Here is a 57,671-nt window from a genome sequence, read left to right on the forward strand (position 1 = left end):
GCTTTGGGTTAGCATCCCCGCTCCCGTCATCCTGACGAAAGTCAGGACCCAGGGTACCGGACACCGTCGCTTGTGGCTCTGGGTCCTGACTTTCGTCAGGATGACGGAGTGGGTGGGGAACGGTCCCTCCTCGATAAGCCCGTCGCCCGCTACTCGCTCCATACTCTAGGATTTACGCGCATGCATGGCTGGATCATTCTCGACAAGCCGCTGGGGCTTGGGTCGACGCAGGGGGTGTCGGCGGTGAAGCGTGCCGTGCGGAGCGGCGGGTATAGGAAGTTCAAGGTGGGGCATGGGGGAACGCTCGATCCGCTGGCTACGGGCGTGCTGCCAATCGCCGTTGGCGAGGCGACGAAGCTGGCCGGGCGGATGCTCGATAGTGACAAGATCTATGATTTTACGGTGATGTTCGGGGTGCAGACGGATACGCTTGATGCGGAGGGCGTGAGCATTGCGACGTCCGATGTGCGGCCGACTCTGGCGGCGGTCGAGGCTGTGCTCGCGCAGTTTACCGGACCGATTTCTCAGGTGCCGCCGGCGTACTCTGCGCTGAAGGTGGATGGGGAGCGGGCCTATGATCTGGCTCGGGCTGGGCACGAGGTGGTGCTCGCGAGCCGGAATGTTACGATCCATTCGCTATCCTCCCCGGTACGGGGAGGGGGACCAGCGCAGCTGGTGGAGGGGGGCTTCCGCGAGCGTTCCGCGGGTGGCGCGCCCCCCTCCACCCCCGTCCAAGTGGACGGCGGTCCCCCTCCCCGTGCCGGGGAGGAATTGCAAGATGCACTTCTGCCCCACTCCCCACTCAATGAGGTCACACTTACCGCGCATGTCTCGAAGGGCACCTACATCCGCAGCCTCGCGCGCGACATCGCAATCGCGCTCGGCACCGTCGGCCACGTCACCATGCTGCGCCGTACCAAGGCCGGTCCGTTCGACCTCACCGCCGCGATATCGCTGGACAAACTGGACGAACTCGCTAGAGGCAACGCGCTTGAAGATGTACTTCTGCCCTTGAGGGTGGCGCTGGACGACATCCCGGCTCTCTCCCTCACCCCCGACCAGGCAGGGGCGCTCCGACAGGGGCGTATCTTGGCCGGGATCGCCGCAGACGATGGCCAATACTTCGCCGAGCTGGACGCTGTCCCGGTCGCGCTGGTCGAGGTCGAGGACGGAGACGTCCGGGTCGTTCGCGGTTTCAATCTGTGATGTCGAGGACATGAATTCATGACGATTACCGCTGAACGCAAGACCGAGCTCGTCAAGGAGCATTCGCGCGCCGAGGGTGACACCGGTTCGCCGGAAGTCCAGGTCGCGATCCTGACCGAGCGCATCAAGAACCTGACCGAGCATTTCAAGGGCCACAAGAAGGACAACCACTCGCGTCGTGGTCTTCTCATGATGGTCAACAAGCGCCGGACGCTGCTGGATTATCTCCGTCACAAGGACGGCCAGCGCTATCTGGATCTGATCGCTAAGCTCGGTCTTCGCAAGTAACCAGAGGGGCGGCCGAAAGGTCGCCCCTTTTGGCATCATGGCAAAAAGAATTTAAACTGGCGGCGCGCGCAACAAGCAGCGTACCCCAATTGGGCCCCGGCCTTCGCCGGGGTGGAATTTAGGGAGAGGCAATTCGGCCGATCCCTTTAGGAGCGACAACTCGCTCCACACCGCCGCGGGCCGGCTAAGCCCGCACATAGGCCCCGTTCGCATCTGGCGACCGGAGTGAAGGAAAAAGAATGTTCGATACCAAGACCGTAAGCGCCCAGTGGGGCGGCAAGACGCTGACGCTCGAAACCGGCCGCGTTGCGCGCCAAGCTAACGGCGCAGTCCTCGCCACTCTCGGCGAGACCGTCGTTCTGTGCGCCGTGACGGCGGCTCGGACCGTCAAGGAAGGGCAGGATTTCTTCCCGCTCACCGTCCATTACCAGGAGAAGTTCTCCGCGAGCGGCCGCATCCCCGGCGGCTTCTTCAAGCGTGAGCGCGGCGCGACCGAGAAGGAGACGCTGACCAGCCGTCTCATCGATCGCCCGATCCGCCCCCTCTTCCCAGAGGGTTTCTACAACGAGATCAACGTGATCTGCCAGGTTCTGTCGTATGACGGCGAGAACGAGCCGGACGTCCTCGCGATGGTCGCGGCATCGGCCGCGCTGACGATCTCGGGCGTGCCGTTCATGGGCCCAATCGGCGCAGCCCGCGTCGGTTACGTCGATGGCGCGTACATCCTCAACCCGACCCTCGAGGAAGCCAAGGCTGGCGATCTCGACCTCGTCGTCGCCGCCACCGGCCAGGCCGTGATGATGGTCGAATCGGAAGCCAAGGAGCTCTCGGAAGAGATCATGCTCGGCGCCGTGCAGTTCGCCCACAAGGCCTGCCGCGAAGCCGCGAACCTGATCATCGATCTGGCCGAGATGGCTGCCAAGGATCCTTGGGAAATGGCCGAGCAGGCTGATCTCTCGACCGCCAAGGACAAGCTGAAGAAGCTGATCGGCAAGGACATTGCGGCCGCCTACAAGGTGACCGACAAGTCCAAGCGTTCGGATCTGCTCAACGCGGCTCGTGCGAAGGGCAAGACCGCATTTGCGGACGCGTCCCCGCAGGACCAGATGGCTGCCGGCAAGCTGATGAAGAAGCTGGAGGCGGAGATCGTCCGCGGCGCCATCCTCAAGGACGGCACGCGCATCGACGGCCGCACCACCACGCAAATTCGTCCGATCGAGGCGATGGTCCACTTCCTGCCGCGCACGCATGGCTCGGCGCTGTTCACGCGCGGCGAGACGCAGTCGATCTGCACCACCACGCTCGGTACGCGCGATGCGGAGCAGATGATCGACGGTCTGAACGGTCTGTCGTACGAAAACTTCATGCTGCACTACAACTTCCCTCCCTATTCGGTCGGTGAAGTCGGTCGCTTCGGTGCGCCGGGTCGTCGCGAAGTCGGTCACGGCAAGCTCGCATGGCGCGCGCTGCACCCGGTGCTGCCGACCAAAGAAGAGTTCCCGTACACGATCCGCGTTCTGTCGGACATCACCGAGAGCAACGGTTCGTCGTCGATGGCGACGGTCTGCGGCGGTTCGCTGTCGATGATGGATGCGGGCGTGCCGCTGAAGCGTCCGGTGTCCGGCATCGCGATGGGCCTGATCCTCGAGGGCAAGAACTTCGCGGTTCTCAGCGACATTCTCGGCGACGAGGATCACCTCGGCGACATGGACTTCAAGGTTGCGGGCACGTCCGAGGGCATCACCACGATGCAGATGGACATCAAGATCGCCGGCATCACCGAGGAGATCATGGGCAAGGCACTGGCGCAGGCCAAGGAAGGCCGCGCGCACATCCTGGGCGAGATGGCCAAGGCACTCGACCACACCCGTGAGGAACTGTCGGCGCACGCACCGCGCATCGAGAGCTTCCAGATCGACAAGTCGAAGATCCGTGAAGTCATCGGCACCGGCGGCAAGGTGATCCGCGAGATCGTCGCGCAGACCGGCGCCAAGGTCGACATCGACGACGAGGGCGTGATCAAGGTGTCGTCGTCCGATCCCGCGCAGATCGAAGCCGCGATCAAGTGGATCAAGGGCCTCGTCGAGGAAGCCGAAGTCGGCAAGGTCTATGACGGCAAGGTCGTCAACCTGGTCGATTTCGGGGCGTTCGTGAACTTCATGGGTGGCAAGGACGGTCTCGTCCACGTGTCCGAAATCAAGAACGAGCGCGTCGAGAAGGTGTCCGACGCTCTGACCGAAGGCCAGGAGGTCAAGGTCAAGGTTCTCGAGATCGACCCGCGCGGCAAGGTTCGCCTGTCGATGCGCGTCGTCGACCAGACGACCGGCGAAGAGCTGGAGGACACGCGTCCTGCTCGTGAGCCGCGCGAAGGCGGTGATCGTGGTCCGCGCGGTCCGCGTCGTGACGGCGATGGCGGTCGTGATGCCGGCGGCAACGGCGGTGGTCGTGGCCCGCGCGGCGAAGGCGGCGGCGGCGATCGCGGCTCGCGTGGTCCGCGTCGTGACGGCGATGGCGGCCGTGACGCAGGCGGCAATGGCGGTGGCCGTGGCCCGCGTCGTGACGGCGGCGGAAACGGCGGCGGCGAGCGTGCTGCTCGCACCGACGGTGACAAGGCTCCCGAGTTCGCGCCGGCGTTCCTGACCGGCGATCGCGACTAAGCCTTTACGGCCTGACGGCAGTGATGGAGGGGCTCGGGAAACCGGGCCCCTTTCTCATGTCAGGGTCGCTTTGCCCCGTTATGCCTTGAGAACATGACTTATATTGGAACGGAGCGGCATGCCGGATGTTCGAACCGGTATGAATGCCATTGCGAAGTCCGTTATTCTCGTCGTCGATGACGATGCCCTCGTCCGGGTCCATTCCAACCTCGCGCTGGAGGATGCCGGCTATGAAGTCGTCGAAGCCAGCAACGCGGCCGACGCCTTGGCGAGGCTCGAAGAGCGGCCAGATATCGCTGCACTCTTCACCGATGTCCGCATGCCCGGAGACCTGAACGGCATCGACCTCGCCAACGCCGTGCACGCGCAACGCCCCGATATTGCGATCCTGGTCACGTCGGGCGCTGACAATGGGACGACTGCCGCGCTGCCCAAGGCCGCGCGGTTCGTGCAAAAGCCCTATACCGGCGCACAACTCAGCAAGCTTCTGCAACTCTGAGCAGTTAACGGACTGGAAGAGTATTCAGGATCTTATATCTACTAGTCTAGGCAGTCCTCATTCGTCATGAGTATTGCCCGTTATCAGTATTAGGGCCATCGTCCGTCGCTTGAGCATCGACTCGCGGGGGCGGTCCAATGGCATCGTTAAATAGTGTAGGGCCTGCGCAACGGAATGTCGTCGCGAGCGAGCGTCGCTTCTTCCTCGGCATGGCGATAGCGATCGCCGTCACGGTGATCTTCGGGTTCACGTTGAACGCCGCGCGGATGAATTGGACATTTCTCGAACTGCCCTTGCAAGTTCATCTGCATGCCGCCGCATTCCTGGCGTGGATCATTCTCTACGTCGTGCAGAACTGGCTGGTCGTTCGGGGATCGATCACTTGACATCGACAACTCGGCGTACTCGGCGCCGTTATTGCAGCGTCGATGGTCGTGCTGGGCATCGTCACCACCGTTGCAGCGATCCAGCAGCACCGCGTCCCGCCGTTCTTCCCGCCTGGGATTTTCCTCGTGCTCGATGTGCTGGGGGTGATCGGATTCGGCATCCTGACCGCCTGGGCAATCGCGTTGCGGAAAGAGGCGGCGTGGCACAAGCGTCTGATGCTGTGTGGCACGATCCTGGTCATGTCGCCGGCGCTCGGGCGAATCCTGCCGATGCCGCTGCTGGGCCAGTTCGCGCCGCTCGCCGTGTTCGCGTCGATGGCGGTGTTCGTCATCGCAGGCATGATCTTCGACCTGCGCCTGCGCGGGAAGATACATCTCGCCTATTACTGGGGCGGTAGCGTGCTGGTCGTGACCAACGTGCTGGTCGGTCCGCTCGGCTTCAGTCCGCCAGTGCTGCGACTGGTCGAGCGCCTTGCTGCGTGATCGGGGCCACATGATCGTAGCCGCGCGATCGAGGGCGAATGTCGGTGTAGTGGGGAGCTTCTGTTGCTCGGTGCCCCCCGTACCGCCGGTGTCCACTTCTGTTGCCCGGTGTGGCCCGAACCGCGCTTTCGTCCGTATAACTTAGGTCGTTAGACCGTCAGTTATGCGGCAATTGCGAGTGCTTCGTTATCGTTGGCACTTGTGTATGGGCCGTTGCGGTGGTCCCATTCCGAGCGAAACATAGCGTCGTTGAACACACGTCGATCCTAGTTCGACCCCGTCATCGTCCCCCTCTTGCGAAGAGGGCGGTGGTGGAGTCGCCGGGTACTGCCCCCGGGTCCGCTGTGTCTATGACACGCCACGGTTTATCGCCATAGCCGCCAAGAGAAGATTCCCCCGACGGCAATACCGATATAGGGGGGCCGCATCGATCTGAAAAGCCCGGCCAAATGAAAAGACCGGCGCGGTGACGCCCTACCCGTGCATAAATCGCCAACGGGTTAGCACACAGCGTGCCAAACCGCCTTCCGCTCGCCACAAAGCGCGTGCATAGCAACCTGCATTATGTTGACGCAGCGCTCCCGCTACGCGCTCCGCGCGATGATCTTCCTTGGCGGCGCCCCCGTCGGTGGCCCTCCCATCCCGATGACGCGGATCGCCGCCGAGGCGAACGTGCCACGCAAATTCCTCGAGCTGATCCTCGCCGACCTGCGCGAGTCCGGCCTGTTGCACAGCCATCGCGGCAAGATGGGCGGCTATCGCCTCTCGCGGCCGAGCCATCTGATTTCGCTCGGCGAGATCATCCGGATCATCGAGGGGCCGCTGGCGCTGGTGCCGTGCGTGAGCCGGACCGCGTACCGGCCGTGCCTCGACTGCAAGAGCGAAGCCGACTGCGCGATCCGGTTCGCGATGATGCGCGTGCGGGACGAGACTGCGCGGATTCTGGATGGGACCAGCTTGGCGGATGCGAACGCCGAGGAACTGGTAGCGGCGTAGGTTTTTCCTTCTCCCCTCGGGGAGAAGGTGGCGCGGCAGCGTCGGATGAGGGGGCGTTGGGATACGCTTCCGAGCCTCAAACCCCTCACCCTTCCGTCGCCTACGGCTCCTCCCTCCCTCTCCCCGCAGGGGAGAGGGACAGGTGCGTCATCCGCGCTTCTTCAACTCGTCGCGGATTTCGCGAAGCAGCGCGATCTCGACGGGCTCCGGCGGATGTGCGACGACAACCGCCTCTTCCTCGCGCTTCAACCGCGCGGTCTCGCGCTCGATCAGCGCCGCCGTCCGGTTCACCACGCGCAGGATCATGAAGATGATCCCCGCGACGATCACGAAATTGACCAGCTGCGTCGCGAACGCGCCATAGCCGAGCAACGGCACGCCCGCCTTCTTCAACGCCGCGTAATCGCTGAGCGAGCCTGCGTAGTTCGCCGGCACCGGCCCCATCCGCCAGAAATAGCTCGAGAAATCGAGCCCGCCGAAGATCTTGCCGATCACCGGCATCAACACGTCGTCGGTCAGCGACGTGACGATCTTACCGAACGCCGCGCCGATGATCACCGCGATGGCGAGATCGAGCACGTTGCCGCGCATGATGAACGCCTTGAATTCCTTGAGCAATGTCGCCCCCTTCTGTTGCCAGCCCAAGGCTAACCACCGATTTCGGTTTCGCCAACCCTCGCGACTGTCCTATGAGGGTGACACAGGTATTCAGGAGAGCCCCGATGTCACGTGCCCCAATCGCCCGCGGTACCGCCGCGATCCTCCTCGCATCGGCGCTGGCCGGGTGCGGGATCAACAGCATCCCGACCGCGGAAGAGACCGCGAAGGCGCGCTGGGCCGACGTCCAGAACAATTATCAACGCCGCGCGGACCTGATCCCCAACCTCGTCGCGACCGTGAAGGCGGCGGGCGCGCAGGAGAAGGATATCCTCGTCCAGGTGACGCAGGCGCGCTCCGCCGCGAACTCGGTGCAGGTCTCGGCCGCCGATCTGTCCGATCCGGCAAAGATGGAGCAGTATCAGCGCGTCCAGGGTGCGGTCGGCGTGTCGCTGCAGCGCTTGCAGGAGGCGTATCCCGAGCTGAAGAGCCAGGCAAATTACACCACGCTGATGAGCCAGCTCGAAGGCACCGAGAACCGCATCACGATCGCGCGGCGCGATTACAACGGCGCGGTGCAGGCGTATAACACCAAGATCCGTACCTTCCCCGACGCGGTCGGCGCGAAGATCTTCTACGGCGCCAAACCGATGGTGCCGTTCGCGGCCACCACGCCGGGTGCCGAGACCGCGCCGACGGTGAACTTCGGCAACGCGAGCTGATCGGGGCATCATGCTCCGCCATCTCCTGACGCTGGCGTTCGCGGTGCTGCTGGGAAGCGGCGCCGCAACCGCGCAGACCTTCCCCAAGTTCACCGGCTTCGTCGTCGATACCGCGAACGTCATCCCGCCCGATCAGGAAGCGGCGCTGACCAAGCGGCTCGACGACCTGCAAAAGACGACCGGCAACCAGCTGGTGGTCGCGACGGTGCCCGATCTCGAAGGCTATCCGATCGAGGATTACGGCAATCGGTTGATCCGAAGCTGGGGCGTCGGGTTGAAGGACGCGAACAACGGCGCGATCCTTCTGGTCGCGCCGAACGACCGGAAGGTGCGGATCGAGGTCGGCTATGGCCTCGAACCGGTGCTGACCGACGCGTTCTCCAGCGTCGTCATCAACCAGCAGATCCTGCCGCGGTTCAAGGCGGGCGACATCCCCGGCGGGATCGTCGCGGGAACGAACGCGGTCGCGGACCAGCTTGCCCTGCCCGATGCGGAGGCGCGCGCGAAGGTTACGGCGGCCGCAGCGGAGTATGACAAGACGCACCGTCGCTCGAATTCGGGTGGCGGCGGCGTGCCGATCGGGCTGATCTTCTTCGGGATCGTGCTGGCGGCGATCGTCATTCCGATGATTTCGCGGCGCGCGGGCGGACAACGCTACACCGATGGAGGGCGCGGCGGTGGCAGCGGTGCCTTGCCGATCGTGCTGTGGAGCATCGCCGACGCGATGACTCGTGGCGGCGGTAGTGGCGGCGGCGGAAGCTGGGGCGGTGGCGGCGATAGCGGCGGTGGCGGCTGGGGCGGCGGTGGTTTTGGCGGCGGCGGCGGTGGATCCGGCGGCGGCGGCGGCGCATCGGGGGGATGGTGACATGCGGTTGAGCGACACCGACCACGACCGCGTCACCGCGGCGGTCACCCAGGCAGAGACCGCGACGGCCGGCGAGATCGTGACGATCGTCGCGCGGCAATCGGATGCGTATCACGACGTGTCGATGCACGGGGGCGTGCTGGCGATGCTGCTGACGCTGGCGTTGCTCGCATATCACCCGGTCGCGGCGGACCATATCTATGCGCTGGTAGATCCCTGGCAGGCGGCACCGCAGGGTGCGCTGTACGTGGTCGCGCTCGTGCTGGTGACTTTGGTGTTCTTGGGCGTACGGCTGGTGCTGGCGTGGATGCCGGCGCGGCTCGCGCTGACCCCGGGTGCGACCAAGGCGCGGCGCGTGCGGCGGCGGGCTCTGCTCCTGTTCCGTGCGGGCGCGGAGAAGCGCACCAAGGGTTCGACCGGCGTGCTGCTGTACCTGTCGCTCGCCGAGCACCGCGCGGAAATCATTGCCGACGACGCGATCCACTCGCGGGTGCCGAACGAGACCTGGGGCGCGGCGATGGCGGCGGTGCTGGCCGGTGTCCGCGACGATCGCCCGGCCGACGGGATGGCGGATGCGGTCGTGCAGATCGGCGCGGTGCTCGCCGAGCATTTCCCACGGACCGGTGCGCCGGTGAACGAACTTCCGGACAGGCTGATCGAATTATGAGCAAGACCGTATGGGCCGGGAAATTCCTGACCGTGCAGACCGAGGGCACGTGGGAATTCGCCGCGCGCCAGGGCCAGATCGCGGCAGCGGTGATCGTCGCGATCGATGAGGGCGACGTTATCCTGGTGGAGCAGTTCCGCGTGCCGCTCGGGCGGGGGTGCCTGGAGCTGCCAGCGGGGTTGGTTGGTGACGAAACCGCGGGCGAGAGCGTCGCGGTAGCGGCCGGCCGCGAGCTTGAGGAAGAGACCGGCTACCGCGCAGACGCGATCGAGGACCTGGGGGTGTTCTATTCGTCGCCGGGGATGACGTCGGAATGCTTCACGCTGGTCCGCGCGACCGGGCTGACGAAGGTGAGCGATGGCGGCGGGGATGGCGACGAGAACATCACCGTGCACCGGGTGCCGCTAGCAGATGTGCCGGCGTTCGTGGCGGAGAAGCGCGCTGCGGGCGTGGCGATCGATACCAAGATGCTGCTGATCCTGGCTGGGTCGATACTCTAACCAAGACTTGTTTCCCCGCGAAGGCGGGGACCCAGACTGGGCTCCCGCCTTCGCGGGAGAACAAGGAGGTGCGGGAGGGCCTAGCGCCGCTCCCCCAGCTTACTTGAAATTATCCGCGTAGCTCTGGAGCTTCAGCGTCTTCCGCGGCGCCGGCACGACGGTGTAGCCGAACCCCTCGCGCTCGCAGTGCGCGATCGCCGCTTCCGCGGTCGGGAACAGCAGGCGCAGCTGGTCGCGCGTGTCGCCGCTGCCGGCCCAGCCGGTGAGCGGGTCGGGCCGCTTGGGCTCCGACGGTTCGAATTCGAGCTGCCAGGCGTCGGTCCGGTGCTTGCCGGACTGCATGGCGTTCTTGGGGCGCTGGAAGATACGGGCGGTTGGCATGAGCCCCCCTTATCGCGAACCGGCGGCCCTTGCATCCGCCTTTTTCGTGCGCAGCGTGGCGGACGCCGCGGCGGGGTCGTCGGGCCAGGGATGCTTGGGATAGCGCCCGCGCATTTCCTTCGCCACCGCGGTCCAGCTGCCTGCCCAGAAACCGGGCAGGTCGCGCGTCGTCTGGATCGGACGACCGGCGGGCGATGTGAGGCTCAGCACCAGCGGTACGCGGGCCTCGCCGATCGTCGGATGCACCGCGAGTCCGAACAGGGCTTGTACGCGGAGCTCGACACGGGGGCCGCCTTCGGCTGCGTAATCGATCGCGTGCGTGCTGCCGGCGGGGCTAGTAAAATCGGGCGGGGCCAGCCGGTTGATGGTTTGCATCGCGTCCCAGCCGAGCAGGTTGCGCAAGGCTTCGGCGAGCGCGCCGGGGGCGATCGCGTCGAGTCGGCGTTTGCCGGTCAGGAGGGGTGCGAGCCATTCGTCGACGCGGTCGAGCAGGGTCGCGTCGTCGAGCGGTACCCCGGCATACGCGGCGCGGTCGCGCAGGGCCTGGGCGCCGTCGCTCCACGGTAGCAGCGCGAGGCCGTGCTCGCGGACGCCGTCGATGAGCGCGGCGAGAATCGCGTCGGGGTCGGCGCCGCTGTCGGGGCCGCTCGACAGGCGGATCGCGCCGAGGCGGCGTTCGCGGAGCGCCTGGATGCCGCCGGTCGTGGGGTCGAACGTGACGGTGCGGCGGGAGTCGATGCGGTCGGCGAAGAGCGTTTCGACGGCAGCCTGGTCGATCGCCACGGCGGAGAGGATGCGCGCGCCAGCGGCCGAGCCCTGCGTGTCGGCGACGGCGAGCCATTCGGACCGGGCGAGCGGCGAGGTCGGATCGAGCTTGAACCCTCGGCCGCCGACCGAAGCCCAGGTCTCGCCGGACGGGTCCCGGCGGCGTGCGACCCGGTCGGGGAAGCCCAGCGCAACGCAAACCTCTGCCCCCCTTCCGCTTGCGGGAGGGGAGCAAGTTTCGCCCAGCGATCGGCCATTGCTCTTGCCGCTTGTGCCTTGGGTCCGCGTTCGGTTTTCCAGCGGCGGAGGCGGGTTTCCAGGTCGACGTCCTGTCCGCCGATGCCGCGTTCGCCTAGCAGGACTGCGATCTGCGCGGCCACCGACGCCAAGCCGCGCTCCCCCGCCCTCAGCAGCATATGCGCGAGTCTCGACGGCATCGGCAGCTTCGCGATCGCGCGGCCATGCGACGTCGGGCGGCCATCTTCGATGGCCTCCAACGTCGTCAACCGCGCCATCGCCTCGTCGATCGCGGCGGCGGGGGGTGGGTCGATCCAGCGGAGATCGCGCGGATCGCCGACGCCCCACAGCGCGCACGCAAGCACCAGCGCCGACAGGTCAGCCTCCAGGATTTCAGGCGGATCGTAGCGCGGCAGGCCGGCGGTGGCCGCTTCTTCCCACAGTCGATACGCGATGCCCGGCCCCAGCCGCGCGGCACGGCCGGCGCGCTGGGTGACCGCGGCCTGGCTCGCGCGTTCGGTGACCAAGCGCGTCATCCCGGCGGCGCGGTCGTAGCGGGGGCGCCTCGCGAGCCCGGAGTCGACGACGATGCGGATGCCGTCGAGCGTCAGGCTGGTCTCGGCGATGCTGGTGGCGAGCACTACCTTCCGGCGGCCGTCTGGCTCTGGGAGGATCGCGGCGCGTTGCGCGGCGGGGTCGAGGCTGCCGTGGAGTTCGTGCAGGACGATGTCGTCGGGCAGGTTGGCGAGGCGGTCGGCGGTGCGTTCGATCTCCGCGACGCCGGGGAGGAAGGCGAGCACGCCCCCCTCCGCTCCGCCGAGTGCGCGGCGGACAGCGGCGGCGACCGAGTCCTCGATGCGGAGTTCGGCTTGGCGGCCGATGTGGCGCAGGGTCAGCGGGTAGCTTCGGCCTTCGCTTTCGATGACGGGGGCGCCATCCATCAATGCCGCGAACCGCGCGCCATCGAGCGTCGCGGACATGGCGACGATGCGGAGGTCGGGGCGGAAGCCGGCTTGCACGTCGAGCGCCAACGCCAGGCCGAAATCGCCGTCGAGGCTGCGTTCGTGGACTTCGTCGAACAGGACTGCGGACACGCCGGCGAGTTCGGGGTCGGCCTGGATGCGCGCGACGAAGATGCCCTCCGTGATGACCGTCACGCGCGTGGCGGCGGAGCGCTTGCTGTCCATGCGGGTCGCGTAGCCGAAGGTCTGGCCGACGAGCTCGTCGGCGGTGGAAGCCATGCGTTCGGCGGCGGCGCGGGCGGCCAGGCGGCGGGGGGAGAGGAGGAGGATCTCGCCGGTGCACCAGGGTTCGGTGAGGAGGGCCGGCGCGACTGCGGTGGTTTTGCCGGCGCCTGGGGGGGCGACGAGGACCGCGGAGGTGCGGTCGCGGAGGGTGGCGAGCAGGTCGGGGAGTACGGTGAGGATCGGGAGCGGCGGCGGGGTCATGCTGGCCTGCTGCCACAATGGCGGGGCTGGCGACAGGTTTTGTGGATGCGCGAGCGTGTCGTTCCGGGGTGAGCGCCTGAACTTTGCGATCCTCCCCCGCGAGGGGGGTGGCGCCGAAGGTGACGGAGGGGGAGGACACGGAACGTACGTCGTCGCTTACCTCCCCCTCCGTCTGGCAAGCGCCAGCCACCTCCCCCTGGCGGGGGAGGATCGTTGGGGCTCACGGACGTCCGTGACTTACCTAACCGCCAACAGCCTCACCTACCCGCCAACCAGACCGCCCCGGCGGAGGCCGGGGTCCAATTGGGAAACGGCTCTGACTGCTGTTGCGCTCCGTTATTGCCACCTCTCCAATTGGGCCCCGGCCTTCGCCGGGGTGGAGCGCATAGGCGGCCGGACTCAGCACCGGGCGAGCTTGGATTAGCAAATCGCCGATGAACGCGTTGCGACAGCCAGCCCCACCCCCCACCACCGAAGGCTGGCAAGCGCCCGCGAACCTGCTAGACGCTCCCCCAGTAATCATGGCGTCCGATCCCTCCCCCACCTCGACGACGGCGACAGGCCGCACTTCCGACCGGCTGCGCGGCAGGGTCGCGCGCGCCTGGGCGAGTCGGTGGACCAAGGCGGCGCTGGTGCTGGTCGTGCTCGGCTTCGTCGCGATCTTCGCGTTCTGGTTCGCGGTTATGCGTGACCTGCCTTCCGTGGACACGTTGCGCACCTACGAGCCGCCGCTGCCGACCAACGTCCGCGGGATCGATGGCGCGCCGATCCATTCCTACGCACGCGAGCGCCGCGTCGAACTGAGCTACGCCGAATATCCGCCGCTGCTCGTGAAGGCGTTCCTCGCCGCCGAGGACAAGTCGTTCTTCGAGCATCACGGCGTCGATTATCCCGGCCTCGCTGGCGCGGTGTACGATTATGCGACCAAGCTCGGCACCGGCAAGCGCGCCAAGGGCGGCTCGACGATCACGCAGCAGGTCGCGAAGAACCTGTTGATCGGCAACGCCTATTCGCCGTCGCGCAAACTGCGCGAGGCGGTGCTGGCGTACAAGATCGAGGATACGCTGACCAAGGAGCAGATCCTCGAGCTGTACCTCAACCAGATCGCGCTCGGCCGGAACGCGTTCGGCGTCGAGGCGGCGAGCCATGCGTATTTCGACAAGGAACTCGACCAGCTCGATCTCGCGCAGATGGCGTATCTTGCCATTCTGCCCAAGGGTCCGTCGAACTACGATCCGGTGCGCAACACCGAGAAGGCGATGACGCGGCGCAATTACGTGCTCAACCGGATGCTCGACAACGGCTTCATCACGCGCGCGCAGCATGACCAGGCGAATGCCGAGCCGCTCGGCGCGGTGATGCGGCGGACGCCCAAGTTCGAGAGCGTCGGCGGCTATTTCGTCGAGGAAGTCCGCCGCCAGTTGATGGCGAAGTTCGGCGAGAACGCGAAGGATGGTCCGTACAGCGTCTATTCGGGCGGACTGTGGGTGCGGACGTCGTTCGACGCGAAGTTGCAGGATCTGGCGCAGCAGGCGTTGCGCGACGGACTGGTGCGGTTCGACAGCGGGCGCGGCTGGAACGGGCCCATTCGCCATGTCGAGATCGAGGACGACAACTGGCTCCAGCCGTTGCTCAACAGCAACATCGCGCTCGATTACCGCGATTGGGTCGCGGCGATCGTGACGGGCAAGGACGGCAATGCCTGGAGCCTCGGCTTCCGCACCGGCAAGACCGGCACGCTGCCGCGCTACGCCGCGCAGATGCCGGTACGCGGCAAGGGCGGCAACGCATTCGGCGCGATCAAGACGGGCGACATCATCGCGGTCGCGCCGGACGGCGGCGAATTCTCGCTGCGGGCGATTCCGAAAGTCTCGGGCGCGTTCGTCGTCGAGGAGCCGGCTTCGGGTCGCGTCTTGGCGATGCAGGGGGGCTTCGACGACCGGTTGCAGGCGTTCAACCGCGCGACGCAGGCAATGCGCCAGCCGGGCTCCACCATCAAGCCGATCGTGTATTCCGCCGCGCTCGACAACGGCATGACGCCGGCCTCGATCATCGTCGACGGGCCGTTCTGCGTCTATCAGGGCGCGCGGCTGGGGCAGAAATGCTTCCGCAACTTCGGCAATTCGCGCGGGAGCGGCCCGCACACGATGCGCTGGGGCATCGAGCAGTCGCGCAACCTGATGACGGTGCGCGCCGCCGCGCAGACGGGCATGCCGAAGGTGGTCGCGACGATCAAGAAGATGGGCGTCGGCGATTACGCGCCGTATCTGTCCTACGCGCTCGGCGCCGGCGAGACGACCGTAGGGCGGATGGTCAACGCGTATTCGATCCTCGCCAACAACGGCAAGGGCGGCCCGCCGTCGCTGATCGACTTCGTCCAGGATCGTCACGGCAAGGTGATCTGGCCCGAGAACTGGCGGCCCTGCGATCGCTGCAATGCGTCCGACTGGGACGGCAAGCCGATGCCGCGGCCGATCACGCGCCAGCGTCAGGTGCTCGATGCGATGACCGCCTACCAGATGGTCCACATCACCGAGGGCGTCGTCCAGCGCGGAACCGCGGTGACGCTGCGCGATCTCGACCGGCCGATGTTCGGCAAGACCGGCACGAACAACGGCCCGACCGACGTGTGGTTTGTCGGGGGCACGCCGCAATTCGTCGGCGGATTGTATATCGGGTTCGACACGCCGAAGAACCTCGGTGGCGCAGCACAGGGCGGTACGCTCGCCGCGCCGATCTTCAAGCAGTTCGCGGTCAAGGCGTATGAGGATCTGCCCAAGCTGCCGTTCCGCGCGCCCGCCGGGATCCGCATGGTCCGGATCGATCGCGGTAGCGGCCGGCCGGTCTATGGCACCTGGCCCGACACCAGCGATCCCAAGCCCGCGGTGATCTGGGAAGCGTTCAAGCCCGAGAGCGAACCGCGGCGTGCGGCGCGACGCTCGGATGTCGCCCCCACGGCTGCCACGACGACGACCGCGGTGAAGAAGGCCGAAGCCCCGCGCGATAGCGATTTCTTGCAAAGACAAGGCGGAATCTACTAGCGCGCTTATATAGACGTCATCCCGGCGCCCGCCGGAGACCCGCCCCGCTCGCGTGGGACGGCGATCCCGGCCTCCGCTGGGAAGACGGAATTTTTGGAGAATATCATGCGCGCCGAAGCGCAGGCTCACGTAGACACAATCAACGACGCGCTGGCGCTGCTGCGCCGCTTCCTCGACTGGGACCGCGCGGTGCGTCGTCTCGACGAGCTGAACGCGCGCGTCGAGGATCAGGCGCTCTGGTCCGATCCCAAGGCCGCGCAGGAGGTGATGCGCGAGCGTCGTCGTCTCGACGAGGCGATCAGCGCGACGCGCGCGATCCAGAGCGAGCTGTCGGACACCGCCGAGTTGATCGAGATGGCCGAGGCCGAGGGCGACACCGAGATGGAGGCGGACGGCGTTGCGTCGCTCGCCGAACTCGCCGCGCGCGCCGACAAGGACAAGATCAAGGCGCTGCTCGCGGGCGAAGCCGACGCCAACGACACCTATATCGAGGTCAACGCCGGCGCCGGCGGGACCGAGAGCCAGGACTGGGCCGGCATGCTCAGCCGGATGTATTCGCGCTGGGGCGAGCGCCACGGTCTGAAGGTCGAGCTCGTCGACCAGCATTCGGGCGAGCAGGCCGGGATCAAGTCTGCGACGCTGCTGCTGAAAGGTGAGAACGCGTACGGTTACGCCAAGACCGAGAGCGGCGTGCACCGGCTGGTCCGGATCAGCCCGTACGACTCTGCGGCACGACGGCACACGTCGTTCGCCAGCGTCTGGGTGTATCCGGTCGTCGACGACAATATCGAGGTCGAATATAACGAGAGCGACCTGCGCATCGACACCTACCGCGCGTCGGGCGCCGGCGGCCAGCACATCAACACGACCGACTCGGCGGTGCGCATCACGCACATTCCGACCGGGATCGTCGTGCAGTGCCAGAACCAGCGCTCGCAGCACAAGAACAAGGCCGAGGCCTACAACCAGCTCCGCGCGCGTCTGTACGAGCGCGAACTGGCGATCCGCGAGACTGCGGCGAATGCCGAGAACGCCGGCAAGACCGACATCGGCTGGGGTCACCAGATCCGCAGCTACGTGCTCCAGCCGTACCAGATGGTGAAGGACCTGCGCACCGGCGTGGTGTCGACCAGCCCGTCGGACGTGCTCGACGGCGACCTCGAGATGTTCATGGCGGCGGCGCTGTCGCAGCGCGTGACCGGCGAGGCCGTCGAGGTGGAGGACGTCGATTGAGCCTGCGGGGTGCCCTTGCCCTGATGCTGTCGCCGGTGGTCCTGCTCGCAGCGTGCGATGGCAGCAAGCCGCTGATCAAGCGCGAGCCCAAGGGGCCGGTGTTCCCCGCCGCCGACCGTCCGGTCGCGTCGATCGTCTCGACGCGCTGGTCGAACGAGGAAGCGCGCGACCGGCTGAACGAGGCCGGCGAGGTCATGAACAAGGGCGAGATCCGCAAGGGCATGACGGTCGCGGATATCGGCGCGGGCGAAGGCTATTACACGATCCGCCTCGCGGCGCGCGTCGGCAAGGACGGCCGCGTGCTCGCCGAGGACATCATCCCGGCGGTGCGCGACCAGCTGGCCGAACGCGTCGCGCGCGAGGATCTGGCGAACGTCAGCGTGAAGCTGGGCGAGGCGAACGATCCCAAGCTGCCCGAGGCGAGCTTCGACCGGGTGCTGATGGTGCACATGTATCACGAGATCGAGCAGCCGTACGAGTTCCTGTGGCGGCTACGGCCGTCGTTGAAGCCCGACGGGCTGGTGGTGGTGGTCGATGCGAACCGCCCGACGCAGAACCACGGCACGCCACCGGCGTTGCTGAAGTGCGAGTTCGCGGCGGTGGGGTATACGCAGGTGGATACCGACGACATGCCCTCGGCGGGCGGGTACATCGCGACGTTCCGCGCGACCGGGCCGCGGCCGGCGCCGGAAGCGATCCGGGCGTGTCGGCTGGGGTGAGATTGGGCTTTGGCTTCGATTTCGGTTCGAGGCGCTAACCTGACCGACTGACAGACTGTGCCACCCCGGCGGAGGCCGGGGCCCAGTTGGGAAGGCAGCAGCAACGACGTTCGGCGCTAAGTTGGCGACGTCCCCCAACTGGGCCCCGGCCTTCGCCGGGGTGGTGTGTTTGGGGAAGGCGCTCCCCACACCACCACCTTCGCGCGGGGACTTGTGAACCGGTCGCTTGCAGTCCGACCACAGCCCACGCTTCCTTGTTCTCCCGCGAAGGCGGGAGCCCAGGCTGGGTCCCCGCCTTCGCGGGGAAACAAACTCTCTGCCTCCATCGGGAAACTTCGCTCAATTAAGCTGATGTCGACCACAGGTCCGATGGGGATGGCCGCAGCACACTAAACCACCCCCATCGTGCGCAGGCTCGTCACCTGTTCCCCAGCGATCACCAGGTGATCGAGCAACACCACCTCCAACGTCCGCAACCCAGCCGACAGCGCCCGCGTGAACGCCACATCGCGCGCACTCGGCGTCGCATCCCCGCTCGGATGGTTGTGCGCGATGATCGCCCCGTGAGCGCCGAACGCCAACGCATCCACCGCGATCGTCCGGATCGAGATCGCCACCTGATCCCGCCCCCCGACGACGTGCCGCATCCCGAGAAGCCTCCGATTCGGATCAAGATACGCGACCGCCACTGTCTCTACCGTGGCATCACGCAGCCCAGCGAATAGCGCCCGCGCCGTCGTGAGGTCGGTGATACGAGGGGAAGGGACGGACGACGGCGGCACATACCCGACTGCGTCCGAGCCCGCGGGGCTGCACGCGCAACCGCATCCACATCGGCTTGAGCCGCCGCCGCTACACCGCTACGCCCCCAGCATGCGCCAATATCTAGACCTCATGGACCGCGTGCTCTCGACCGGCGTCGAGACGATGGACCGCACCGGCACCGGCACGCTCAGCGTGTTCGGCGCGCAGTTGCGGTTCGATCTCGCGCAGGGCTTCCCCGTGCTCACCACCAAGAAGCTCCACCTCCGCTCGATCATCGTCGAGCTGCTGTGGTTCCTCCGCGGCGACACCAACGTCCGCTGGCTACAGGACCGGAAAGTCGCGATCTGGGATGAGTGGGCGAACGAGAATGGCGATCTCGGCCCGGTCTACGGCAAGCAATGGCGCGACTGGGTCGCCGCGGACGGTTGCCATATCGACCAGATCGCCGAGCTGATCGCGCAGATCAGGACCAACCCCGCCTCGCGCCGCCAGATCGTCAGCGCATGGAACCCCGGCGACCTCCACGCGATGGCGCTCGCGCCGTGCCACTGCCTGTTCCAGACACACGTCGCCAACGGCAAGCTTTCGCTGCAACTCTACCAGCGCTCGGGCGACATCTTCCTCGGCGTGCCGTTCAACATCGCCAGCTACGCGTTGCTTACGCACATCCTCGCGCAGCAATGCGGGCTGGAGGTCGGCGAGTTCATCTGGACCGGCGGCGATTGCCACCTCTATTCGAACCATCTCGAGCAGGCGCAACTGCAACTGACGCGCTCGCCGGGGCCTCTCCCCCGCCTTGAGATATTGCGGAAGCCGGACTCGATCGACGCGTACGAGTATGAGGATTTCGTCCTCCAAGATTACGTCGCGCAGGCGCACATCAAGGCCCCCGTCGCGGTCTGAACAGAGAGCGACCCCGCGGCAGCGCCGCGCGACCGAATCGCAATAGGAACCGCCCCTGCGCTGTGAGGTTCTGATGCGCATGGATATCACACAGCTCATTCTCGACGAACACGCGCAGCAGCGCGCATTGTTCGCTCAGATCGATTCGATCGACGCCACGGACACCGAGGCGCTGTCGGCTCTATGGACTCGCCTCAAGAACCTGCTCGACGCGCATGCCGAAGCCGAGGAGCGCTTCCTCTACCCGCGGCTGATGAAGATCGGCACCGGTGGCAACGATGCCGACTCGGCCGCCGAGGAGACCGAGGACGCGATTGAGGATCACAACGACATTCGCGAGACGGGCGAGGCGGTCGACAAGCACCCGGTCGGCTCGGACGCGTGGTTCGAGGCGGTCGGCGAGTGCAACAAGGCGAACAGCGATCACCTTGCCGAGGAAGAGCGCCAGGGCCTGACCGACTTTCGCAAGCATGCGACGCTGGAGGAGCGGCATGAGCTTGGCGTGCGGTTTGCGGCGTTCGAGGCGAACCATCTCAACGGGGTGAAGGTCGTCGAGAAAGATCCCGAGGCGTATGTGAAGGAACACGCGCCGGGTTGAACCACACCGTTTATCTACCACCCCGGCGAAGGCCGGGGCCCAATTGGAAAGGTCGGAGTAACGGGGCGCGGCGCCCATCAGCAGCGTTTCCCAATTGGGCCCCGGCCTCCGCCGGGGTGGTTGCTCGTTAGGTGGAGTATGCCGACTTAAACGTAAGTGTAGCCCCCCTCCCCTCATTCCGGCATGACCTTGACATGATCACCTTCTACCTCGCCCGCGCCGGCAACGGCGTCATCGGCCGCGACGGGCAACTCCCTTGGCGCATCCCCGCCGACCTAAAGCGCTTCAAGGCGCTCACGATGGGCAAGCCGATGGTGATGGGGCGCAAGACGTTCGAGAGCTTCCCCAGCCCCCTCCCCGGCCGCCGGCATATCGTCCTGACGCGGGGGGGCTGGACGGCTCCAGGCGCCGAGGTCGCGCATTCGGTCGAGGAAGCGCTGGCGATGGCGGGCGACGACGTCGCGGTGATCGGCGGCGCGCAGATCTATGCGCAGTTGCTCCCCCATGCGGACCGGATCGAACTGACCGAAGTCCATGACGAACCCGAAGGCGACGCCGTGGTCCCCGCGTTTGAGGGCTGGCGCGAGATCGCCCGCGAAGACCACCCAGGCGAAAAGCAACGGCCCGCTTATAGCTTCGTCACCCTCACCCGCCCCTGAGACGTGTTCTCCCGCGAAGGCGGAAGCTTAGGCTGGACTCCCGCCTTCGCGGGAGAACAGGGAGTTGCGGGAGACGACCGCACGGAAGGACTATCGCCTTTCGCGGCGGCTGGTTACTGAACCGCGCATGCAGCGGCTCGACGGCGGCGCGCCCATTCCTTCGCATCTCGCGAACGGGATCGTCGCGCTGGGCAATTTCGATGGATTCCACCTCGGTCACCAGGCGGTGGTCGCGCGCGCGATCGCCTGGGCCAAAGCCGAGGGCCGCCCCGCGCTGGTGGCGACGTTCGATCCCCATCCGGTCCGGCATTTCCGCCCCGACACCGCGCCATTCCGCCTCACCACACTCGACCAGCGCGAGCGGCTGTTCGCGGAGGCCGGCGCCGACGCGATGGTGGTGTTCCATTTCGACGGCGATCTTGCCGCGCTGACCGCCGAGGAGTTCATCGCCCAGCGGCTCGAGGACAATCTCCGCATTGGGGGCGTCGTCACGGGCGAGGACTTCACCTTCGGCAAGGGCAAGGCCGGCACCGTCCACACGCTCGCCTCGCGCGGCCCGGTCCACGGGTTCCGCGCGGAGACCGTCGGCGCGGTCGCGCTCGACGGCGAGACGGTGTCCTCCACGCGCATCCGCGACGCGCTGCGCAGCGGCGACATGGCGACCGCGACGCGCCTGCTCACGCGGCCGTTCGCGATCGAGGGTGTGGTGCAGCACGGCGACAAGCTCGGTCGCACGATCGGCTATCCAACCGCCAATCTCGACATGGGCAATTATCTCCGCCCTGCGTACGGGATCTATGCGGTGACCGGACAGCTGGAGGACGGTCGCGTGCTGAAGGGCGCGGCGAACCTCGGTATTCGCCCGAGCTTCGATCCGCCGAAGGAATTGCTGGAGCCGTATTTCTTCGACTTCTCGGAGGATTTGTACGGCCGTCGCGTCGAGGTTTCGCTGGTCGAGTATCTCCGTCCGGAAGCGAAGTTCGACAGCCTCGAAGCCCTGACGACCCAGATGGACTCCGACTGCGCGCGAGCCCGGGCGATCCTCGGTTCCTCCCCTCCCTGAAAGGGAGGGGTCGGGGGTGGGTCGGCCGGTTGGCGAACGTGACGGCAATTCCGAACCAACCCACCCCCAGCGCCTCCCTTCCAGGGAGGGGAGCAAGAGCGGGACAGGGATGGCAACGTGCGGCCCTGTCGGCTAAGTGCGCCGTACTTATGACCGATACTCCTGCGCCCGCCCGCGATTACCGCGATACCGTCTTCCTGCCGAAGACCGACTTCCCGATGAAGGCGGGCCTCGCCGCGAAGGAACCGGCGATCCTCGAGCGCTGGGCCAAGCTCGGCATCTACGACCGGTTGCGCGAACAGCGGCTCGGACGCGAGCGGTTCATCCTGCACGACGGCCCGCCCTACGCGAACGGCGACATCCACATGGGCCACGCGATGAACAAGGTCCTGAAGGACATCATCGTCCGCTCGCAGTCGCTGATGGGCAAGGACGCACCGTATGTCCCCGGCTGGGACTGCCACGGCCTGCCGATCGAGTGGAAGGTCGAGGAAGCGTATCGCGCGAAGAAGCTGAACAAGGACGACGTCCCCGTCGACCAGTTCCGCGCCGAATGCCGCGCCTATGCCGAGAAATGGGTGGCGGTGCAGAAGGCCGAGTTCGAACGGCTCGGCGTGATGGGCGACTGGGCCGATCCGTACCTGACGATGAAGTACGAGGCGGAAGCCGCGATCGTCGGCGAGCTGCTCAAGTTCGCCGAGAGCGGCCAGCTGTACCGCGGCGCCAAGCCGGTGATGTGGTCGCCGGTCGAAAAGACCGCCCTCGCCGAAGCCGAGGTCGAGTATGAGGACATCGTCTCCACACAGATCAACGTCGCGTTCGAGATCGACTCTGCGCCGAATGCGCCTGAGCTGGTCGGCGCCTATGCGGTGATCTGGACGACGACGCCGTGGACGATCCCGGTGAACCAGGCGCTGAGTTATGGGCCTGAGATCGACTATGTTCTGCTGGCGGATGGCGATCGCCGTTTCCTGGTCGCAGAGGCGCTGATCGAGAACTTTTACGCCCGTACCACCCGTCATCCCGGCGGAGGCCGGGACCCACTTACCAACGGGGGAGACCACGGTGAGGTGGGTCCCGGCCTCCGCCGGGGTGACGGAGAGGAGGGCAGCGCTGCCGTCCTTTGGCGCGGAAAGGGCTCCGACCTCGCCGACGCAACCGCACGGCACCCGATGCACGCGCTCGGCGGGTTCTTCGCGAAGCCGCGGCCGTTCCTCCCCGGCGAGTTCGTCACGACCGACGCCGGCACCGGGCTCGTCCACATGGCGCCTGACCACGGCGAGGACGATTTCGAGCTCTGCAAGCAATACGGCATCGACCCGGTCTTTGCGATCGACGGCGCCGGCATGTACCGTGCCGACTGGGCCTGGCTCGGCGGCCAGGGCAGCGTCATCAACAAGAAGTTCGTGAGCGCCGACGGCCCGATCTGCACCGACCTGCGCGAGGCCGGCGCGTTGCTGGCGGCGAGCGACGACTTCAAGCACAGCTACCCGCATTCGTGGCGATCGAAGGCGAAAGTGATCTTCCGCGCGACCCCGCAATGGTTCATCCCGATGGACCGGAGCGACACCGAGTCCCCCTCCCGCTTGCGGGAGGGGCTAGGGGAGGGCAGTGCCGCGAATGCTGCGCTCGACGCCTCCCCTCCCCCAACCCCTCCCGCTAGCGGGAGGGGAGCAGAAGCAGAAGGCAACGGCGCCACCCTCCGCGAAATCGCACTCGACGCGATCGCCGCGACCACCTGGATCCCCGCGCGCGCCGAAAACCGGATCACGTCGATGGTCCAGGGCCGCCCCGACTGGGTCATCTCGCGCCAGCGCGCCTGGGGCGTGCCGATCGCGCTGTTCGTCGACCGCGCCACCGGCCAGTACCTCAACGACCCTGCCGTCAACGCGCGCATCGTCGAAGCCTTCCGCGAGAACGGCGCGGACGCGTGGTATGCCGACGGCCACCAGGCGCTGCTCGGCCCCGACTACGACCTCGCCGACTATGAGGTCGTGAAGGACATCCTCGACGTCTGGTTCGACTCCGGCTGCACGCACGTCTTCACGGTCGAAGCACGCTACGGCGAGGGAACGCGCGCGAACCTGTATCTCGAAGGCTCGGACCAGCATCGCGGCTGGTTCCAGTCGTCGCTGCTCGAAAGCTGCGGCACGCGCGGTCGCGCACCCTATGACGCGGTCCTGACGCACGGCTTCGCGCTCGACGGCCAGGGGCGGAAGATGTCGAAGTCGCTCGGCAACGTCGTCGATCCATTGAAGATCATCGGCGAGTCCGGCGCGGACATCCTCCGCATGTGGGTCGCCTCGACCGACTATTTCGACGACGTGAAGATCGGCAAGGAAGTGCTCGCCACCGCCTCCGACGCGTACCGCAAGCTGCGCAACACGTTCCGCTACATGCTCGGCGCGCTCGAAGACTTCGACGAGTCCGAGCGCGTCGCCGTGTCCGACATGCCCGAGCTGGAACGCTATGTGCTCCACCGCCTCGGCATGATCGACACCGAACTGCGCCAGGCGGCCGAAGCGTACGAGTTCAACCGCTACACGCGTTTGCTAACCGACTTCGCGAACGAGGACCTGTCCGCGTTCTTCTTCGATATCCGCAAGGACTCGCTCTATTGCGACGCGACCGACGACATCAAGCGCCGGTCGTACCGCACCGTCCTCGACGTCTTGTTCCACGCGCTCGTGCGGTATGCGGCACCGGTGCTCTGCTTCACCGCGGAAGAAGTGTGGCAGTCGCGCTTCCCCAACGACGACAGCTCGGTGCACTACCTCGAATGGCCATCGCTGCCCGAGGTGGAGGACGGCGTCGAGGTCGGGAAGAAGTGGACGCAAATCCGTACACTTCGCGAAACCGTCACCGAAGCGATCGAACCCATGCGTCGCGAAAAGACCGTGCGTTCGAGTTTGGAGGCAGAGGTCACGATCAAATCGATGTCGCCTCTCGCGCCGACTGAAGCTGCGGAATTGGCCGAAGCCTTCATCGTCGCCAAGGTCACGCCCGGCGACACGGTCACCGTAACGCGGACCGACTTCCACAAATGCGGCCGCTGCTGGCGCCACCTCCCCGAGGTGACCGTCGATGGCGAGCTCTGCAACCGGTGCGACGAGGTGGTGGCCGATGCGTAACCTGCCAAAGGCTGGGTTCGGCGCGGCAATCGCGCTCTTCCTCGCCGACCAGCTCAGCAAATGGGCGGTGACCAAGCCGCTCGGGATCGACTCACTCGGCGAGTCGCAGACGATCACCTCGTTCTTCGACCTGCGCTTCGTCCCCAACATCGGCATCTCGCTCGGGCTGCTCCCCGCCGACGGCCACCTCACCCGCTGGGCGCTGGTGCTGCTCACCGGCGCGATCGCGGTCGGCGTCGCGGTGTGGATGACGCGCGAGAAGAACCCCGCCGACCAGGTCGCGCTTGGCTTCGTGCTCGGCGGGGCGATCGGGAATATCCTCGACCGGATCCGTCTCGGCTATGTCGTCGATTTCTGCGACCTGCATATCGGCGAGTGGCGTCCGTTTTTGGTCTTCAATGTCGCCGATGCAGCGATTACTGTCGGCGTGCTCGTCCTGCTTGTTCGGGCGCTCCTCGTGCGCGAGAAGCCCCCTGTGGAGAATTCCCATGCGTAAGTTCGTACCCTTGGCCGCCGGCCTCACATGCGTCGCGCTGCTTTCGGGTTGCGGGGCAGGCCGAAGCCTCGATCGCGCACGCCCGGACGAGTTCGCCGTCGCGCGCCAGGCGCCGCTGGTGATCCCGCCCGACTTCGCGCTCGTCCCGCCGCAGCCCGGCGCCGCCCGCCCGCAGGATACCGCGGCCAACGCCCAGACGCTCGACGCGCTGTTCGGTGGGGCCGCTGCGCGCAGCCCGGCCGAGTCGGGTGTCGTCGCCGATGCGGGCGCCGACAACGACGATCCCGGCATCCGCTCGAGCGCAGGCGATCCCGGCACGACGGTCGTCGACAAGGGTTCGACCACGCGCGACATCGTCGCAGCACCAGAGGGTGACGGCCAGGACGCGAAAACCACCGCGAACTGATCGAGTCCTAGCGGCTGACGAAAAAAGGGCGGCTCCTCGCGGGGCCGCCCTTTTTCGTATCTGACGGCTCGTTCCGCCGCCCCCCGTCATCCTGACGAAAGTCAGGATCCAGAGCCATGAGCGCGTCGCGTGCGGCTCTGGATCCTGGGTCGAGCCCAGGATGACGGGTCGGGTGGGGCGATCAAAAAGTTGAAGGCCCTGATGCAAGCTCAGAGCGCCCTTCCTTGTTCTCCCGCGAAGGCGGGAGCCCAGTCTGGGTCCCCGCCTTCGCGGGAGAACAAGGTTTAGGGGCGCCCTCTCCTCAGGCGATCAGAACGCCGCAGTCAACGACACCAGCACTTTGCCGTTGGCGATTGAGCCATTGCCGTCCTGCCCTCGGCTGAAGCTCGGCTGAAGATACGCCGACTCGCCCTTGCCGATGTCGGTATCGACATACGCCACGCCCAGCGTCAGCGGCGTCGTCGGGATCACGTAGTCCGCGCCGAACAGCCAATCCCAATATTCCCCCGTCGGCGACACGCTCGTCGCGAACGGCCCGAGGCCCTTGTTGCCGTTCGAATAGCCGACATGCGCCTTCACGGTCAGTCCCGTATTCGGGATCCCGCTGCTGACGTCGCCCCAGAGATAGAGGTTGTCGTCCTTCGCATTGACGCGGTCGTATACGCCCGCCGCGGCCGACGCACCGTTGGTATACCACGGCCCCAGCGCCTGCTGCTTCGGTGCGTAGGCCACGCCGGCGAGCAACGCGACCGGGCCGACGGTGCCCGACAGCTTGGCATAGGGCTCGATGAAGTCGGTATTGTCGAACCCGCTCGGGTACATGTACCACGTCGCGCCGACGTCGAGTGCGCCGCCGCCGACGGGCACCTTGTAACCCGCGATCAGATCGAGCTCCATGTTGGCGCCGCCGAACGTGCCCCACCCTGCGAGGTTGGAGCCCCAGGTGCCGATGTACAGCCCGCTCTTGTGCGCGATCGTGATGCCGCCCTGGACGGCGAGGTTCTCGTCCGACTGTGACACGCCGCGAAAGCGATAGTCGTTGGTCAGCCCGACCGAACCCGAGACGGTGACCTCCTTGGGGGGCGCCGTGGCCGCGTCCTGTGCAAACGCTGGCGTAGCGACGGCAGCCAAAGCAATGCCGCCGAGAAGAAGTGTGGTGAAGCGCATCGTTTCCCTTTCGATACCGGAAGTCGATGTCCGCCCTGCATCCGTGGACGCCGCATCTTTCGGGGCCGAACCCCAGTGCGGTCTTTCCAACGGTGACACCGCGATGACAGCCCATGGTGCGCCGCACAAGCGAATCTTGCGTACAATCGGGCTTTGACAGCACGCATGTTGCGCAACCGCCACACTTAGCTGAGAGACAGTCGTCGCGTTCAGCGCGCTAGGACGTTGATCGACCGTCGGTTTTCCCACCCTTCGCGCTCGAGTTCGGGGATGACCGCTTCGGTCTCGGCATAGCCGATGCAGAGATACGCGACGAGGTGCCAAGTCTCGGGCACGTCGAGGATCGTACGGATGCGCGAGGGGTCGAGGATCGAGACCCAGCCGAGGCCGATCCCGTGCGCGCGAGCGGCGAGCCACAGCGTATGGACCGCGATGACGGCGGAATACGCGACGGCTTCGGGCATGGTCCGGCGTCCGAGTCCGTGACCTTGGTCCGGATCGGGTTCGACGAACACCGCGACGTGGCACGGCGCCCGTTCGAGCCCGGCAAGCTTGAGCCGTGCGTAGGTGGCTGCCCTCGCACCCTCCTGCGTCGTCAACGCCGCCGCGTTACACGCCTCGAAGTCCGCGCGGACCGCGGCGCGACGGGCCGGGTCATCGATCGTGACGAACCGCCAGGGCTGGCTTAGCCCGACCGACGGCGAGGCGTTGGCGATCTCCAGCAACCGGTCGAGCAACCCGGTCGGCAGCGGGTCGCGCCGAAAATGCCGGACATCGCGGCGCCAACGGAACAGCGTGTCCAGCTCGGCCTGAAACGCGGGGCCGAAGATGGGTGCATCAGCCTTCCACGCGGACACGCCTCGATCGGAAATCGTCTAGACCTTTGCGGCAGAGAAGGCGGCGAGCCCGACTTCGAGATCGGCGATCAGGTCTGCCGGGTCTTCGAGACCGATCTGGAGGCGGACCATCGGGCCTGCGGCGTCGCGCTTGGTGACGCTGCGGTAGCGGTGCGGGTCGGCGGGGATGGCGAGGCTTTCGAACCCGCCCCAGCTATAGCCGATGCCGAATAGTTGCAGCGTGTCGATCAAGGCGGCACGCGACGCTTCGTCGCCGCCATTCAGGACGAACGAGAAGAGCCCGCTGGAGCCCTTGAAGTCGCGGACGAACAGGTCGTGGCCGGGGCAATCGGGGAGCGCGGGGTGGAGGACCTGTGCGACTTCGGGACGCGTCTTCAGCCATTGTGCGATCTGGAGCGCACTCGACTGGTGCTGCGCGAGGCGGACCGCCATCGTGCGCAAGCCCCGGCTGCCGAGCCAGCAATCGTCGGGGCTGGCGACCTGGCCGAGCTGGAAACTCGTCTCGCGGAGCTTCTTGAAATGGCCGGGCGCGGCGGTGACCGAACCGAGCATCACGTCCGAATGACCGACCACGTATTTGGTGCCGGCGAGGATCGTCAGGTCGACGCCGCGCTCGATCGCGGGGAAGAACAGCGGGGTGGCCCAGGTGTTATCGAGCAACGTCGTCACGCCCCTCGCCTTCGCGGCGGCGACGATTGCGGGGACATCCTGCACCTCGAAGCTCAGCGATCCGGGGCTTTCCATGAAGATCGCTCGCGTGTTCTCGCCGATCAGGTCGGCGATGCCCGCGCCGATCATCGGGTCGTAATAACGCGTGGTGATGCCGAACCGCTTGAGCAGCCCGCCCGCCATGCCGCGCGTCGGGTCGTAGGCGCTGTCGACCAGCAGCAGTTCGTCGCCGGGGGACAGCACCGACAGCAACGCCGCCGCGATCGCTGCGACACCCGAGCAATAGAGGAACGTCCCCTCCGCGCCCGACTCCAGCGAGGTCAGCGCGTCGGCGAGGCTCCACTGCGTCGGCGTGCCCTTGCGCCCGTAGAACAGCCGGTGATGCGTATCGCGCGTGGCGCTTTCGCGGAGATGGCCGACCGAATCGTAGAGGATGGTAGAGGCCCGCCAGACCGGCGGACTGACGATACCTTGAGTCCATTCCGGGCGACGGCCCGCGAGAACGACCTTGGTCGCGTCGCCGACCGGCTTGTTCGTGTCGCTCATGCCGTGCCTGTCGCCTTGGGTGTCGAGGGGTCGCCGCCCCATTCGGACCAGCTGCCGTCGTACAGCGCCGCGTCGTTGCCGAGCAGATGCGCGCCGAACGCGAGCACCGACGCGGTGATGCCCGAGCCGCAAGTCATCACGATCGGCTTCGCCAGGTCGATGCCCGCCTTGTCGAACTCGGCCTTCAACGCGTCGCCGGTCTTCCACGTGCCATCGGCGTTGAACACCGCGCCCTGCGGCAGGTTCTTCGAGCCCGGAATATGCCCCGGCGCGGTGCCCGGCCGCGGGTCTTCCTCCGCGCCAGTGAAGCGCGCCGCGGACCGTGCGTCGAGCACCTGCTCCGCACCGCTTGCGACATTCGCCTTCATCTGGTCGAGATCGCGCACGCCCTTCAGGTCCGCCCAGGTCGTGAAGTGGCGATGCCGCGGCGTTTCCTTGCCGGACGCGGTCTCGCGCCCCTCGGCCTGCCACTTGGCAAGCCCACCATCGAGGATCGCGACGTTGTGCGCGCCGAACAGCCGCAGCAACCACCACGCACGCGCCGCCGTGTGCCAGGGCGAACTGTCGTACAGCACGATCCGACTGCCATCGCCAAGCCCCAGCGTCTGCATCCGGCTCGCGAACTTCTCCGCCGAGGGCAGCGTGTTGGGCAGGTCGCTGTCGGTATCGCGCAACTCGCTGAGGTTCATGAACACCGCGCCGGGGATGTGCGCCGCCTCATACTCCGCCGCCGCATCGCGACCCTCGGCGTAGGTCGCGTCGACGATCCGCAGATCGCCCACTCCCGAAGCCGCGCCCAGTTCGTTCGCCAGCCATTCGATGCTTACCAACGCGTCCATATGCGGCTCCTTGTGCTCGATCGGTCAGTAGCCAGCGGGGCCGCTCGCGTCGAGGGAGGCGAGGAATCCCGCCGCCTGCGCGCGCGTCGCCTCGCGGTCCGCCTCGGACTGTTTCGCCCAGTTGCGATACGGCATCGCCAGCCGGTTGTTGCGCCCGAGCTTGTCCTCGTGCCGCGCGAGGAAATCCCAGTACAGCGCGTTGAACGGGCACGCATCGGGGCCGATCCGCTGCTTCACGTTATACCGGCACGTCCCGCAATAATCGGACATCCGGTCGATATACGCGCCCGACGAGATATACGGCTTCGACCCGAGCAGCCCGCCATCGCCGAACTGGCTCATCCCCAGCGTATTGGGCAGCTCGACCCATTCGTAGGCGTCGACATACACCTCGAGATACCAGAGGTGCACCTTGGCCGGGTCCGCGCCGATCAGCAGCGCAAAATTGCCCGTCACCATGAGCCGCTGGATATGGTGCGCGTGCGCGGTCTCCAGCGTCTGGCTGATCGCCTCGCGCAGGCAGTGCATATCGGTCTCGCCGGTCCAGTACCAGCCGGGGAGTTCGCGGTGGTGGTCGAGGAAGTTGCGTTCGACGTACTCCGGCCCCTCGCGCCAGTAGATGCCGCGCATATACTCCCGCCAGCCGATGATCTGGCGAATATAGCCCTCGACCGCGTTCAAGGGAGCACGTCCAGCGCGATATTCCGCCTCCGCGCGACGGCACAGGTCTAGCGGATCGAGCAGCCCCGAATTGATGTACGGCGACAGGATCGAGTGCCACAGATGCCGCTCGCCGGTGAGCATCGCATCCTCGTAGTCGCCGAACTGCGCGAGCGCGTGCTTGAAGAAATTCGCCGCCTGCCGCTCCGCATCCTTCGCGGTCACGGCGTATTCGAACCCGTCGAGGCTCCCCGGATGATCCGCGAACCTCTCCGCCACCAGCGCCAGCACACCTTGCGTGATCGCGTCCGGCTTGAACCCCAGCGGACGCGGCATCAGCAGGTCGTTCTTCGCGGGCTTGCGGTTCTCCTTGTCGAAGTTCCAGCGATCGCCCTCGGGCTTGCCGGCGGTCATCAACAACCCGGTGCGCGTCCGCATCTGGCGGTAGAACCACTCCATCGTCAGCGACTTTCGCTCGGCGGCCCACGTTTCGAAATCAGCATGGCTGGCAAGGAAGCGGTCGTCGCTGCGCATCTCGACGGGAATGCCAAACAGCGTCTCCCAGCTTTCGAGCATCGCCATCACCCGCCACTCGCCGCCCTCGGTGACGACGATCCGCTCGGGGTCATGCCGCTCGACCGCGCGCGCTATCTCGCCGGTGAAGCTGCCCGCATTGTCGGGGTCGTCGAGCTGCGTGTATTCGACCGTCCACCCGGCCTCGCGCAGCGCCTCGGCATGATGCCGCATCGCCGACAGGATATACGCGATCTTGCGCTTGTGGTGGCGGACATAGGTCGTCTCCTCGTCGACCTCCATCATCAGCACGATCGTGGTTTTGGGATCACAGTCCCGCAGCGAGGCCAGGTCGATCGTGAGCTGGTCGCCGAGGATCGGTACGAGTGTGGTTTTCTTGCGCGTCATCGCATCCTACATGGCGGCACATGACCGCTCCCCAGAACCCATTGCATCTCGGCCAGAACAGCGCCCTCCCCGCCTCTCCAGAAGAGGCCGTGCTCGATTATGTTCCGAACCCGCGGCCAGGCCGAACGTATCTCGTCCGGTTCGCGGCGCCCGAGTTCACGTCGCTGTGCCCCGTCACCGGCCAGCCCGACTTCGCGCACCTCGTCATCGACTATGTCCCCGGCGAGACGATCGTCGAGTCGAAGTCGCTGAAACTGTTTCTGAGCAGCTTCCGCAATCATGCCGGGTTCCACGAGGATTGCACCGTCGGCATCGGCGAGCGGCTGTTCGACGAGATGAAACCGGTGTGGCTGCGCATCGGCGGCTATTGGTATCCGCGCGGTGGAATCCCGATCGACGTGTTCTGGCAATCGAGTGCACCGCCGCACGATCTGTGGCTGCCGGACCAGGGCGTCGCCCCCTATCGCGGCCGTGGATGAGGCACGCGTAAAGTCGGTTTGATCTGGGTTGTTAGTATTCCCGTGCTGCACTGCAGTATGTGATGAAACTTTATGCTACCTGAACCGTTCAAATGGATGCGCGACCGGGTTCTCCCAGAAGTGCGCGCTCAAACGAGGGACAGGGTATGGTGAAACCGGCGGACGGTGGGAATATCGCGCGACTGGCGCTGATCGGTAATTTCCTGCCGAGACAGTGTGGCATCGCCACCTTCACGACCGACGTTTTCACGGCCATGCGCGCGCGCTTTCCCGAGATCGCCGTCGACGTCTACGCGATGGACGATCATCCCGGCAAATACGACTACCCGGCCGAAGTCACGGGCACGATCCCCGAGCCCGATCTGTCGGCCTATATCGACACCGCACGGAAGATCGAAGCCAGCGGCGCGCAGGCGATCTGGCTGCAGCACGAATACGGCATCTTCGGTGGCCCGGCCGGCGAGCATATCCTCGCGTTGCTCGATCGCACCACGCTGCCCGTCATCGTCACGTTGCACACCATCCTCGAAAAGCCCAATGCCGATGAGCGCCGCGTACTCGAAGGGCTGCTGCGTCGCGCAGCCCGCGTTATCGTCATGGCCGAGCGTGGCCGCGATATCCTCCAGCGCGTCTATGGTGCGAACTCGCGCCAGATCGTCATGATCCCGCACGGCGTGCCCGATCGCGACCTGCTCGATCCCGCCGTGCTGAAGGACAAGTTCGGCTGGGAAGGCCGCAAGGTCATGCTGACGTTCGGCCTGCTCGCGCCAAACAAAGGGATCGAGACGGTCATCAACGCGCTGCCCGCGGTGATCGCGAAGCAACCCGACCTGCTGTACGTCGTGCTCGGCGCGACCCACCCGAACCTCGTCGCGTACGAGGGCGAGAAGTACCGCGACAAGCTGAAGGCGCTCGCCGCCGAGAAGGGCGTCGCCGACAACGTCTCGTTCGTCGACGCCTTCCTCGAGCATGGCGAACTGCTCGATTATCTGCAGGCGTCGGACGTCTATGTGACGCCGTACACCAACCCCGCGCAGATCACGTCGGGCACGCTCAGCTACGCTATCGGCGTCGGCAAGCCCGTCATCTCGACACCGTACGTGCACGCGACCGAAATCCTCGCGGATGGTCACGGGGTGCTCGTGCCCTTCGGCGATGTCGACGCGTTCACGCGCGAGATCGACGCGCTGATGTCGAACGACCGCGATCGCAACCGTCTGGCCGAGCGTGCCTATGCGCGTGGCCGCACGATGATCTGGCCGAAGCTCGCCGAGGCAATGATGACGGAGATCCGTGCGATCGTGGCGGCGCGCCCTTTTCGCCTCGCCAAGGTCCCAGCCCCGCTGAAGCAGCTGACGCCTGATTTTGCCGCGGTCGAGCGGATGAGCGATTCGACCGGCATGCTCCAGCATTCGATCTATTCGATTCCCGATCGTCGTCACGGCTACTGCATCGACGATAACTGCCGCGCGCTGATGCTGATGAGCGCGATGCCGGGTCTCGACGACGTGACGCGCGACAAGTGGATGACGATCTACGCGTCGTTCGTGCAATACGCTTGGAACCCGGACACGCGCCGCTTCCGCAACTTCATGAACTTCGATCGCACCTGGTGCGAGGATTCGGGCTCGGAGGATTCGAACGGCCGCACGCTCTGGTCGCTCGGCGTTACCGCGCGCGATGCGCAGGCCGCCAAGCACCGCGACTGGGCGACCGCGATGTTCGATTCCACCGCATCGATGGCATTGGAACTCGGCTCCTTGCGCGCGCAGGCGTTCGCGATGCTCGGCGCGGCGGCGATGCTGGAGGCCAAGCCCGGTCACCAGCTGTCACTGTCGATCCTCGAAGCCTTCCCCAAGGTCCATCTCGACCTGCTTGCCAAGGCGCGCCGTCCGGAGTGGCAGTGGTTCGAGATCGTGCTCGCCTACGACAATACGCGCCTCCCGCAGGCGCTGATCCGCGCAGGCCAGGCGCTGGGGCGTCAGGACCTGATCGACTGCGGCCTCGCCACGCTCGACTGGATCGTCGCCAAGCAGACCTCGCCGGAGGGTCGTTTCCGCGCGGTCGGGTCGGAGAGCTTCAACCGGCCCTATGCGGAGCCGTTGCAGTTCGACCAGCAGCCGCTGGAGGCGCAGGCGACTGTCGATGCGTGCGCCGCGGCGTATGACGCGACCGGCGACGTGCGCTGGCGTGACGAGGCGTTGCGCGCCTACGGCTGGTTCCTCGGCGTCAACGACCTCGACTTGCCGCTCGCGAGCGTTGCGGACGGCGGTTGCTATGACGGCCTGATGCCCAACGGGCTCAACCGAAACCAGGGTGCCGAGTCGATTTTGGCGCTCCAACTCGCAAGTTGTGCGATTTCAGGGGTATCAAAGGCAGCGCAAAGCGTGGCAGGAGCGGCGCGCGTCGTCGCCTAGCCACGCTAGAGACAGCCTGACAGGCGACGGTGCGCTGAGTGGAACGACGCGGGGCACTGCTACGATGGATCTGTTCAACCACCAGCTACGGCTGCACGCGGACCCTTCGCGCGTCGTCGTGCGGCCGTTCCATATCGCCTGGGGCGGTCATGGCGGCGCACCGAGCCGCACCGAGCGGCTCGTCGGCGAAGTGCTGGAAATGTCGCCCGCACAGGCGCGCGCGCAGCTCGAGGTCGTGCTGAAGGATTTCGAGGCACGCCACTGGCAGACGCGGCGCGTGTTCATGACGCGCTACGACCAGATCGAGGACATGCTCGGACTGAACGGCGCGGAGATCGGCGACGAGAAGCGTCAGCTGATCGGCGCGTATTTCTGCCACGAATACAGCTATGCCGCCGCCGCGCTGATGAACCCCAGCGCGGTGCCGCATTTCGATCAGTCGGGCATGCCGCCGGGCTCGATGCGCATCCTCATGTCGCTGCGCGCGGTCGGCGAGGGTCACATCTCCTCCGTCGCTTTTCGCGAAGGCATCATCACCTGCGAAAACCAGATGAAGCTCGCGCCAGAACCCCCTTTCGCGACCGCGACCGATGCTGTCGGCAGCGGCGAGGACGAGATGCCGATCGGCCCCGTCACCGTCTATCGCCACCGCGACAGCACGCTGAGCGGCACGGTGATCTTCCCGATCACGCAGGCGCAGTCGAAGGGCTTAGAGGATCTCCGCATCGTCCGCTTCCAGCACGAGGGCGGCGATTACGAGTGGATCGGCACCTACACCGCGTATAACGGCTCGGTGATCCAGTCCGAACTGATGCGCACGCGCGATTTCCGCGCATTCGACCTCGTGCCGATGACCGGCCCCGCCGCGCGCAACAAGGGCATGGCGCTGTTCCCACGGAAGGTGAACGGCCAGTACATGATGATCGGCCGGCAGGACGGCGAGAACCTGTTCCTGCTCAAGTCGGACACGCTGACCGACTGGGACGACGGCGAGAAGATCCTGACGCCCGAATATCCGTGGGAGCTGGTGCAGATCGGCAATTGCGGCCCTCCGATCGAACTCGACGAGGGCTGGCTGCTGCTGACGCATGGCGTCGGTGCGATGCGCAAATACTCGATCGGCGCGGTGCTGCTAGACAAGGACGATCCTTCGAAGGTGATCGGCCGGACGAGCCAGCCGATCCTCGCCGCGAAGGACCAGGACCGCGAGGGGTATGTGCCCAACGTCGTCTATAGCTGCGGCGCGTTGAAGCATGGCGACACGATCTTCATGCCGTACGGGATCGCCGACAGCTCGGTGGGCTTCGCGTTTGTGCCGATCAAGGACATGCTTGCTGCGATGAAGTGAGGGGGGGCGTCGCTCACGGACGCCATCCTTCTCCCACCCGTAGGCACCACCCCGGCATTAAGCCGCCACCCCGGCACTAAGCCGCTACCCCGGCGAAGGCCGGGGCCCAGTTGGCAAGGCTGTAGTGACGAAGCGCATTGCTCAGTTAGCAACGTCCCCCAACTGGGCCCCGGCCTCCACCGGGGTGGTGCACTAGAACCGAGCGCATCTCCCGCTTCTTGTTCTCCCGCGAAGGCGGGAGCCCAGTCTGGATCCCCGCCTTCGCGGGGAAACAAGCTTACCGCGAAGCCGCCATAGTCCGCCGGTACATCACCCACGTCAGCACCGCGAACAACACCGTCCCGCCAACCAGCGACACGCTCGCAAACCCATCCCCAACCAGCGCCAACGGCGTCTCCTTGTTGGTCAGATACACGATCCCCGCAAAGCCGACGCCCCACAGCGACTCCCCGACGATCATGCCGGTAGCGGTCAGCACACCCATCCGCTTGGCCAACTCAGGATCCCGAGCCCGGTCCGCCCAGCGATCGTAAGCAAACCCCACGACCGCCCCGATCGTAACCGGCAACGTCACCGACATCGGCAGATACACGCCAAGCCCGACGCCAAGCGGCGGCAACCGCAGCTTCCCCGCCTTGCCGAGCAACTCATCGACCGCGATCACGACCACGCCGGTCAGCGCCCCATACCCGATCATAGCCCAGTTGAGATTGCCCCCCAGCACGCCCTTTGCCAGCGCCGAGATCAACGCCGCCTGAGGCGCCGCCAGCGCATTCGGCCCCGCCCCCGGCGCCCCCGCAAACCCAAGCGTGCTCCCGAGCAAGTTCAACACCGGCGGCACGACGATCGACCCGAACACCACGCCGATCAGCAACGCGACCTGCTGCTTCCACGGCGTCGCACCAACCAGCTGGCCCGTCTTCAGATCCTGCAGATTGTCGTTCGAGATCGTCGCGATGCCGAACACGATCCCCGTGACGATCAGTCCGTAGGCGACCAGCGCCTGCGTCGTCCCCGGCTCGACCGCGCGGCCAAACCACGACACCAGCAGGATCGACGCCGCGAGAATGGCGAGGATGCCGATCCCAGACACTGGCGAGTTCGACGCGCCGATCAGCCCCGCCATGTACCCGCACACCGCCGCGATCACGAGGCCGATGACGAGGATGAACACGAGGCTCCCCGCGATCAGCCCGATCGCCGACGCCTCCAGCGGCCCGCCCTGCAACACGGTCCAGAGCAGGATGCCGATCGGCACCAGCATCGCCAGCGAGCCGATCCCGACGATCCCGATCGGAATGTCGCGCTCCTCCAGCGCCAGCACTTCGCCGCCACGCTTGGCCGCCGACGCCGCCAGCGCCGAGCGGACGCCGCCGACCACCGGCCCGGCGATCTTCAACAGCGTCCAGATCGCCGCAACGCCGATCACGCCCGCGCCGAAGAAACGGACGTCCGAGCGGAACACGGTGTTGGCGATCACTTCCGCGGTGCCGGTGACGCTCCCGCCCGAGGTCAGGATCGGCAGCAGGATCCACCAGCCGATCACCACGCCGGCGAACATCGCCATGCCGACCGAAATCCCGACCAGATGCCCCGCGCCGAGCAACGCGAACGACAGCCCGCCCGAGATCCCGGTCGCGCCCGCGCCGACGCGAAACCACGTCGCGGCCTCGGCGGCGGCGAGCTTGGTCTGCGTCAGGATCGCGAACCCGGCCGAGACGACCGCGTTGGCGACGATGATGCCGAGCCCGCGCGCGCTCTCCTCCCCGCCCTCGCGACTACCCGCGCCGACCTTCAGAACCTCGGCGGCCGCGCGGCCCTCCGGATACGGCAGCACCGTGTCGACGACGAGCGCGCGGCGCAGCGGCACCGAGAACAACACGCCGAGCACGCCACCGAACATCGTGATCGCCGCGGTGGTGAAGAACGGAAAGCCCTGCCACCAGCCGATCATCACCAGCCCCGGCAGCACGAAGATGATGGCTGCCAGCGTGCCCGCGGCGGACGCGATCGTCTGGACGATGTTGTTCTCGAGGATCGTCGAATCCTTGAACAACCGCAGCACCGCCATGGATATGACCGCAGCCGGGATCGACGTCGCGAACGTCAGCCCTATCTTGAGCCCGAGATAGACGTTGGCCGCGGTGAACAGCAGCGTGATGATCCCGCCGAGCACGATCCCGCGAAACGTAAGCTCGCGCATGCTGGTCTCGGGGCCCGTCTCGGTTACGCCCCGGGTCGCGTCGGTCATGTCGTCAGCCTCAAAGCAATTTGGGCGACTTGTGGCATGATGTGCGATCAGAGGAAACAGTATCGACCGTAACTAGCCAGTTCTCCTGCGAAGGCGGGAGTCCAGACTGGGCTCCCGCCTTCGCGGGAGAACAAGGAGGAGCGAGCACCCCCTCCCCAAATCTACCGCGCCGCCATCCGCCGCGCGAAATGCACCTCGACCGCCCGCGTCACGCTCTCCGCGATCCGGTGCCGGCCCTCCTCGCTATCCAGGAACGCAGCGTCCTGCGGGTTCGAGATATACCCAGTCTCGAACAGGATCGACGGCATGTCCGGCGCCTTCAGCACCATCAGCGACGCCATCCGGTGGAAGTTCGCCTTCAACGGCATCAGCGGTTTCGCCTCGCGCCCGAGCAGCCGCGCGAACGTCGCCGAGGCGTTCATCGTCTCGCGTTGCGTCAGGTCGATCAGGATCGACGACACGTCCGCGGGCGCCTCGCCGAGGTTCACCCCGGAGATCACGTCCGCCTTGTTCTCGCGCGCCGCCAGCCGCGCCGCCTCCTTGTCCGAAGCCACCTCAGACAACGTGTACGCCGTCGCCCCGGTAGCGTTCTCGGAACCCGTGCTGTCGCAATGGATCGATATGAACAGGTCACCCTTCAAGCGCCGCGCGACGCCATACCGCTCGCGCAGAATCAGATAGCGGTCGTCGTTCCGCGTCAGCGCCACGCGTACGCGCCCTGACGCCAGCAACTCGTCACGGATCGCCTTGGCGACCTTCAGCGTCACGTCCTTCTCGCGCAGCCCGTTCGGCCCAATCGCGCCGGGATCGACACCGCCATGCCCCGCGTCGATCACCACCAGCGGTCGCGTATCGTCGCCCTGCACGCGCGGCAGTTTCATACCCCGCGCCTTGGGCGGCACCGGTACCGACACCTTGTACTTCGGCCGCGAAGCAGCCCCGAAATTGAACGGGAAGAAGTTCAGCGGCCCGGCGATCCCGGCTTCCGCGAACTGGTCGTAATCGACCGTGCGCAACGCCAGCGTCAGCTCGCGCCCGTCGGAGTCGAACCCGCCATCGGTCACGATCGCCGGCTCGGCCAGATCGAACACCATCCGCATCCCCGATCGCCCGCTGCGCATCTGCGTTACGCCGGTCACCAGCCCGCGCCCCACTACCTCCCGCCCCGGAGTCGCTCCCGACACGTCGACCGCGATCTGGCGCGGTCCGGTCAGCACGCGGCTGGCGGCATCGCCGACCGCCTCATCGAAGCGGATGACGATCCGCCCGTCCCTGATCGCGACGCTCTGCACGGTCGCCGCCCACGCGGGGACGCTCGCCAGCCAGCCGGCGATGAGGGCGATGACCGTCAACACCTCGCGTCCTTGCCGTGCGGCCCTGCCGCCGGTCCAGCGAAAACCCATGCTACACCCCTTTGATCGATACATCCGATCTCTGTGAGCGAGCGATAGCGCCTCGCATCACAAGACGCGGTTGCGCAGTGCGGTTAATTTGCCGTTTGCCATGTATTTGCCGGCAAGGCTCTGCCGCCCCGGCAAGTCTGCGCCTCGCTGCCCCTATTTCGAGCCGAAACGCCCACGAAAGCGACGGTTCCGGGGCTAGTTGCGAGATCGGGTATGCAGTGCTAGTCCTGTCGTACAGCCGTGTGTCGCCTAGTTTTTACCAGCGACGCGCCGGTCTCGACGCCCGCCAGCGGATTCTCGCCGGCGCGGCAATTCAGGTTGACGCTCGAATGACGCATTCCCCCCGCCCCGCACTCCGACCGGCCTTCGCCGACGGACTCGCGGTCGTGCGGGCGCCGCAGGGAGAGTTCCCGCGGCATGCACTTCGCGCAGAGGCAGTTTCGCATACCATCCGCGAGTCCGGGCGTCCGTGCCCGACCGCACCACCATCAAGCGCGCGACGGCTGCCGACAGGCCCGGCGCGCGCGCGGAGAATCTACAATGACAACGCGCATGCTGATCGACGCACGCCACCGGGAAGAGACCCGGATCGCAGTCGTCAAGGGTAACCGGATCGAGGAATTCGATTTCGAGAGTGCCGAACGCAAGCAGCTCAAGGGCAATATCTACCTCGCCAAGGTCACGCGGGTCGAGCCGTCGCTCCAGGCGGCGTTCATCGATTACGGCGGCAATCGCCACGGCTTCCTCGCATTCAGCGAGATCCACCCCGATTACTACCAGATCCCCAAGGAAGATCGCGACGCGCTGCTCCGTGAAGAAGCCGAGCATGCCGCCGAAGAAGCCGCCCTGCGCGCCGACTACGACTCGGACGACGAAGAGGGTGACGACGAGGACGACATCGAGCGCTTCGAGGACGATGGCGGGGTAGATCCCGACGTCGCCGAGGAACTCGAAGGCGGCGAAGCGGGCGAAGCCCCCCGCCGCAAGCGCAAGCCGAGCGCCGACGATGCCGCGGTCGAGGACCTGCGCGAGCGTCGCATGAACCTGCGCCGTCGCTACAAGATCCAGGACGTGATCCATCGCCGCCAGGTGCTGCTCGTCCAGGTCGTCAAGGAGGAGCGCGGCAACAAGGGCGCGGCGCTGACCACGTACCTGAGCCTCGCCGGTCGCTACTGCGTGCTGATGCCGAACACGTCGCACGGCGGCGGCATCTCGCGGAAGATCTCGAACGCGGGCGATCGCAAGCGCCTCAAGACGATCATGGCCGACATGCAGCTGCCGCCGTCGATGGGCTGCATCGTCCGCACCGCCGGCCTCCAGCGCTCGAAGGTCGAGATCAAGCGCGACTTCGATTACCTCGCCCGCCTCTGGGACGGCATCCGCGAAGCCACGCTCAAGGCGTCGGCTCCCGCGCTCGTCTATGGCGACAGCGACCTGATCAAGCGCGCGATCCGCGACATCTACAACAAGGAAATCGAAGAGGTCATCGTCGAGGGCGAGGACGGCTATCGCCAGGCGCGCGAGTTCATGCGCCTGCTGATGCCGACGCACGCGCGGCGCATCAAGCATTACGCCGACCCCGTGCCGCTGTTCCAGCGCGCCGGCGTCGAGGATCAGCTTGCCGCGATGTACCACCCCGTCGTGCAGCTGAAGTCGGGCGGCTACCTGGTCATCAACCCGACCGAGGCGCTCGTCTCGATCGACATCAACTCTGGCCGTTCGACGCGCGAGCATTCGATCGAACAGACCGCGACCGCGACCAACCTCGAGGCGGCACAGGAAATCGGCCGCCAGCTCCGCCTGCGCGACATGGCCGGGCTCGTCGTCATCGACTTCATCGACATGGATAACAATTCCAACGTCCGTAAGGTCGAGAAGGCGATGAAGGAGGCGCTCAAGAACGATCGCGCGCGCATCCAGATCGGCCGCATCTCGTCGTTCGGCCTCATGGAAATGAGCCGCCAGCGCCTCCGCACCGGCGTGCTTGAAGCATCTACGCGTGCTTGCCCGCATTGCGAGGGCACCGGCCTCGTCCGCACCGCATCGTCGTCGGGCATCTCCGCACTTCGCCTGATCGAGGACGAGGCCGCCCGCGGTCGCGGTTCGCTGCTCACCCTGCGCGCGAGCCAGGAAGCCGCGGTGTACATCCTCAACCGCAAGCGCGCCGACATCGCCGAGATCGAGGATCGCTACGGCGTGATCGTCGAGATCATCCCCGGCCAGGACGAGGAAGGCGCGCACATGACGGTCGAGGCCAGCGGCCCGCCGCCCGCGCATGCGCCGAAGTTCGTCCAGATCATCGAGGAAGACGAGGACGACCTTCCCGAGGAGATCGAGGACGAGATCGAGGAAGAGGAAGTCGAGGAGGCCGAGGCTGAGCAGCCGCGTCGTCGTGAGGGCGGTCGCGAAGGTAACGGCGAGCAGCGTGCGCCCCGTGAGGCTCGCGATGCGGATGGTGAAGGCGGCAAGAAGCGCCGCCGTCGTCGCGGTCGTCGCGGTCGCGCACGTCCCGGTGAGGAAGGTGCAGTAGAGGGCGTCAACGAGGACGGCACGTTCGAGGATGCCGACACCAACGTCGAGGAGATCGACGAGGTCGAGGGCGACATCGTCGAAGTCGGCGGTGGCGAAGCGGTCGAGGCCGGCGCACCCGCCGAGCAGACCAATGGCGCAGAGGGCGAAGGCCGTCGTCGTCGCGGTCGTCGGGGACGTCGTGGCGGTCGCCGCAACGAGCAGGGTTCGGAGAACGGCCAGTCGGTCGCCGTCAGCAGCGTCGACGACGCCCAGCTGATCGCCGAGGCCCCCGAGCCGGAAGCGTATGAGCCGGTCGAGTCGACCTATGCCGAGCCGCCTTACGAGCCCGCGTTCGAGCCCGCCGTCGAGGAAGCCCCGGTCGCGGAAGTCGCCGATGGTCCGAAGATGCGCCGTCGTCCGCGTGCCCGTGCGGCAGCCGCAGCGGCGAACATCGCCGAGGCGGTCGCCGATGCAGCCCCCAAGGCTCGTCGTGGTCGCAAGCCACGCGCGGTCGAAGCGGACGCCGAGATGGTTGCACCGGAGCCCGTGGTTCCGGCGCCGATCGCTCCGGAGCCCGTCGCGGTCGAGCCGGCTGCACCGAAGCCCGGCCGTCGTCGTCGCGAAGCGGTCGCAGAGGCGACGATGGACGAGGTGAGCGCAACGCCCGCCGAGACCATCGAAGCGTCGGCGCCAAAGCCCAAGCGTGCGCGTCGCAAGGCGTCGGACGCGGTGGTCGAAGCGCCAGCGGTTGAAGAGGCGGTCGTCGAGGAAGCGCCCGCCAAGGTCGCCAAGCCCCGCGGTCGCCCGCGGAAAGCAGCCGTGGTCGACGCAGGCGATGCCGCCCCGACCGGCGAGCCCGTCGCCGAGCCGATCGCGACCACCCCGCCCAAGGCCGAAGTCCAGCCCCAGGACGTCGCGACTTCGGACACCAACGACGGCGCCAACGACGACCCCGACGGCGCCCCCCGCCGCGGCTGGTGGCAGCGCACCTTCGGCTAACCCCGGACGCTGTCACCGAAGAACGGGCGCGACCGAAAGGCCGCGCCCATTTTCGTTTGTGGGGAAGATCGCCCCTCCGAACGCGTGCAGCCTCGAGCGGCCAACGCGCTCTCGTGGAAAGGCAGAAAGCTTGTATCCCCGCGAGGGCGGGGACCCAGACTGGGCACCCGCCTTCGCGGGTGAACACGACACGGGAGCGATACGAGGTTTGGGTTTTAATCCCTGTGGCGGGGCACGCCTGACCTCGCCCCCACCCACCACCACCCCGGCGAAGGCCGGGGCCCAATTGGAAAGGTGGCAATAACGAAGCGCCACCCTCAGTTAGCCCGGTCCCCCAATTGGACCCCGGCCTCCGCCGGGGAGGTGCCACATCATGGAGGCCCGACTCCCGCAAGGCAGGCAAACACCAGCAAGCAGCGCGCGCCCCCCCCAAACCCCTAACCTACACACCCAAACCCTGCTCCCCTCCCCCAATGCCACCCGCACCGCCAACGAACCGCAAAACCGCTCCCAGCGTCTGCACTCCCTATACTTCACTCCATCGCACGCCCGACCGCACGACCATTGCCCCCCCGCCCCCAATCGACGATACCCCGTAATATGAAGCGCCTAGTAGCCGCCGCAGCCACCGCCTTGCTCCTCTGGACGACGCCCCTCCAGGCCCAGTCGATCCTCCGCGACGCCGAGACCGAAACGATGTTCGCGGAGATGTCGAACCCGCTGATCAAGGCGGCCGGGCTCTCGACGCGCGACGTGAAGGTCGTCCTCATCAACGACGAGTCGATCAACGCGTTCGTCGCCGGCGGGCAGACCGTCTACGTCCACTCAGGGCTCATCCAGGCCGCCGACAACGCCAACGAAGTCCAGGGCGTCATCGCGCACGAGCTCGGTCACATCGCCGACGGCCACGTCGTCCTCGCCGATCGCGGCACCAAGCCGGCAATGGGCATGTACCTGCTCTCGATGGTCCTCGGCCTCGCCGCGATGGCGGCCGGCAGCGGCGAAGCCGGCGCCGGCATCATGGCAGCGGGCCAGCAGGCGGCGATGGGCAGCTACCTCTCGTTCAGCCGCGTCCAGGAATCGACCGCCGACGCGACCGGCGCGAAATTCCTCCGCGAGGCCAACGTCTCCGGCCGCGGCATGCTCAGCTTCTTCAAGAAATTGCAGCAGCAGGAATACCGCTTCGGCACCGCCAACATCGATCCGTTCATGCAGTCGCATCCGCTCTCGGGCGAACGCGTCGCGACACTCACCGCCGACCTGCAAGCCTCGCCCGCCTGGGCCAACAAACCCGACGCTGCGCTGGAGGAACGCTTCCGCCGCGTAAAGGCCAAGCTCGCCGGCTACGTCATGCCCGCCGACCAGACGCTGCAGGCCTACCCGCCCAGCAACCAGTCGATCTACGCGCACTATGCCCGCGCCTACGCGTATCACAAAGCCGGCTACCCCGAGAAAGCCGACGCCGAAGCCAACGCGCTGGTGAAAGCCGAGCCCACCGACCCATATTTCCTCGAGATCAAGGGGCAGATCCTGCTTGAAGCGGGCAAGCCCACCGAATCGCTGGTCCCCCTGCGCGAAGCCACCGAAGGCTCGCGCAACAATCCGCTGATCGCCACCACCTTCGGCCACGCGCTGATCGCGACCGAGAACAAGGCGAATTACCCCGAAGCGACCAGGGTCCTGCGCACCGCAGTCGGCCGCGACGACCAGAACCCGTTCGCCTGGATGCAGCTCGGCACCGTCTACGAACTGACCGGCGATACCGCGCGCGCCGCGCTCGCCACCGCCGAACGCGCGAGCATGGGCGGCGACATGCGGACCGCGTCGGCAAGCGCGCAATATGCGCTGGCGAACATCCCGGCCAACACCACCGACTGGATCCGCGCACAGGATATCGCGATGGCCGCGCAGAACGAGATGGACGACAATCCCGAGCAGTATAAGCGCCGCAAATGAGCAAACTTACATTCCCGGCGATCGCTATTGCCGGCGCCCTCATCGGAGGCCTCGCGGTCTGGGGCTTCGACCGCCAGGGCGGCGGCGTCGAGCGCGCGCAGGTCGAATCGATCGTCCACGACTACGTCCTCGCGCACCCCGAAATCCTGCCCGAGGCAATGGAGAAACTGCGCGACCGCGAGTCCGGCAAGACCGTCACCGCCAACCGCGACGCGATCGTCACCCCGTTCGGCAGCGCCTGGGCCGGCAACCCCAAGGGCGACGTCACGCTCGTCGAGTATTTCGACTATAATTGCGGATACTGCCGCGCGAGCCTGCCGATGATCGCCAAGCTGATCGCCGCCGACCCGAAAGTCCGCGTGGTCTTCCGCGAACTCCCGATCCTCAGCGCCGAGAGCCGCATCGCCGCCCGCGCGAGCCTCGCCGCCGCACAACAGGGCAAGTTCGCCACCTTCCACGACGCACTCTACGCCGCCGGCCCCGTCAGCGACGCCTCGATCGCCGCGGCCGCGGGCAAAGCCGGGGTCGACACGACGCAGGCGAGCTTCACCAAGACCGCCGACGCCGAAATCGCCAAGAACATGGAAACAGCCGCCAAACTCGGCATGACCGGTACGCCGAGCTGGGTGGTCGGTGACCGAGTCCTGTCCGGCGCGTTGCCGCTCGAAGACCTCCAGAAAGCCGTAGCAGCCGCCCGCGCCGGTTGACCGTTCTCCTGCGAACGCAGGAGCCCAGGGTTACAAAGCGCAACGCCCGGTATCCTGGGCTCCTGCGTTCGCAGGAGAACAAGGCGGCAGCCCTTACTTTCGCGTCCCCCCACCCCCATCTGACACCCACGAAAAAGGGGTGCCAATGACCGAACCGATCCTGTCCATCGCGGGCGTCACCAAGACCTACAAGAGCGGCACCACAGCCCTCCACCCCGTCGACTTGGACATCCAAAAGGGCGAGATCTTCGCCCTCCTCGGCCCCAACGGCGCGGGCAAGACGACGCTCATCAGCATCATCTGCGGGATCGTCACGCCGTCCGCCGGCACGATCAAGGTCGCCGGCTACGACGCGATCCGCGACTATAAGCAGGCCCGCAGCCGCATCGGCCTCGTCCCGCAGGAACTCAACGTCGACATGTTCGAGACGGTGCTCGCCACTGTCACCTTCAGCCGCCGCCTGTTCGGCCGCTCGGGGCACAGCGCATACATCGAACAGGTGCTCCGAGACCTCTCGCTCTGGGACAAGCGCGACGCGAAGATCCGCGAACTCTCCGGCGGGATGAAGCGCCGCGTGCTGATCGCGAAAGCCCTCGCGCACGAACCCGAAATCCTGTTCCTCGACGAACCCACCGCAGGCGTCGACGTGGCGCTCCGCCGCGACATGTGGAAGCTCGTCCACCGCCTGCGCGAAGGCGGCACGACGATCATCCTGACGACGCATTATATCGAGGAGGCCGAGGAAATGGCGGACCGCGTCGGTGTCATCGACAAGGGCAAGCTGCTCCTCGTCGACGACAAGGCCTCGCTGATGAAGAAGCTCGGCAAGCGCGAACTCGACATCGCGCTCCAAGACCCGATGACGGCGCTTCCCGCCGACCTCGCAGAGTGGGACCTGTCGCTGGAAGACGACGGCAAGCGCCTGCGCTACGTGTTCGACGCGCAGGCCGATCACACCGGAATCCCGTCGCTACTGCGCAAACTCAGCGAACTCGGCATCGGCTTCAAGGACCTCGAAACCAGCAAATCGAGCCTCGAAGACATCTTCGTCGATCTTGTCGGAGAACGCGCATGAATACCCATGGCATCTGGGCGATCTACCGCTTCGAAATGGCGCGCGCGCTGCGCACGCTGTGGCAGAGCCTTGTCACCCCCGTCCTCACGACGTCGCTGTATTTCATCGTCTTCGGCGGTGCGATCGGCAGCCGGATGCAGCAGGTCGGCGGCGTCGGCTATGGCAGCTTCATCGTCCCCGGCCTGATCATGCTGTCGCTGCTCACGCAGAGCATCTCGAACGCGTCGATCGGCATCTACTTCCCCAAATTCACCGGCACGATCTACGAGCTGTTGTCGGCGCCCGTCTCGGCGATGGAGATGGTGATCGGCTATGTCGGCGCGGCGACCACCAAGTCGGTGATCCTCGGGCTGATCATTCTCGCGACCGCCTCGTTCTTCGTGCCGCTGCGGATCGAGCACCCGTTCGCGATGATCGCGTTCCTGATCCTCACCGCGGTCGCGTTCAGCCTGTTCGGGTTCATCATCGGCGTCTGGGCGAACGGCTTCGAGCAGCTGAACTTCGTCCCCGCGCTGCTGATCACGCCGCTGACCTTCCTCGGCGGCGCGTTCTACTCGATCGACATGCTGCCCCAGCCGTGGCGCACGTTCAGCCTGTTCAACCCGGTCGTCTATCTGGTCAGCGGCTTTCGCTGGAGCTTCTTCGGGGTCGGCGACGTCGCGGTCGGGGTCAGCCTCGCGGTGACGGCGGGCTTTCTTGCCGTGTGCCTGATCGCGATCGCCTGGATCTTCAAGACCGGCTGGCGAATGAAGAACTGAGTTGAACGTCAGAGACCACCACCCCGGCGGAGGCCGGGGCCCCGTTGGGGGACAGTAATAACGAAGGACCGCGCTCCGTTACCTCGACCTTTCCAACTGGGCCCCGGCCTCCGCCGGGGTGGGCAACGTTCCGCAAACCCTAGCGCATAACCGGCAACGTGATCCGTGATCCCGCACAGACCTTCTGCGTCGCTTTCACGTAATCGCTCGGTTTAGCCCGCCCGATGTTCGGCACGAACGACTGCGGGTTGCGGTCGATCATCGGGAACCAGCTCGACTGGATCTGCACCATGATCCGGTGCCCCGCCTTGAACACATGGTCGTGGTCACGCAGCGACACGTCCCACGCGACCACCTTGCCCGGCACGAGAGGCTGCGGCGCCGTATCGCTCGCCAGGAACCGCCCGCGCCGCACCTCCATCGCAATCGGCAACTGATAGCCGTTCAACGTCTTCGCGTAATCGCCAGGCCGGGCCTGAGACTTGTCGAACGACTCGGTATCGTCGGGCAACACATCGATCAGCTTCACCACAAAATCGCTGTCCGTCCCGCTGGTCGATGCCTGCAACGTCGCCGACAGCGCCCCCGTCACCGTCAGGTCGCCAGTCAGAGGCTCCGACACATACCCCAGCACATCGGGCCGGTGATCGACGAAGCGCTGGTCGTCCGCCTCCCACCACGCCCAGTCCGGGCTGGCATACGTCGCCGACATCGGTCGCCGACGGAACGGCACCGGGTTCGCCGGATCGGACACGTAATCGCGACACCCCTCGCCCGGGACCGGAGCGGTGAACGACAGGCTGCCGTCCGCGTGCAGGTAAAGCTCGGTCGCCTTCACGCCCGTCGGAGGCCAGGCTGCATAGGTCTTCCAAACGTTCGACCCCGACTGGAACATCTTCGCCGCAAAGTCCGGCCGCGGACCCTTGCCGTGCAGCCAATAGGCGAAGAACGGCGCCTGGATCTGCTCCTGGAACTGCGTGCCGCTCGCCGTCCCAAGCGGGATCGGCCCAAGATGATCCGCCACGCCCTGCCACCCGCCGTGCCGCCACGGCCCGGCCACCATCTGCGCCAGGTGGTTCGGGTCGTTGCGCTTCTGACGCGCGTAGATCTGCCACGAGCCCCAAGGATCCTCCTGATCCCAGAACCCCGCGACATTCAGCGTCGGCACGGTCGTCTTGCCGAGCGCATCGGTCCAGCGTTGCGCAGTATAGAACGCATCATGATTGGGGTGATCGAGCAGCGACGTGAACATCGGCACGCGCCCCTTGAACACGGTCCGGTCGATCGCCTCCGCCGAGCCAGCCTTGAGGAAATAGTCGTAGGTATCGCTCGGATACGCGAAGTCGGAATTCTTCGTCTTGTCGAGTTGCAGCGACGACACCCAGTCGGTCGCATAGCTCAACCGCAGCGCGCCGTTGCGGTGCAGGTCGTCCGACTGCCAGTAATCGATCCACGCCGCCTGCGGAGACACCGCCTTCAACGCCGGATGCGGGTTCGCCAGCGCGACGGCGGCGGCGAAACCGGGGTAGGACACACCCCACATGCCGACCTTGCCGGTGTTCGCGGGAACGTTCTTCACCAGCCAGCCGACCGTGTCGTAGGCGTCCGTAGCCTCGTCGACCGCTTTCGGATCGCCAAGGTGGACCGCAGTCGACAGCGTGAACACCCCGTCCGACTTGAACCGCCCGCGCATCGACTGGAACACGAAGACATAGCCGTCCTTCATCAACGGTCCGAAGCGATCGGCGGTGGCGAATGGCGCATCGGGCACGCCGTAGGGCGTTCGCTGGAGGAGGATCGGCAGCGGACCGGTCATGCCGCGCGGCCGCATGATGACCGTCTGCAACTTCGCCCCGTCGCGCATCGGCACCATCACCTCTTCGAACGTGAAGGGCGACTGGGTCACGGTTTGCGGCGCTATCTGCGCGAGCGTGGCGGCCGGGACAGCCGCGACGACTGCAAGCGCAAACAGGAAAGCGTTACGCGACATGGAATTCCCTTCGTGGACCGTGCCACGATTGGACGAACCCACGCCTGCGAAGTCAAGCCGCGCGCCATGCTCCGGTCAACATCGGGCGCAATACCAGCGAGTTGAGATCGATCAGCGCGTGCAGGACCATCGCCAGCCACAGCTCCCCGGTCATCAGATACACCGCCGCCATCAGCGCACCGACCAGCGTGGTCGCGATCACGCCCGCCCGCCCCTGATACACATGCATCGCGCCGAAAGCCGCGACCGCGACACCGAACGCGACGAACGCGCTGCCGGAGACGAGCGCGACCAGCAGCGGCAGGAACAGTCGAAAGGCGAGTTCCTCGGACACGCCCGCCGCGATCGACATGGCGACGGCATGCGCGATCTCCGGCCGGTTGCGCGGAAGCAGCGAGCCGACATTGCCGATCGTCTTGAGGACGCGCCAGTTACGCCGCGTCGCAAGCACCGCGCCGATGATCAGGCCACCTAGCGCACTGCCGCCGATCATGCCGAGCAGTTCCACGCGGCTGTAGCCTTCGAAACTGGGAAGGAGCGTGCGGAGGGCGTCGAACTCGGGCGGCACGGTGACGAGCGCGTCGAGGCGCCCGAGCAAGGCTAGTCCGATCACTGCCGGCAGGACGAAGGCGATCGCAGCCTTGGCGATCCACAGGCGATAGGTCTTCTGGCGCGAGGCGGTGTCGGAGAGGCGCTTGATCCGGCGGTAGCCGAGGAGGTCGCCCATGAGGAACCAGACCAGGCTCATGATCGTGACGAGGAGGAGGGCGTTGAGAAGGATCATTTCGACACTTCGCCCCTCCTACGTTCCACCGCTCCGCCTGCTTGTTCTCCCGCGAAGGCGGGAGCCCAGTCTGGGTCCCCGCCTTCGCGGGGACACATGCGGTTTGGTTCACCACCTTCACCCAGCGCTCCACCCCGGCGAAGGCCGGGGCCCAGTTGGAACGTCCGGAGTAACTAAGCGCAACGCTCCATTAGCGGCGTTTCCCAATTGGGCCCCGGCCTTCGCCGGGGTGGTGCACTCGCTCAGTCAGCAAAATCAGTCAGTACGATGCTCGCCCTTCACCCAACGCACGGTCCCCGAAGACGCGCGCATCACCACGCTCTCCGTCGTCATCTTGCCCTTCTTCCGCTTCACGCCAGCCAACAGCGACCCATCCGTCACGCCGGTCGCCGCAAAGATACAGTCGCCCTTCGCCAGTTCCGAAAGGTCATACTGCTTGTCGAGGTCCGTAATCCCCCACTTCGCCGCACGCCCACGCTCGTCGTCGTTCCGGAACAGCAACCGCCCCTTGAACTGCCCACCGACGCAGCGCAGCGCAGCGCACGCCAGCACGCCCTCGGGTGCGCCACCGGACCCCATATACACGTCGACGGTCGTCTCGGGATCCGACGTCGCGATCACGCCGGCAACGTCGCCGTCACCGATCAGCATGATCCCGCAACCGACCTGGCGCAGTTCGGCGATCAGCGCCTCGTGACGCGGCCGATCGAGCACGCACACGATCAGGTCGCGCGCCGGCACGCCCTTGGCAGCGGCGACCGCGTTGATGTTCTCGGTCGGCGTCTTGTCGAGATCGATGATCCCCTCGGGATAACCCGGCCCCACCGCGATCTTGTCCATGTAGACGTCGGGCGCGTTGAGCAGCCCGCCCTCCTCGGCGATCGCCAGCACGGCGAGGCTGTTCGGGCCCGCGGTCGCGCAGATCGTCGTGCCTTCGAGCGGATCGAGCGCGATGTCGATCTTCGGGCCCTTGCCGATCGCCGAGCCGACCTTCTCGCCGATGAACAGCATCGGCGCCTCGTCGCGCTCGCCCTCGCCGATCACGACGGTGCCGTCCATGTACAGCGAGTTGAGCGCCTCGCGCATCGCCTCGACCGCCGCTGCATCCGCTGCCTTCTCGTCGCCGCGCCCGACGAGCGTGGATGCGGCGATCGCCGCCGCCTCGGTCACGCGGACCATTTCGAGGACGAGTACGCGGTCGAGAACCTGGCTGGCAGCAGCGGTCAAAGTCTATCTCCTCGGTATGTTTCGACCCGGATAGGCAGCGCCCGCCGGGTTGTCGACCCGATCAGTCCCTCAGCAGGTCGTTGATCGAGGTTTTGGAACGCGTTTGCGCATCGACACGCTTGACGATCACCGCGCAATACAGGGCCGGCTTGCCGTCCCCGCCACCGATCGAGCCCGGCACGACGACGGAATAGGGCGGCACTTCGCCCTTGAACACTTCGCCAGTCGCGCGGTCGATGATCTTGGTCGAGGCGCCCAGATACACGCCCATCGACAGCACCGCGCCCTCGCCGACGCGGACGCCCTCCGCCACTTCCGCGCGCGCGCCGATGAACGCGCCGTCGCCGATGATGACGGGGTCCGCCTGCAAAGGCTCGAGCACGCCCCCGATGCCGGCACCGCCCGACAAATGCACGTTCTTGCCGATCTGCGCGCACGACCCGACCGTCGCCCAGGCGTCGACCATCGTGCCCTCGCCGACATACGCGCCGATGTTGACGAAGCTCGGCATTAGGATCGCGCCCTTGGCGATGAAGCTGCCGCGGCGAGCGACCGCGCCAGGAACGACGCGGATACCCGCCGAACGGAACTCGGCTTCACCCCAGCTCGAGAACTTCGACGGCACCTTGTCGAACCCCGGGGACCCCGCCGAACCGCCGTCGATCACGACGTTGTCGTTGAGCCGGAACGAGAGCAGCACGGCCTTCTTCAACCACTGGTTGACCTGCCAGCCATCAGCGGTCGGTTCGGCAACGCGCGCGGTCCCTGCGTCCAGCATCGCCAGCGCGGACTCGACGGCGTCGCGAGCCTCGCCCTTGGTATCCAGGCCAAGGTTCGCGCGGTCGTCCCAGGCGGCGTCGATGATGGTCTGCAAGGTCATGATGTCTCCAGGATGGTTTCGAGCCATGGCGCAAGCACCGGCACGGTAAAATCGATGTGATCGCGTGCCGCGTCGGGCGACTGCTCGGAGCCGTTGTCGATCCAGACGGTGGTCATCCCGATCGCCTTGGCCGGCGTCAGGTTGCGCGCCATGTCGTCGGCGAACAGCGACTCCCGCGGATCGATGTCGAACGCAGCGCAGAACCCGGCATAGGCGGAGGCATGCGGCTTCGGCATCAGGTCCATCGCATGGATGTCATGGATCGCCTCGAAGCTCTCGCCGAGCCCGAGCCGGTCGAGGATCTTCAGCGCATACGGTTTGTCACCATTGGTAAAGACGAGTTTGCGCCCCGGCAGCTTGGCGATCGCGGCGACCAGCGGCGCGTCGTGCTCCAACACGTCCATCTCGATGTCGTGGACATGCGCCAGGAACGCGTGCGGATCGACCTGATGCTCGGCCATCAGCCCCGACAGCGTCGTGCCGTGATTGTGGAAATACCCCTTTTGCACGCGCCGCGCCTCGTCATGCTCCAACCCGAGGAGGTCCTGGATGAACCCGGTCATCCGCGCATCGACCTGCGCGAACAGGTCCGCGCTCGCCGGGTACAGCGTGTTGTCGAGATCGAAGATCCAGTTGCGGACATGGTCGAGGCGGGGGTCAAGGCGGGCAAGCATCGGCCGGAACCTCTACGGACCGCGACACGCGGCGACAAGCGGGGTGCGACACTGCCGACCTTGATGGCCGATGTTTACGATCGCGTAAGGCTTTGCATTCCAGTATGTTACGGAAAATCGCAAAAGGGTGGGATGAATGCGCGGCACGAAGGCGGGGCTGCTGAGAACGGCAGCAGTGGCAAGTGGCCTGCTGCTCGCCGCCTGTGGAGGCGGCGGCGGTGGTGGCATCAACAGCACGCCGGCCCCTCCCACGGTTTCCACCCCGACGCCGACACCGCTTCCGACCCCAGCGCCCTCCCCTGCTCCGACTCCCGCGCCGACACCGACCCCGACACCGTCCAGCAACGACACCAGCGAATATCGCGCGACCGTCGGCGCGGTCTCGATGAACGCGCTGGCCGCCTACAATGTCGGCGCGACCGGCAGGGGGATCGGCGTTGGCGTGATCGACAGCGGCATCGACCTGCAAAGCCAGGAGTTCGGCACCCGCGTTTCGTCCGCCTCGCAGGACGTCGCCGGCAATAGCTCGATCGACGACGAAGGCGGCCACGGCACCGCGGTCGCCTTCACGCTGGCGGGCCGGAGGAACGGCGCGGGATCGCACGGCGTGGCATTCGACGCGACGCTGATCGTCCTGCGCGCCGACCGTCCCGGTACTTGCGCCACCGCGAGCAAGGACGATGAGGATTCGGGCTGCAAGTTCGGCACCGACGCGATCACGCGCGGTCTCGACGCGGCCCGCACGGCGGGCGCGAAGGTCGTCAACATCTCGCTCGGCGGCTCCGAGATGCCGCAAAGCCTGAAGGACGCGATCGGCCGCGCGACTGCTGCCGGCCTGGTCGTCGTGATCGCGGCGGGCAATGACGGTTCGGCCAACCCCGATCCGTTCACCAACGTCGCAGGCGAAGCGCAGGGCCGCAACCAGGTGATCATCGCCGGCTCGGTCGGCGCGAGCGACGCAATATCCACCTTCAGCGACCGCGCGGGGACCGGCGCTGCGCACTTCCTCACCGCGGTCGGCGAAAGCGTCCGTGCGCCCGACGCGACCGACACCGCCTATCTCTGGTCAGGCACGTCGTTCGCCGCCCCGCAGATTTCCGGCGCGGTCGCGATGCTGGCGCAGGCTTTCCCCAACCTGACCGGCGCGCAGATCGTCGACATCCTGTTTCGCAGCGCGCGCGACGCCGGCGCGCCCGGAGTCGACGCGGTGTACGGCAACGGCGTGCTCGACCTGACGCGCGCATTCCAGCCGCTCGGCACGACCTCGATCGCAGGATCGAAAGCGGTCGTCTCTACGATCAGCAACGCCAGCCTGTCCGCGCCTATGGGCGACGCAACCCAAGGCGAACTCGGCGCGGTAATCCTCGACGGCTACAGCCGCGCGTTCGCGATCGACCTCGCCAAGACGATCGCGCGCCGCAGCCCGGAACGCTCGCTAGGCGGCGCGCTCCAGTCGCGATTCCGCACGGTCGCATTGGCGCAGGGCGGCATGACCGTATCGATGACGCTAGCCCCGCGCGCGAACGGCGACGTCGCGCTTGATCGCACCGCGCTGTCGAGCGCCGACGCGACCAGCGCGCGCGCGATCGCCGGGATGGTGACGCAGAAACTCGGCAGCACGCTGTCGTTCGGCTTCGGCTTCGCACAAGGATCGGGCGCGCTCAGTGCGCAGTTGTCGGGCCAGTCCGAACCCGCCTTCCTGATCGCCAACACCGGCGGCATGGGCTTCGACAGCAGCATCCGTGCCTCCAGCGCGATGCGGCAGAGCTTCGGTGGGTTCGGCTTCACCGCGGGCATCGAGAATGGCGACGTCCTGACACAGCGTGACAGCGACCTCCGCCTGCGCGACCGCTGGCAGCGCTCCGGCTACAACCGGGTCTCGCTTGCAGTCGACCGACGCTTCGGCGCGCTGTCGACGATGGTCGCCGCGACGCGGATGGACGAGCGCGACACCGTGCTCGGCGCACGCTTCGACGCCGCGCTCGGCGCGACCCGCGCGGCGACATGGTTCGTGGATACCAAAGCGCGCTTCGATGCCGGCGCAGGCTGGAGCATCGGCGGATCGATGCGCCAAGGCTGGACCCGCGCCGCCGTCCGCGGCGGTCTCAGCGGCGACGGCCTCGTCCGCACCAACGCCTTCGCGGCCGACATCGGCAAGGACGGCATCTTCGGGCACGACAGCATCGGCCTCCGCATCGCGCAACCGTTGCGCGTAGCCCGCGGCGGCATCGACCTCAGCCTGCCAACCTATTTCGATTACACGTCCGGTACCGTCACCGACTGGACCACCCAACGCCTCAACCTCGCCCCCCAAGGCCGCGAACTCGATGTCGAGATGCGCTACGCCGTGCCGGTGTTCGGCGGCGGGCTCGACACCAACCTGTTCTTCCGCCGCGACCCCGGCAACTTCGCGGCGCTGCCCAACGATTACGGCATGGCGATGCGGTACAGGGTAGGCTTCTGACTTCTTCCCCCCCTCCCTGAAAGGGAGGGGCCGGGGGTGGGTCGGCCCGATTGAGCCACAACCCTGCGAACATGCGGAACCCGACCCACCCCAACCCCTCCCTTCCAGGGAGGGGAGCCGAAGCCAAACAAACCATTCAACCCAAACACTAGATAAGCTACCGCTCGGTACCTATCTCTGCCGCATGACACGCTATTCCCTGCTCGATCTGGTCCCCGTCATTGAAGGCGGCACCGTCTCCCAATCGCTCGCCAACGCGGCCGACCTCGTGCGGCACGCCGAGAGCGTCGGGTTCCAGCGCTACTGGGTCGCCGAACATCACGGCATGACGGGCATCGCGTCGGCCGCAACCGCCGTCGTGATCGCGCACATCGCCGCCGCCACGAAGACCATCCGTGTCGGCTCGGGCGGCATCATGCTCCCCAACCACGCGCCGCTGACGATCGCCGAGCAGTTCGGCACGCTCGACGCGCTGTTCCCCGGCCGCATCGATCTCGGCCTCGGCCGCGCGCCCGGCTCCGACCAGCGCGTCGCGCGCGCAATGCGCCGCACGCTCGAGACAGACGCCAACGCCTTCCCGCAAGACGTCATGGAGCTCCAGAGCTACTTCGCCAATGACGGCCAGACCGGCATCGTCGCGACCCCGGGCGCCGGTGCGGACGTCGAGATGTGGATCCTCGGTTCCAGCACGTTCGGCGCGCAATTGGCAGCAGCACTAGGCCTCCCCTACGCGTTCGCCTCGCACTTCGCGCCCGACGCGCTCGATGCCGCACTCGCGATCTACCGCCGCGATTTCCGTCCGTCGGCGCGCCTGTCGAAGCCACACGTCATGGCCGGCTTCAACGTCTTCGCAGCCGAGACCGACGCGGAAGCCGAACTGCTCGCCACCTCGCAGCAGCAGTCGTTCGTAGCGTTGCGCACCGGCAACCCAGGCCAGATGAAGCCGCCCCTCGCCGGCTATCGCGAGTCGCTCGGCGCGCAGGGCAACCAGATCCTCGACCACGTCCTGCAATGCTCGGCAGTCGGCAGCCCGGCCAAGGTCGCGCGCGGCATCGCGGCGTTCGTCGAGCGGACCGGCGTCGACGAGGTCATGGTGACCAGCGCGATCTACGACCACGAGGCCCGCAAGCGGAGTCTCTCGATCACCGCCGACGTGATGCAGGACTTGAAGATCGCGGCGTAACACTGGGCCAGTGGTCACGGACTGAACGCGGATCGACGCTGCGTTCAGTCCGCCCAGTCGTCGCCGGCTTCGACATACTCGAAATAGCTGAAATCGGCCGGTTCGCCTGCGCCCGACATATCCTGGCACGCCATCCCGACAAAGGCGCCGGTGAAGTTCGGCAGGCCCGGCAGGGTCGCCTCATCGGACAGGATGCTCGCATCAAACCGTTCAGGTAGCCAAATCCACGCGCACGATCCCGGACACCGGTATCCGAAGCGAAGGCTTTCGTGATCGACCTCGACCCGCAGTCCGATCGGTCCCGCATCGATCGCGATCGGCTGGGTGATCACGCTGCTGCCAAGCGGGGTCGGTATCGCCGACAGCACCTGCAGCACGCGCCGGCCGTCGTCGTCGGCGGTGACGTGCAGGTAATGGAACTTGGTCGAATTATAGTAGCAGACCAGCCCCGCCGCCTGCTGGAAGTGACGCGGTTCGAACGTGACGAGCGTCTCGGCGGCGTAGGCGAACGCCTGCTGCCGGCGCGCGACCAGCGACTGCGTGAAGTGGCTCCCGATCGTCTCGCGGCCGTAGAGGCGCAGATAATTGGGCCGCGCGGTCAGGCTGAACAACCGGTCGGCATCCGGGGTACGCAGCCACTGGAAAGCCTCGGGCAGCGTCGCGGTATCGAACGCGCTGTGATCGCTCCGCGGTTCGGGTGCGGCCAAGGCCATGCCATCCTCCACGACCAACGCCGGACTCGCGTCGCCGTCGAGCGTACGCAGCCAGCCGTCCTCGCCCCAGCGCATCGGCTGGATCGCTGTCTCGCGGCCCAGCACGCACCGGTCACTGACGGGCAGCGGTCGCCCGCACAGATACACCATCCAGGTTTCGCCGGTCGGTGTCTCGACCAGATCGCCGTGCCCGGTTCTCTGCAACTGCACGCCCTGCTTGCCCGCCGCGGTCAGTACCGGGCCATCCGGATGCATCTCGTACGGGCCGAACAGCGACCGTGACCGCGCCATCACGACGGCATGGTTGCGCTCGGTGCCGCCCTCGGCGACCAGCAGGTGATACCAGCCGTCGCGCTTGTAGAGGTGCGGGCCCTCGGTGAAGCCGAGCGAAGTCCCCTCGAAGATCATGCGACGGTCGCCGAGCATGTCGCCCGTCGCGAGGTCGATCTCCTGCGCCACGATCCCGGCAAAGCGACGCCCTC

48 protein-coding genes, 1 other RNA gene and 1 pseudogene (2 of these 50 running past the window's edge) are annotated in these 57,671 nt (G+C 66.5%); 32 read left to right on the forward strand and 18 right to left on the reverse strand.

What is annotated here, in order from left to right; genetic code table 11:
* From ASE69_RS17865 to ASE69_RS17890, 7 genes are all read left to right on the forward strand, one after another.
* Positions 1-12, forward strand: partial view of a thymidine kinase gene (locus ASE69_RS17865; RefSeq protein ID WP_056489591.1) — the 3' portion only. It extends 564 nt beyond the left edge of the window; 12 of the gene's 576 nt are visible here — the last part of the coding sequence; its start codon lies beyond the left edge, outside the window; it ends in the stop codon at positions 10-12.
* A 168-nt stretch (positions 13-180) separates the two neighbouring features.
* The gene (gene truB, locus ASE69_RS17870; RefSeq protein WP_056489592.1) at positions 181-1,206 is read left to right on the forward strand and encodes a tRNA pseudouridine(55) synthase TruB; all 1,026 of its coding nucleotides are present in this window, start codon (positions 181-183) and stop codon (positions 1,204-1,206) included.
* Between the two features lie 18 nt (positions 1,207-1,224).
* Positions 1,225-1,494 carry a 30S ribosomal protein S15 gene (gene rpsO / locus ASE69_RS17875; RefSeq protein ID WP_055881152.1) on the forward strand — a complete coding sequence of 90 codons (270 nt, stop codon included), beginning with the start codon at positions 1,225-1,227 and terminating at the stop codon, positions 1,492-1,494.
* A 239-nt stretch (positions 1,495-1,733) separates the two neighbouring features.
* Positions 1,734-4,151, forward strand: coding sequence for a polyribonucleotide nucleotidyltransferase (gene pnp / locus ASE69_RS17880; protein ID WP_056489594.1), 2,418 nt, complete (start codon positions 1,734-1,736; stop codon positions 4,149-4,151).
* A gap of 118 nt (positions 4,152-4,269) precedes the next feature.
* Complete coding sequence (locus ASE69_RS17885; protein WP_056489596.1) at positions 4,270-4,650, forward strand: response regulator; 381 nt, start codon at positions 4,270-4,272, stop codon at positions 4,648-4,650.
* 137 nt (positions 4,651-4,787) lie between these two features.
* Positions 4,788-5,036, forward strand: coding sequence for a hypothetical protein (locus ASE69_RS22250; RefSeq protein ID WP_156362399.1), 249 nt, complete (start codon positions 4,788-4,790; stop codon positions 5,034-5,036).
* 42 nt (positions 5,037-5,078) lie between these two features.
* On the forward strand, positions 5,079-5,519 hold the full coding sequence (locus ASE69_RS17890) for a hypothetical protein (protein WP_056489597.1): 441 nt from the start codon (positions 5,079-5,081) through the stop codon (positions 5,517-5,519).
* Between the two features lie 87 nt (positions 5,520-5,606).
* Here the strand turns inward: ASE69_RS17890 and ssrA are convergent.
* Positions 5,607-5,962: a transfer-messenger RNA gene (gene ssrA / locus ASE69_RS21580) on the reverse strand.
* 121 nt (positions 5,963-6,083) lie between these two features.
* On the opposite strand from ssrA, the gene ASE69_RS17895 reads away from it, so the two are divergent.
* Entirely contained in the window at positions 6,084-6,515 is a 432-nt protein-coding gene (locus ASE69_RS17895) for an RrF2 family transcriptional regulator (RefSeq protein ID WP_056065892.1), read from the forward strand.
* A gap of 147 nt (positions 6,516-6,662) precedes the next feature.
* Here ASE69_RS17895 and mscL read toward each other — a convergent pair whose 3' ends face one another.
* A complete protein-coding gene (gene mscL / locus ASE69_RS17900) occupies positions 6,663-7,133 on the reverse strand; it encodes a large conductance mechanosensitive channel protein MscL (RefSeq protein ID WP_056490260.1) in 471 nt (156 codons plus the stop codon).
* Between the two features lie 104 nt (positions 7,134-7,237).
* Between mscL and ASE69_RS17905 the strand changes: the two genes are divergently transcribed.
* The 4 genes from ASE69_RS17905 to ASE69_RS17920 are packed head-to-tail and all read left to right on the forward strand — an operon-like array spanning position 7,238 to position 9,866.
* A complete protein-coding gene (locus ASE69_RS17905; protein WP_056051590.1) occupies positions 7,238-7,834 on the forward strand; it encodes a LemA family protein in 597 nt (198 codons plus the stop codon).
* Between the two features lie 10 nt (positions 7,835-7,844).
* On the forward strand, positions 7,845-8,699 hold the full coding sequence (locus ASE69_RS17910) for a TPM domain-containing protein (RefSeq protein WP_056489599.1): 855 nt from the start codon (positions 7,845-7,847) through the stop codon (positions 8,697-8,699).
* Position 8,700: 1 nt separating this feature from the next.
* Positions 8,701-9,366 carry a TPM domain-containing protein gene (locus ASE69_RS17915; protein ID WP_056490263.1) on the forward strand — a complete coding sequence of 222 codons (666 nt, stop codon included), beginning with the start codon at positions 8,701-8,703 and terminating at the stop codon, positions 9,364-9,366.
* Positions 9,363-9,866 carry an NUDIX hydrolase gene (locus ASE69_RS17920; RefSeq protein ID WP_414883382.1) on the forward strand — a complete coding sequence of 168 codons (504 nt, stop codon included), beginning with the start codon at positions 9,363-9,365 and terminating at the stop codon, positions 9,864-9,866. The genes ASE69_RS17915 and ASE69_RS17920 overlap by 4 nt, the downstream gene beginning before the upstream one ends.
* 99 nt (positions 9,867-9,965) lie before the next feature.
* Here ASE69_RS17920 and ASE69_RS17925 read toward each other — a convergent pair whose 3' ends face one another.
* Positions 9,966-10,247, reverse strand: coding sequence for an ETC complex I subunit (locus ASE69_RS17925; RefSeq protein ID WP_056489602.1), 282 nt, complete (start codon positions 10,245-10,247; stop codon positions 9,966-9,968).
* 9 nt (positions 10,248-10,256) lie between these two features.
* Positions 10,257-12,697: pseudogene (gene hrpB, locus ASE69_RS17930) on the reverse strand (ATP-dependent helicase HrpB).
* A 521-nt stretch (positions 12,698-13,218) separates the two neighbouring features.
* Here hrpB and ASE69_RS17935 point away from each other — a divergent pair.
* From ASE69_RS17935 to ASE69_RS17945, 3 genes are all read left to right on the forward strand, one after another.
* On the forward strand, positions 13,219-15,738 hold the full coding sequence (locus tag ASE69_RS17935; protein ID WP_056489604.1) for a penicillin-binding protein 1A: 2,520 nt from the start codon (positions 13,219-13,221) through the stop codon (positions 15,736-15,738).
* A gap of 105 nt (positions 15,739-15,843) precedes the next feature.
* Positions 15,844-16,971, forward strand: a complete 1,128-nt coding sequence (prfB, locus tag ASE69_RS17940) for a peptide chain release factor 2 (protein ID WP_056490268.1) — start codon at positions 15,844-15,846, stop codon at positions 16,969-16,971.
* A gap of 23 nt (positions 16,972-16,994) precedes the next feature.
* Positions 16,995-17,690: a class I SAM-dependent methyltransferase gene (locus ASE69_RS17945; RefSeq protein WP_056489606.1), complete on the forward strand. Its 696-nt coding sequence runs from the start codon at positions 16,995-16,997 to the stop codon at positions 17,688-17,690.
* 389 nt (positions 17,691-18,079) lie between these two features.
* Here ASE69_RS17945 and ASE69_RS17950 read toward each other — a convergent pair whose 3' ends face one another.
* Positions 18,080-18,472, reverse strand: a complete 393-nt coding sequence (locus tag ASE69_RS17950) for a JAB domain-containing protein (protein WP_056489608.1) — start codon at positions 18,470-18,472, stop codon at positions 18,080-18,082.
* 91 nt (positions 18,473-18,563) lie between these two features.
* Here ASE69_RS17950 and ASE69_RS17955 point away from each other — a divergent pair, with 91 nt between their 5' ends.
* The 7 genes from ASE69_RS17955 (at position 18,564) to ASE69_RS17985 (ending at position 25,711) form a co-directional block, all read left to right on the forward strand.
* Positions 18,564-19,358, forward strand: coding sequence for a thymidylate synthase (locus ASE69_RS17955; RefSeq protein WP_056489610.1), 795 nt, complete (start codon positions 18,564-18,566; stop codon positions 19,356-19,358).
* A 79-nt stretch (positions 19,359-19,437) separates the two neighbouring features.
* Positions 19,438-19,956: a hemerythrin domain-containing protein gene (locus tag ASE69_RS17960; protein WP_056490271.1), complete on the forward strand. Its 519-nt coding sequence runs from the start codon at positions 19,438-19,440 to the stop codon at positions 19,954-19,956.
* Positions 19,957-20,150: 194 nt separating this feature from the next.
* Entirely contained in the window at positions 20,151-20,615 is a 465-nt protein-coding gene (locus tag ASE69_RS17965) for a dihydrofolate reductase (RefSeq protein WP_056489612.1), read from the forward strand.
* A gap of 127 nt (positions 20,616-20,742) precedes the next feature.
* Positions 20,743-21,678 (forward strand): bifunctional riboflavin kinase/FAD synthetase, encoded by a 936-nt coding sequence (locus ASE69_RS17970; protein ID WP_056489614.1) that lies wholly within the window; start codon positions 20,743-20,745, stop codon positions 21,676-21,678.
* Between the two features lie 149 nt (positions 21,679-21,827).
* On the forward strand, positions 21,828-24,809 hold the full coding sequence (locus ASE69_RS17975) for an isoleucine--tRNA ligase (RefSeq protein WP_056489616.1): 2,982 nt from the start codon (positions 21,828-21,830) through the stop codon (positions 24,807-24,809).
* The gene (gene lspA, locus ASE69_RS17980) at positions 24,802-25,305 is read left to right on the forward strand and encodes a signal peptidase II (RefSeq protein WP_056489618.1); all 504 of its coding nucleotides are present in this window, start codon (positions 24,802-24,804) and stop codon (positions 25,303-25,305) included. Before ASE69_RS17975 ends, lspA begins: the two co-directional genes overlap by 8 nt.
* Positions 25,298-25,711, forward strand: a complete 414-nt coding sequence (locus ASE69_RS17985) for a DUF3035 domain-containing protein (protein ID WP_056065856.1) — start codon at positions 25,298-25,300, stop codon at positions 25,709-25,711. Before lspA ends, ASE69_RS17985 begins: the two co-directional genes overlap by 8 nt.
* 309 nt (positions 25,712-26,020) lie before the next feature.
* Here ASE69_RS17985 and ASE69_RS17990 read toward each other — a convergent pair whose 3' ends face one another.
* From ASE69_RS17990 to ASE69_RS18010, 5 genes are all read right to left on the reverse strand, one after another.
* A complete protein-coding gene (locus tag ASE69_RS17990; protein WP_056489620.1) occupies positions 26,021-26,878 on the reverse strand; it encodes a TorF family putative porin in 858 nt (285 codons plus the stop codon).
* A 209-nt stretch (positions 26,879-27,087) separates the two neighbouring features.
* Positions 27,088-27,735, reverse strand: a complete 648-nt coding sequence (bluB, locus tag ASE69_RS17995) for a 5,6-dimethylbenzimidazole synthase (protein WP_056489622.1) — start codon at positions 27,733-27,735, stop codon at positions 27,088-27,090.
* An 18-nt stretch (positions 27,736-27,753) separates the two neighbouring features.
* Positions 27,754-28,950 (reverse strand): cystathionine beta-lyase, encoded by a 1,197-nt coding sequence (metC, locus tag ASE69_RS18000; protein WP_056489625.1) that lies wholly within the window; start codon positions 28,948-28,950, stop codon positions 27,754-27,756.
* Positions 28,947-29,789: a sulfurtransferase gene (locus tag ASE69_RS18005; RefSeq protein ID WP_056489627.1), complete on the reverse strand. Its 843-nt coding sequence runs from the start codon at positions 29,787-29,789 to the stop codon at positions 28,947-28,949. Before ASE69_RS18005 ends, metC begins: the two co-directional genes overlap by 4 nt.
* 24 nt (positions 29,790-29,813) lie before the next feature.
* Entirely contained in the window at positions 29,814-31,370 is a 1,557-nt protein-coding gene (locus tag ASE69_RS18010; protein ID WP_056489628.1) for a cryptochrome/photolyase family protein, read from the reverse strand.
* 20 nt (positions 31,371-31,390) lie between these two features.
* Between ASE69_RS18010 and queF the strand changes: the two genes are divergently transcribed.
* The 3 genes from queF to ASE69_RS18025 all read left to right on the forward strand — a co-directional run bounded on the left by queF (position 31,391) and on the right by ASE69_RS18025 (position 35,614).
* Positions 31,391-31,849, forward strand: a complete 459-nt coding sequence (gene queF / locus ASE69_RS18015; RefSeq protein ID WP_056489630.1) for a preQ(1) synthase — start codon at positions 31,391-31,393, stop codon at positions 31,847-31,849.
* A 146-nt stretch (positions 31,850-31,995) separates the two neighbouring features.
* On the forward strand, positions 31,996-34,266 hold the full coding sequence (locus tag ASE69_RS18020) for a glycosyltransferase family 4 protein (protein WP_056489632.1): 2,271 nt from the start codon (positions 31,996-31,998) through the stop codon (positions 34,264-34,266).
* Between the two features lie 64 nt (positions 34,267-34,330).
* Entirely contained in the window at positions 34,331-35,614 is a 1,284-nt protein-coding gene (locus ASE69_RS18025; RefSeq protein ID WP_056489634.1) for a glycoside hydrolase family 130 protein, read from the forward strand.
* Between the two features lie 277 nt (positions 35,615-35,891).
* On the opposite strand, the gene ASE69_RS18030 is transcribed toward ASE69_RS18025, so the two are convergent.
* Positions 35,892-37,865, reverse strand: a complete 1,974-nt coding sequence (locus ASE69_RS18030) for an OPT family oligopeptide transporter (RefSeq protein WP_056489637.1) — start codon at positions 37,863-37,865, stop codon at positions 35,892-35,894.
* Between the two features lie 161 nt (positions 37,866-38,026).
* Positions 38,027-39,268: an N-acetylmuramoyl-L-alanine amidase gene (locus tag ASE69_RS18035; RefSeq protein ID WP_056489639.1), complete on the reverse strand. Its 1,242-nt coding sequence runs from the start codon at positions 39,266-39,268 to the stop codon at positions 38,027-38,029.
* 540 nt (positions 39,269-39,808) lie between these two features.
* On the opposite strand from ASE69_RS18035, the gene ASE69_RS18040 reads away from it, so the two are divergent.
* From ASE69_RS18040 to ASE69_RS18060, 5 genes are all read left to right on the forward strand, one after another.
* Positions 39,809-42,778 (forward strand): ribonuclease E/G, encoded by a 2,970-nt coding sequence (locus tag ASE69_RS18040; protein ID WP_235518964.1) that lies wholly within the window; start codon positions 39,809-39,811, stop codon positions 42,776-42,778.
* Positions 42,779-43,378: 600 nt separating this feature from the next.
* Positions 43,379-44,734, forward strand: coding sequence for a M48 family metalloprotease (locus ASE69_RS18045; RefSeq protein WP_056489642.1), 1,356 nt, complete (start codon positions 43,379-43,381; stop codon positions 44,732-44,734).
* Complete coding sequence (locus tag ASE69_RS18050; RefSeq protein WP_056489644.1) at positions 44,731-45,441, forward strand: DsbA family protein; 711 nt, start codon at positions 44,731-44,733, stop codon at positions 45,439-45,441. Before ASE69_RS18045 ends, ASE69_RS18050 begins: the two co-directional genes overlap by 4 nt.
* Positions 45,442-45,586: 145 nt before the next feature.
* Entirely contained in the window at positions 45,587-46,516 is a 930-nt protein-coding gene (locus ASE69_RS18055; RefSeq protein WP_056489646.1) for an ABC transporter ATP-binding protein, read from the forward strand.
* Positions 46,513-47,274, forward strand: a complete 762-nt coding sequence (locus ASE69_RS18060; RefSeq protein ID WP_056065813.1) for an ABC transporter permease — start codon at positions 46,513-46,515, stop codon at positions 47,272-47,274. The genes ASE69_RS18055 and ASE69_RS18060 overlap by 4 nt, the downstream gene beginning before the upstream one ends.
* Positions 47,275-47,413: 139 nt before the next feature.
* On the opposite strand, the gene ASE69_RS18065 is transcribed toward ASE69_RS18060, so the two are convergent.
* The 5 genes from ASE69_RS18065 to ASE69_RS18085 all read right to left on the reverse strand — a co-directional run bounded on the left by ASE69_RS18065 (position 47,414) and on the right by ASE69_RS18085 (position 52,829).
* Positions 47,414-49,264, reverse strand: coding sequence for a CocE/NonD family hydrolase (locus ASE69_RS18065; RefSeq protein ID WP_056489648.1), 1,851 nt, complete (start codon positions 49,262-49,264; stop codon positions 47,414-47,416).
* A gap of 52 nt (positions 49,265-49,316) precedes the next feature.
* A complete protein-coding gene (locus tag ASE69_RS18070; RefSeq protein ID WP_056489650.1) occupies positions 49,317-50,048 on the reverse strand; it encodes a CPBP family intramembrane glutamic endopeptidase in 732 nt (243 codons plus the stop codon).
* A gap of 255 nt (positions 50,049-50,303) precedes the next feature.
* Positions 50,304-51,275: a class II fructose-bisphosphatase gene (gene glpX, locus ASE69_RS18075; RefSeq protein ID WP_056065803.1), complete on the reverse strand. Its 972-nt coding sequence runs from the start codon at positions 51,273-51,275 to the stop codon at positions 50,304-50,306.
* 61 nt (positions 51,276-51,336) lie between these two features.
* Positions 51,337-52,155 carry a 2,3,4,5-tetrahydropyridine-2,6-dicarboxylate N-succinyltransferase gene (gene dapD, locus ASE69_RS18080; protein ID WP_056489653.1) on the reverse strand — a complete coding sequence of 273 codons (819 nt, stop codon included), beginning with the start codon at positions 52,153-52,155 and terminating at the stop codon, positions 51,337-51,339.
* Complete coding sequence (locus tag ASE69_RS18085) at positions 52,152-52,829, reverse strand: pyrimidine 5'-nucleotidase (protein WP_056489655.1); 678 nt, start codon at positions 52,827-52,829, stop codon at positions 52,152-52,154. The genes dapD and ASE69_RS18085 overlap by 4 nt, the downstream gene beginning before the upstream one ends.
* A 136-nt stretch (positions 52,830-52,965) precedes the next feature.
* Between ASE69_RS18085 and ASE69_RS18090 the strand changes: the two genes are divergently transcribed.
* Complete coding sequence (locus ASE69_RS18090; protein ID WP_082453226.1) at positions 52,966-55,293, forward strand: S8 family peptidase; 2,328 nt, start codon at positions 52,966-52,968, stop codon at positions 55,291-55,293.
* A gap of 184 nt (positions 55,294-55,477) precedes the next feature.
* Positions 55,478-56,476, forward strand: a complete 999-nt coding sequence (locus ASE69_RS18095) for an LLM class flavin-dependent oxidoreductase (protein WP_056489658.1) — start codon at positions 55,478-55,480, stop codon at positions 56,474-56,476.
* Between the two features lie 44 nt (positions 56,477-56,520).
* Here ASE69_RS18095 and ASE69_RS18100 read toward each other — a convergent pair whose 3' ends face one another.
* Positions 56,521-57,671, reverse strand: partial view of a glycoside hydrolase family 43 protein gene (locus ASE69_RS18100; RefSeq protein WP_056489661.1) — the 3' portion only. The gene runs 475 nt beyond the window's last position; 1,151 of the gene's 1,626 nt are visible here — the last part of the coding sequence; its start codon lies beyond the right edge, outside the window; its stop codon occupies positions 56,521-56,523.

This window comes from Sphingomonas sp. Leaf208 (assembly GCF_001421415.1).
Taxonomy (GTDB): Bacteria; Pseudomonadota; Alphaproteobacteria; order Sphingomonadales; family Sphingomonadaceae; genus Sphingomonas.

Excerpts from the sequence above, each read along its gene's own strand:
- dapD (WP_056489653.1), bottom strand. The coding sequence starts at position 52,155 with ATGACCTTGCAGACCATCATCGACGCCGCCTGGGACGACCGCGCGAAC.
- ASE69_RS17990 (WP_056489620.1), bottom strand. The coding sequence starts at position 26,878 with ATGCGCTTCACCACACTTCTTCTCGGCGGCATTGCTTTGGCTGCCGTC.
- ASE69_RS17970 (WP_056489614.1), top strand. The coding sequence starts at position 20,743 with ATGCAGCGGCTCGACGGCGGCGCGCCCATTCCTTCGCATCTCGCGAAC.
- queF (WP_056489630.1), top strand. The coding sequence starts at position 31,391 with ATGACCGCTCCCCAGAACCCATTGCATCTCGGCCAGAACAGCGCCCTC.
- truB (WP_056489592.1), top strand. The coding sequence starts at position 181 with ATGCATGGCTGGATCATTCTCGACAAGCCGCTGGGGCTTGGGTCGACG.
- ASE69_RS18005 (WP_056489627.1), bottom strand. The coding sequence starts at position 29,789 with ATGGACGCGTTGGTAAGCATCGAATGGCTGGCGAACGAACTGGGCGCG.
- ASE69_RS17905 (WP_056051590.1), top strand. The coding sequence starts at position 7,238 with ATGTCACGTGCCCCAATCGCCCGCGGTACCGCCGCGATCCTCCTCGCA.
- ASE69_RS18020 (WP_056489632.1), top strand. The coding sequence starts at position 31,996 with ATGGTGAAACCGGCGGACGGTGGGAATATCGCGCGACTGGCGCTGATC.
- ASE69_RS17955 (WP_056489610.1), top strand. The coding sequence starts at position 18,564 with ATGCGCCAATATCTAGACCTCATGGACCGCGTGCTCTCGACCGGCGTC.
- ASE69_RS17935 (WP_056489604.1), top strand. The coding sequence starts at position 13,219 with ATGGCGTCCGATCCCTCCCCCACCTCGACGACGGCGACAGGCCGCACT.
- ASE69_RS17890 (WP_056489597.1), top strand. The coding sequence starts at position 5,079 with ATGGTCGTGCTGGGCATCGTCACCACCGTTGCAGCGATCCAGCAGCAC.
- ASE69_RS17985 (WP_056065856.1), top strand. The coding sequence starts at position 25,298 with ATGCGTAAGTTCGTACCCTTGGCCGCCGGCCTCACATGCGTCGCGCTG.
- ASE69_RS18045 (WP_056489642.1), top strand. The coding sequence starts at position 43,379 with ATGAAGCGCCTAGTAGCCGCCGCAGCCACCGCCTTGCTCCTCTGGACG.
- ASE69_RS17925 (WP_056489602.1), bottom strand. The coding sequence starts at position 10,247 with ATGCCAACCGCCCGTATCTTCCAGCGCCCCAAGAACGCCATGCAGTCC.
- ASE69_RS18095 (WP_056489658.1), top strand. The coding sequence starts at position 55,478 with ATGACACGCTATTCCCTGCTCGATCTGGTCCCCGTCATTGAAGGCGGC.
- ASE69_RS18050 (WP_056489644.1), top strand. The coding sequence starts at position 44,731 with ATGAGCAAACTTACATTCCCGGCGATCGCTATTGCCGGCGCCCTCATC.
- ASE69_RS18085 (WP_056489655.1), bottom strand. The coding sequence starts at position 52,829 with ATGCTTGCCCGCCTTGACCCCCGCCTCGACCATGTCCGCAACTGGATC.
- ASE69_RS17965 (WP_056489612.1), top strand. The coding sequence starts at position 20,151 with ATGATCACCTTCTACCTCGCCCGCGCCGGCAACGGCGTCATCGGCCGC.
- ASE69_RS17915 (WP_056490263.1), top strand. The coding sequence starts at position 8,701 with ATGCGGTTGAGCGACACCGACCACGACCGCGTCACCGCGGCGGTCACC.
- ASE69_RS17960 (WP_056490271.1), top strand. The coding sequence starts at position 19,438 with ATGGATATCACACAGCTCATTCTCGACGAACACGCGCAGCAGCGCGCA.
- ASE69_RS18010 (WP_056489628.1), bottom strand. The coding sequence starts at position 31,370 with ATGACGCGCAAGAAAACCACACTCGTACCGATCCTCGGCGACCAGCTC.
- ASE69_RS17975 (WP_056489616.1), top strand. The coding sequence starts at position 21,828 with ATGACCGATACTCCTGCGCCCGCCCGCGATTACCGCGATACCGTCTTC.
- ASE69_RS17895 (WP_056065892.1), top strand. The coding sequence starts at position 6,084 with ATGTTGACGCAGCGCTCCCGCTACGCGCTCCGCGCGATGATCTTCCTT.
- ASE69_RS17885 (WP_056489596.1), top strand. The coding sequence starts at position 4,270 with ATGCCGGATGTTCGAACCGGTATGAATGCCATTGCGAAGTCCGTTATT.
- ASE69_RS18035 (WP_056489639.1), bottom strand. The coding sequence starts at position 39,268 with ATGGGTTTTCGCTGGACCGGCGGCAGGGCCGCACGGCAAGGACGCGAG.
- ASE69_RS18055 (WP_056489646.1), top strand. The coding sequence starts at position 45,587 with ATGACCGAACCGATCCTGTCCATCGCGGGCGTCACCAAGACCTACAAG.
- ASE69_RS18040 (WP_235518964.1), top strand. The coding sequence starts at position 39,809 with ATGACAACGCGCATGCTGATCGACGCACGCCACCGGGAAGAGACCCGG.
- ASE69_RS17945 (WP_056489606.1), top strand. The coding sequence starts at position 16,995 with ATGCTGTCGCCGGTGGTCCTGCTCGCAGCGTGCGATGGCAGCAAGCCG.
- pnp (WP_056489594.1), top strand. The coding sequence starts at position 1,734 with ATGTTCGATACCAAGACCGTAAGCGCCCAGTGGGGCGGCAAGACGCTG.
- rpsO (WP_055881152.1), top strand. The coding sequence starts at position 1,225 with ATGACGATTACCGCTGAACGCAAGACCGAGCTCGTCAAGGAGCATTCG.
- metC (WP_056489625.1), bottom strand. The coding sequence starts at position 28,950 with ATGAGCGACACGAACAAGCCGGTCGGCGACGCGACCAAGGTCGTTCTC.
- ASE69_RS18070 (WP_056489650.1), bottom strand. The coding sequence starts at position 50,048 with ATGATCCTTCTCAACGCCCTCCTCCTCGTCACGATCATGAGCCTGGTC.
- prfB (WP_056490268.1), top strand. The coding sequence starts at position 15,844 with ATGCGCGCCGAAGCGCAGGCTCACGTAGACACAATCAACGACGCGCTG.
- lspA (WP_056489618.1), top strand. The coding sequence starts at position 24,802 with ATGCGTAACCTGCCAAAGGCTGGGTTCGGCGCGGCAATCGCGCTCTTC.
- ASE69_RS18025 (WP_056489634.1), top strand. The coding sequence starts at position 34,331 with ATGGATCTGTTCAACCACCAGCTACGGCTGCACGCGGACCCTTCGCGC.
- ASE69_RS17920 (WP_414883382.1), top strand. The coding sequence starts at position 9,363 with ATGAGCAAGACCGTATGGGCCGGGAAATTCCTGACCGTGCAGACCGAG.
- ASE69_RS18060 (WP_056065813.1), top strand. The coding sequence starts at position 46,513 with ATGAATACCCATGGCATCTGGGCGATCTACCGCTTCGAAATGGCGCGC.
- ASE69_RS22250 (WP_156362399.1), top strand. The coding sequence starts at position 4,788 with ATGGCATCGTTAAATAGTGTAGGGCCTGCGCAACGGAATGTCGTCGCG.
- ASE69_RS18090 (WP_082453226.1), top strand. The coding sequence starts at position 52,966 with ATGCGCGGCACGAAGGCGGGGCTGCTGAGAACGGCAGCAGTGGCAAGT.
- ASE69_RS18030 (WP_056489637.1), bottom strand. The coding sequence starts at position 37,865 with ATGACCGACGCGACCCGGGGCGTAACCGAGACGGGCCCCGAGACCAGC.
- ASE69_RS18065 (WP_056489648.1), bottom strand. The coding sequence starts at position 49,264 with ATGTCGCGTAACGCTTTCCTGTTTGCGCTTGCAGTCGTCGCGGCTGTC.
- ASE69_RS17910 (WP_056489599.1), top strand. The coding sequence starts at position 7,845 with ATGCTCCGCCATCTCCTGACGCTGGCGTTCGCGGTGCTGCTGGGAAGC.